We start from the raw sequence: 57,671 nt of genomic DNA, 5'->3' as shown, positions 1-57,671 counted from the left end.
ATAAACGGCAACCTCCGTTGCCAGCAGATTTGCCAAACATGGGAGACTTAAGATGGACGGAAACAGCATGGGAAAATGCCCGGTAGCACATGGTGCGACAAATGTCGGGATGCGGTCCAATAAGGACTGGTGGCCCAACCAGCTGAACCTACGGATGCTCCATCAGAACACTGCCAAGTCTGATCCGATGGGCGGTGACTTTGATTATGCGGAAGCCTTCAAGTCACTTGATCTGGACGCCATCAAAGCAGACCTGACAGCTTTGATGACGGACAGTCAGGAATGGTGGCCAGCTGACTATGGTCATTACGGCGGGTTTTTCATTCGTATGGCATGGCACAGCGCAGGTACCTATCGCACGGCCGATGGGCGTGGCGGGGCAGGCACCGGTCAGCAACGGTTCGCGCCACTAAACTCCTGGCCCGATAACGGGAACCTGGACAAGGCGCGCCGTCTTCTGTGGCCGATCAAGCAGAAATACGGCAACCAAATCTCGTGGGCAGATCTGATGATCCTTGCAGGGAATGTGGCTATCACCTCAATGGGTGGACCAACCTTCGGTTTTGCTGGCGGTCGCGCCGATGTGTGGGAACCGGAAGAAGACACCTATTGGGGGGCTGAAACCGAATGGTTGGCAGGCGATGACAATCCCAACAGCCGTTATTCCGGTGAACGTGATCTGGAGAACCCGCTGGCAGCCGTTCAGATGGGACTTATCTATGTGAACCCGGAAGGCCCTAACGGAGAACCCGATATTTTGGCTTCAGGACGCGACATACGCGAGACCTTTGCCCGCATGGCCATGAATGATGAAGAAACCGTGGCGCTGGTCGCAGGTGGGCACACATTTGGCAAGGCCCATGGGGCAGGGGATCCCGCCCTGGTCGGCCCGGAACCCGAAGCCGCTGCGATCGAAGAAATGGGCTTTGGCTGGATGAACGCACATGGCTCTGGCCATGGTGATGACACCACCACGAGCGGTATCGAAGGCGCGTGGACTGCAAACCCGATCAAGTGGGACAATGGGTATTTCGATCTGTTGTTTGGCTATGATTGGAACCTGACCAAGTCGCCTGCGGGTGCGTACATTTGGGAACCCGTCGGGGTGACCGAAGAGGACATGGCCCCACAAGCCCATGACGCCTCGAAGAAGGTTCCTACCATGATGACCACAGCCGATATGGCGATGCGCATAGACCCGATCTATGGCCCGATCTCGAAGCGCTTCCACGAAAACCCGGATCAGTTTGCTGATGCGTTTGCACGCGCTTGGTTCAAGCTGACCCATCGCGATATGGGTCCGCGGGCACGCTACCTGGGCGCAGATGTGCCAAGCGAGGAACTGATCTGGCAAGATCCCATTCCGGCCTCGGAAACGAAGCTCAGCGATGCAGACGTCACTGCCTTGAAGGCAGCCGTTCTGAAAACCGGACTGAGCATCTCGGACCTTGTGAAAACGGCTTGGGCATCCGCTTCTACCTTCCGGGGATCGGATATGCGGGGCGGTGCCAATGGCGCGCGTATCCGACTTGAGCCGATGAATCGCTGGGACGTGAATGAACCAGAGGCGCTTGAAAACGTTCTGACCAAACTGGAAGAGCTTCGCGGTGATTTCGGCAAGCCCGTTTCGATGGCTGACCTGATTGTAATTGCTGGCTCTGCGGCGGTGGAACAAGCGGCGGCTGATGCGGGTCACTGCATCCTTGTGCCCTGCACATTGGGTCGTGGGGATGCCACGCAAGAGATGACAGATGTCGAAAGCGTCAGCCACCTCGAACCGGCTGCAGACGGTTTCCGCAACTGGCAACGGACCGAGTTCACGATCTCACCTGAGGAGCTGTTGATCGACAAAGCCCAGCTTCTAGGTCTGGGCGCACCTGAAATGACCGTATTGGTTGGCGGTTTGCGTGTACTGGGTGCAAACCATGGCGACAGCAAACATGGTGTTCTTACAGAGAGCACTGGCAAGCTCAGCGCAGATTTCTTTGTGAACCTGCTGGATATGGGCACCAAGTGGACGGATCAGGGCGATGGCACCTATGCTGGGACTGACCGGTCGTCAGGCAAGCAGAAATGGACGGCGACGCGGGTTGATTTGGCCTTTGGTTCAAATTCTCAACTGCGCGCGCTTGCAGAAGTCTACGCGCAGGATGACGCGGGTCAGAAGATGGTCGAGGATTTTGTAGCGGCCTGGACCAAGGTCATGAACGCAGATCGCTTTGATCTGGCCTAAGCCAACCGCGCCTTAGATTACATGATTGATTTGGGGGCAGGGGACTGCCCCCTTTTCTATGCGACTTGCACCTAGTCCGCGATGTGTATTTCCAGATGCGATAGGACCTCTGAAAACGCCTCGGGCGGGGTTTCATTGGTGACCAGAGCATCTCCTGTCTTCAGATCCGGCTGACGCAAGGACGGTTTGCGTGTTTGCGGCTGAAACTTCGACGCATCCACCGCCATGATCGACCGAGACGCGCTGTTCATCATGGCATAAGCCATGTCGACCTCGCATTGTTCATGCACCATAAAACCTTTGTCCGGGTGCACCATGGAGGCGGATAGAACGCAGTGATCAACCTGCGCGCGCTCTACCACCTGAAAGGCCGAGCGATCAAAGGACGCACCATCGTGATCCCGCAACTGCGTTCCTGCCATTGAAACATTGTTTCCGGGGATCATGGCCAATGTGCTGGCCACAAAAGCCGAATTAGTTACCACGGTCAGTTCGCGGCGTTCCCGCAAAACCTGTGCAATGAAAGCCGATGTCGATCCGGTGTCGATGGTGAGGCTGTCACCATCTTTCACAAGCTCCGCCACTTTGTTTGCAATCGCGACCTTCGCGTCGCGGTTCAAGTTCATTCGAGACAGGAAAGGGGGGTCCATGGCGGATTTGTTGGACACAAGCGCGCCATGCACTTTGCTGAGCGCTCCGCGTTCGGCAAGCGGGCGCGTGACCCGGCGAATGGTCTGGTCCGACACGCCCATGATCTGCGACAGCTCCTGCACGCTGACAGTCCCCATCATGTCGACTCGGCGAAGTATCTCTTCACTGTATTTCGAGGTTGGTGTGCTCATGGGCGAACCAGCTCCAGCAATTCAGCATGCAATTCAGGTGTTGCGGCAGTCACGGTGCGCCCGTCAGAGGTCAGAGACAGCGGCCGTCCATGCCAGTCCGTCATGATCCCGCCTGCCGCTTCGACCACCGCAGCAACCGGCAGGTAATCATATGGTTGAAGCCCAAAGTCAATAACGGCGTCCGCGTACCCGCTGGCCACCAACATGTGGGGATAGCAGTCGGCCCCAAATCTGCGAAGGTCCCCAGCTGTGATCATTCGCACAAACTGTTGGGGCGCTTCCTGCGCCAGCTTGTCCGCTTCATTTATGAACAGGCGCGCCCTTTTTAGAGTTTTACAGGCAGACACCGATATCTGCGCACCGTTCAAATAAGCCCCCAGGCCTTGCGCACCTGAATAGACTTCGCCCAAGGCTGGCATGTTAACGACGCCCAGTTGGGGAACATCATCGGATAGGTACCCCAACAGGATCCCAAACAGCGGCAGCCCCGTAATGAAAGAGCGCGTGCCGTCAATAGGATCAACGATCCACATGTCAGAACGGTCTCCACTTTGACCAAATTCTTCGCCCAGAATAGATTCTTCCGGGAATGACGCCGCAATCGCTGTCCGGATTGCCGTCTCGGTGTTCTGATCGGCGATGGTAACGGGGCTTTCATCGGATTTTGAGGTGATATCCAGCTCTTTCCGAAAAAACTCCATCGCGACCGGCGATACATCAACAGAGATTTTGCGAGCAATATCAAAGCGTGTGCGTAGCGTTTCCATACGTGATCCGATGTCCTTTAGTCCCCGTCAAAACTTCCCTGAGGGCAAACAATTTACAAATAATATCTACATTAGTTTTGGCAATATGTCGATTTTTGTTGATTTGAGGGTGAACTGTTGTTGATTATTGGCATCAAGCCGGTGCCAAACAACATCTGCATGGAACCAGAGCGTCGGCATTCAATGGGAGTTATCACATGAAACACTTGTCTGTTCTGACTGCAGCTTTCCTTGCCGCAACGCCCCTAATGGCGAAAGATTCCAGCGACCCGATCAAACTGACGCTGCATGATTGGTCCGGTCAGCTAATCACCACCACGCTTATGGGCGAGGTTCTGAAGAAAGCCGGAAACAACGTCGAATATCTGCAAGCTGACTATATTGCGCAGTTCGCAGGTCTCAAAACCGGAGACCTGCACCTGGCGATGGAGATCTGGGAAACCACCGGACGCGAAGCGCTGGATGAAGCTGTTGGGACCGGGAACGTTATCAACATGGGCGAAACCGGCATGATCGCCATCGAAGAATGGTGGTATCCGGCCTATATGGAAGAACGCTGCCCGGGGCTTCCAGATTGGAAAGCACTAAACGATTGCGCGCAGGAATTCGCGACGGCCGAAACCGCGCCTTTAGGGCGTTATCTTGGCGCCCCCGTAACCTGGGGCGGTTTTGATGATGAACGGGTCGAGGCTTTGGGCATGGATTTCGAAGTTGTCCACGCGGGTACGGATGCTGCGTTGTTCGCAGAGCTTGAAGCCGCATATCAACGAAAAGATCCAATTGTTCTATGGGTTTATGCTCCGCATTGGGCGCTGACGAAATACGAAGGCAGCTTTGTAGAGTTTCCGCCGTATTCGGTTGAATGCTACAATGATCCCTCTGTTGGTATGAACGTTGATGCTGCTTATGACTGTGGCAAACCAACAGGACCGATCTGGAAAGCCGCGTGGTCGGGACTTCCTGATCAATGGCCGAACGCCGCTAAAACGATCGGTAACTTCAACATCTCAAACGATGACATGAGCGCCATGGTGGCGGATGTGGATTTGAACGGGAAATCTGTTGATGATGTTGTGGCAGCGTGGATGGCCGACAATGAAGCGACTTGGCAGAGCTGGATCGCTCAGTAATCCAACTGACCTTTCTGGGCGTGGTTCGCCGCGCCCAGTTCCCGAAATCTGCTAAACAGTACATGCCACATCGGTCAGGTTTTGACCGTGGATGAATTCTGCGCCCGAGGACCATATGAACAAACCTGTCATTCTTGACTGTCGCCATGTCTGGAAGCTCTACGGGGCAGGGGCGGATGCTTTGTTTAATGATGGCAAAACACCGGATGCCGAAACTCTGGCCAAAGCCAGTGTGATTGGCGCGGTGCGGGACGTGAATGTGCAGATACATCAGGGCGAGATATTCGTGATTATGGGCCTCTCAGGCTCTGGAAAATCAACTCTTGTCAGATGTTTATCGCGCCTTGTCGAACCAACCGCAGGCGAAATCGAGTTTGACGGGCGGGACCTGCTTAGCGCCTCAGATGCAGAGTTGATCGAGATTCGCCGCAAAAAGATGGGAATGGTCTTTCAGCAATTCGCACTGATGCCCCATCTAACGGTTCTGGAAAACGTCGCGTTCCCGCTTGAAATTCAAGGCGTAGATCGCGCCACACGCGAGGCCAGTGCCCGTAAGGTTATAGAACTCGTAGGCCTGCACGGGCGCGAGGAGTATTACCCACGCGAATTGTCGGGCGGGCAACAGCAACGCGTAGGAATTGCCCGCAGCCTTATCGTTGAGCCTGATCTTTGGTTCCTCGATGAACCTTTTTCTGCTCTTGATCCATTGATCCGTCGCGAGATGCAGGACGAATTCATTCGTCTGCAAAACATGCTGAAAAAGACAATTGTTTTCATCACCCATGACTTCGACGAGGCCATAAGGCTGGCGGATCGAATTGCGGTGATGAAAGACGGAAAGATCGAACAGGTCGCAACGCCGGAAGAACTGGTTCAGAACCCGGCCACCGAATATGTCGCGGATTTCACGCGCCATGTTGCGCGGTCAAAAGTAGTGCGTGCGCAAAGCCATATGGAGCCTGCCACCAGCGACAGTTTCGCAGGCGACGTCGCCCATGACGCGACAATTGACTCCATCGCGGATGAAGTTGAACGGGCAGATCTGCCCTTCAGGGTTATCAAAGACGGCAAGGTGATTGGTCAAATCACCGCGCGCGCAGTCATCGACGTGTTGGTAGGGCGCAGCTGATGTCCGGTTTCGCGCGACATATCACGCGATCAAGGCTGTTCTGGGCAGTCCTTTTCCTGGCCACTTGGGTGCTATCGCAATTTTCGTTCCAGATCTACAAAGCGCTCGACGCACGTTGGATCATCCGGTTCCCAAAGAAATATCAACTGAATTTTGATGTTGTTGTCGGCGACTTCATGGATTGGCTGGTCAATACCGCGAATTTCTGGCTCTTCACATTCCGAGACATGACCCGCGCGATCGCGTGGGTGATCGAGATCCCCTACCAGTTTTTACGAAACCTTTTGATCGAAGGGTTTCAAACCGGCATAGGCGATACGGCCGTCCAGATCATGCCATCGCTTAGCTGGATTGCGGTGATCGGCATCGTCATTGCCATTGGACAGTTTGCTCGCGACTGGTCGTTGGCGGCACTTTCAGGGACATGTTTCCTGTATCTTGCAGTGTTCGGCCAGTGGGAAAGCGCGATGATCACGCTGGCCTCTGTGCTGGTTGCGGTGCCAATAGGGGCGATTGGTGGGCTGCTGTTGGGCATTTTGGCCTACCGCGTGCACTGGGTTGAGCTGCTTTTACGACCCATCCTTGACTTGATGCAGACCGTGCCCGTCTTTGCCTATCTGGTGCCGATCCTGATCCTGTTTGGCTTTGGACCAGTGGCTGCACTTGTGGCCACCGTAATCTATGCGATGCCCCCGATGATCCGCGTCACCATTGTCGCGCTTAAGGGCGTGCCGAAAGAGTTGTTGGAAGCAGGCCGGATGATGGGGGCCACCCAGCGTCAAATGACGTGGAAAGTGCTTGTCCCGTCAGCAACGCCCACGCTTATGGTCGGCGCAAATCAGGTGATCATGTTGACGCTGAACATGGTGATTATCGCATCTATGATCGGTGCAGGCGGGCTGGGGTTCGACGTTTTGGCGAGCCTACGCAGGCTGGATATTGGCGGCGGGATCGAGGCCGGATTGGCCATTGTCGTGATGGCCATTGCGCTTGATCGCACCAGTCAGGCCTTTTCAGAACGCCGCATGATGCATGCCCGCAGCGGCACCTTTTTGAACCGTCACCCTTGGACCAGTGCAACGCTTGTGATCGTTGTCGGAACTTTCCTGCTCGGGCTTCTGATCCCGGCCGTTCAAACCTATCCCGAGGTTCTAACGATCAGCACCGGAACCTTCTGGTCCAGCACGATGGAGTGGATCAACGTCAACTTCTTCGACACGTTGGACGCGCTTAAAACCATGTTGCTGAAGGGTGTTTTGCTGCCCGTTAAAAAGTTCTTTGTCGGGATTCCGTGGCTCTGGGGGATATTCGTCACGGGTCTGATTGCTTGGCGTATCGCGGGCTGGAAACTTGGCGTTATCGCCGCTTTGATGATGGCCTTCATCGCCGCAAGCGGACTGTGGGGCAAAGCCATGGTCACGCTTTATCTGTGCGGCGTATCGGTCTTCATTGCCGTTCTGATCGGCACCCCTTTGGGCATTTGGGCCGCGCAGAAGCCAAAGGCGGGGCGCGTAATTCTTGCCGTAATGGATACGCTGCAAACCTTGCCGTCTTTTGTCTACCTGATCCCGGTGGTGATGCTGTTTCGCGTGGGCGACTTCAGCGCGATGATTGCTGTCGTTCTCTACGCTCTCGCTCCTGCGGTGCGTTATGCGGCGCATGGGATCCGCGAGGTGCCTCCACAGCTACTGGAAGCCGGAAGGATGGCCGGCTGTACTCCGCGACAACTTCTATGGCGGGTCAAGCTGCCCTTGGCGATGCCGCAGCTTCTACTTGGACTGAACCAGACGATCATGCTTGCGCTTTCCATGTTGGTGATCACAGCGCTGGTGGGAACACGCGACCTTGGGCAAGAGGTCTATATCGCCTTAACAAAAGCCAACGCAGGGCAGGGGATTGTGGCGGGGCTTTCCGTGGCCTTCATTGCAATCATCGCCGATCGCATCGTGCATGCCCTTTCAGACACTCAAAAACAAAGGCTGGGCTTATGACAGAACACGCAATTGCCAAAGCGGCGGCTTTGCCTTGCTTCAAAAACCCTCAGCAAACTGAACCGCTGAGTGGTGGGATCACCAATGTGAACCTGAAGGTGACTGACGAAGGACGTGACTATGTTGTCAGGCTTGGGAGCGACATCCCGGAACACGGGGTTATGCGTTGGAACGAGTTGGCGCTTAGTCGGGCGGCCGAGGCGGCTGGCATTTCACCCGCGGTGCATTACCACGAACCAGGCGCTCTGGTGCTGGATTTCATCGACGCGCAAACATTCACGGAAGAAATGGCGCGAGACCCTGAAAACGTGCCCCGCATCATCAAGCTCTTAAAACACACGCATCACGCACTCAGTCAGCATTTGACGGGGCCGGTTCTAACGTTTTGGCCATTTCAGGTGAACAGGACTTATGCCACACGGCTGCGCGCAGAAGGGTCCCGGAACATCGCCAAACTGCCCGCACTGATGGAGGATTTGGACAGGTTGGAAGAGGCAACTGGCCCGGTCACTCTGGTGATTGGTCACAATGATCTGCTGGCCGCCAATATCCTTGATGATGGAAAAAAACTTTGGCTGATCGATTGGGAATATGGCGGCTTCAATACCCCCTTGTTTGATTTGGCCGGTCTTGCCGGAAACAACGGGTATTCAGAAGCGCAAGAGCGCGACATGCTTGAGCAGTATTTCGAGGTCCCCGCTAAGACCCACTGGCGCCCCTATCAAGCCATGAAATGTGTATCGCTCATGCGTGAAACCCTTTGGTCCATGACGTCAGAAATCCATTCCGAATTGGATTTCGATTTCGTCGCCTATACCGCCGAAAACATGGAGCGGCTTAACGCTTCCCTTAAAGATTTTCAAAACACATAAGGACACGCCATGACGCTTCCTCCATCTGCCAAAACACTCATCATCGGCGGCGGCATCATCGGCTGCTCAACCGCGTATCACCTTGCCCAAATGGGGGAAGAGGTACTGCTACTTGAGAAAGCCGCGTTGACGTCCGGTTCCACCTGGCACGCTGCAGGATTGGTCGGGCAACTCCGTTCAAACGCCAACATCACGCAGTTGCTGGGCTATTCGATTGATCTTTACGACAAGCTCGAGGCGGAAACCGGTCTGGCAACCGGTTGGAAAATGAATGGCGGGTTGCGGCTGGCCTGTAACGAAGAACGCTGGACCGAGGTGAAACGGCAGTCCACCACAGCACATTCCTTTGGGTTGGACATGCAGTTGCTGACACCGCAAGAGGCGCAAGCCCTCTGGCCGCTCATGGATATTTCGGACGTTGTAGGTGCGGCGTTTCTGCCGACAGACGGGCAGGCGAGCCCATCGGACATCACCCAGGCACTTGCGCGCGGGGCACGGGCCAAGGGCGCGGTTCTGATCGAAAACATGCCGGTCACGAAAATCCTATCCGAAAAAGGGAAGCTGATTGGCGTGCGCACGCCGCAAGGAGACATTTCTTGCGAAAAACTGGTGCTGTGCTGTGGGCAATGGACACGCGAACTTGCCAAGGAGATCGGCGTGACCGTACCGCTTGTTTCGGTTGAACATCAGTACATGGTGACCGAGGCGTTTGGTGTGCCCAAAGACCTTCCAACGCTGCGCGATCCCGACAGGCTGACCTACTACAAAGAAGAAGTCGGCGGGCTGGTGATGGGAGGCTATGAGCCGAACGGCATCCCTTGGGCCAAGGATGGCATTCCTGATCCCTTTGACTTCCAGCTCTTGGAATCAAATTTCGACCATTTCGAACAGTTGATGGAACTGTCTTTGCCTCGTGTTCCAAAGCTCGAAACCGTAGGGGTGAAACAGCTGATCAACGGGCCTGAAAGCTTTACGCCTGATGGCAATTTCATCTTGGGCGAAGCGCCCGAAATGGCGAACGTGTTTATCGGCGCGGGCTTTAATGCGTTCGGCATCGCATCGGGCGGCGGGGCAGGGATGGCGCTGGCGGAATGGGTTGCCAAGGGCGCGCCGCCCTATGATTTGTGGCCCGTCGACATTCGACGCTTTGGCCGGCCCCATACGGACACCGATTGGGTGCGGACCCGCACGCTTGAAGCTTACGGAAAGCATTACACGATGGCATGGCCATCAGAGGAACATGAAAGCGGTCGGCCGTGCCGTCGCTCACCCCTCTATGACAGGCTCAAGTCCGAAGGCGCGGTGTTTGGAGAGAAGCTTGGGTGGGAACGGCCAAACTGGTTTGCAGAAAAGGGCGAGGAGCCCCGCGATATCTACACATTTGAACGCCCCAATTGGCACGAAGCCGTGGGCCGCGAACACAAAGCCGCGCGCGATGCGGCCGTGCTGTTTGACCAAAGTTCCTTTGCCAAGTTCATCCTACAAGGGCCGGATGCAGAAGCCGCGTTGCAATGGATTGCAGCCAATCGCGTCGACAAGCCCGTGGGATCAATCATCTATACCCAGATGCTGAACGACAAAGGTGGGATCGAATGCGATTTAACCTGTGTCCGCACGGGCCATGACAGCTACTACATTATCACTGGGACCGGATTTGCCACCCATGATTTCGACTGGATCCGTCGAAACATTCCTGAGGGTCTGAATGCGCAGCTTGTCGATGTGACATCTTCGAATGCGGTTCTGTCTTTGTTTGGACCAAAGGCAAGAGATATCCTGTCCAAGGTCACCAGAGATGACATAAGTAATGAGGCGCAACCCTTTGCGACATCGCAACAAATAGGAATTGCGGGTTGTCCAATACTAGCCCTTAGGATCACTTATGTAGGTGAGCTGGGATGGGAACTTCATCTGCCCACGGAATACGCACAAACTGTCTATGACGCGCTGCATAGGGCAGGAGCGTCTCATGGGCTTAGAAATGCTGGCTATAGAGCGATTGAGACCCTTCGACTTGAAAAAGGCTACCGCGCATGGTCGGCGGATATCGGGCCGGATCACACACCCGATGAAGCGGGTCTTGGCTGGGCAGTGAAGATAAAATCCAGCATTCCGTTCAAAGGTCGTGAAGCCGTTGTTAATCAACGTAAAAACGGGCTTCATAAGATCCTGGCAACCTTCACGACAGATGGTGACACCATTCTGTCTGGCCGTGAAACGATCTACCGGAATGGAGAACGCTGCGGTTGGCTTTCGTCGGGGGGTTATGGACATACATTAGAGCGCTCAATCGGGATGGGATATGTGCGTGCCACTGAACCGATCGACAAAGACTATGTGCTTAAAGGTACATATGAGCTCGAGGTGGCAACCAAACGTGTGCCCGCTGAGGTTACCTTAAGTCCACTTTATGACCCGAAAATGGAGAAAGTTCGGAGTTAGCACAAAATTCAGTCCAAACTCGAACCGGGGGGGAATTATTATACGTTTGATCAAAGGTCGTCTATAATGCGCATAATCTATATTATGTTAATTGTTATCTTAACACAGTGATCATTGTAGAACTGGTTAATTAATGAGACTCAATTAGGTAGACTCGTTCTTTAATGTTTTCAATGACCGGATGTTTTCGGGACTTGCGTGATCTTGGCTGTGCTGACGGGATTCAACCTGGCCATCGTATACGTCGCATACTGCCATCAGACATCTAGATTTGTAGGTAAAGCCATTTGCGCGATGTCGTAGATGTTGCGCTGAAACTGCTCAAACAGATCGCGCGTCATTGCATCGCCGAATTGCTCCAATGTCACCACCGGTCGATTAAAGCCATATGCGCGATATCGATTGGTCATCAGCGATGAGAGCAATGCGATCGATTTTCGACGCTCCACAAGCGTTGCTGCGGGAAACGGCTCCGATAAGCCTCTCACCGCGGCCCCCAATTTCACCGGAACACGAATGAACGTGTTATCATAGCAATCGATAGCTCGGAGCGCGTTTCCGAATTCTGCACGCAGCATCAGATTGCAGCACTTGAGCAAGCGGTTTGCGAGTGCGTGTCGTTTGCTTCTGGGTGTCCGCACACACAACCCGTCCAGCAGAAACGCCTCCATGTTTGCCAGCTGGCGATAAAGCGTCACTGCCTCGGGATCGTTGAGGAGCTGCCGGGCATTTGATTGTGTGACGAAGTCAACTCCGATTGGACTGTCGAGCGGCAGATGGCATTTCGGACAGATCAGCACCAGGGATTTGCCATAATCGACGAAGATGGGCAGCGTAACTTGCTTGCGACAAGAGTTGCTCGCGCAATAGCCGTTGAGCGGCCTGTTATGAACTGGACAAATCGTGGTGTAGGTGGATATCCAATGCTGACGGATAAAGTGATCCTTGCCCCCTGCCCGGTCCTCGAGAAGACATTGTTGGCACCATCCGTATCGAAACCTGTCAGAAAACGACGTGCCAATGCCATCCAAGGATTTTGCCCCGCCATCGGCGGTTAGGTCCCGACGTTTTACATAAGGCCATATAGAGCGCGGAAACAGGCTCGAGATCGCTTTCGCATCAGTAGAGAACATCCGGGCCAAGTGCTCAGTAACCTCATGCGCAGGTGCGAGCGTCAAGCGCAGCGCGAGATCCGGCCCGGGTTCCATCGCGCCGTTTATCGCGTCAACTGTCGACAGTAGTAGTTGCTCCGGACTGCTTAAGAGGATTGCCGCGTTCCTGGCAAGAAATGACGGGAAAGCCTCGCCCGGCATCGGCAACCGATACCGGACAAAAGGTTTAAGCGTCGCCATAGCTGACACCATCGAAATAGTCTCGTAGAAGCCTGTATGTGATCCGTTCTTCACCAGACAGGATTGCGTACTCTGCCAGACGCCCGAGTATGTCCAAAGTGTTCCTGGTATTTCCATTGCTTCGCTGCACCAGAGCTTTTCTGAGGGATTGATCGTCGAGCAGATCTGACTGACGTTCCAATGGACACCAACGACAATAAGCCTCCAGGAACGCGAGGAACTCCGTCGAATTCGACTTGAACGGTAGGATCTCGATGAAGTTCGCGCGCGCCAAAAGCTGTTCATCTTGGGCAACGATCCGCGCGGTTTTTGGAGTTGCGTTCAGGACGACATGCAAACCGTAACGTGAAATCGCCGTTCGAACAAAGTCAAAGAGCTGTGATCGTCTGTCGTTTGGCTTTCCACGAAGTGCCGATAGATCGTCAATCGCAATCATTCTTACACCAACCGAATGCAATGCTTCTGATGTACGTGGACCTGTCGATGGCACAGTGCCAAAGGGATGGTTCGCAAAATGAACTGATTTGCATAGTTCGGCACAGAGGTCTGGTATCGAAATGTTTTCAGATAACGTCCCCAGTGCAAACCGCTGCACATGAGTTTGGGAAGTTGCATCCAATACACTTGGAAGGCTGTCCTTCAAACGCGCCAACATAGAACTCGTACCCATGCCTGAAGGAGCGAAAAGGACGGTAAGCGGTTTTAGGGATTGTGTCGTACCGGATGCAAGCTGCCTCAGCCCCTCTTGAAGTTCGTCGAGCGGCTTTAGTGGAAAGTTAACTGCGTTCTGAAGATACACGAGGCGTTCAGGTATTGTCCGTTGGACTATCGGACGGCTGGCTGGTTCGAGGTGGCTGAGATCACGCATCACTCCCCTCCCCGTCTTGACCAAATCTGCGGGTGAGTGCGGAAGGCTTCAACGCTGCAAAGGGTGCTGGAATTGGTTTGCTACCCCGTTTAGACAACCGCTTGGATTTCCGTCGCTTAGTTCTAAGTTTTGCCCCCTGCCCCAAAATCTCATCATGCAGTTGATATTGTCGAGCCAGATCGGCATCCGTGTAACGCGATCCATTTTGCGCGATTTCTTCGTGCATCTCTCCCCATTCTGACAGAGAAATTTTCTGATGGAAGGATTTGACACAGGGGATCTCAAATATACCTCCCTTGTCGTCACATCCATAGATCTTGCGAATGTCCTCAGGGTCATAGTGATATCGAACAGATCGAACCCCACAATTACGCATTCTTTGCAGCGTGCGGGATCGGAACTTTAAATGATTAAATGTGACGCCGTCCTTGCCAATCGCCCCTGTTTTGTGCGGAAGAAAGCTCAGGCGGAAACGCTCTGCGTCTCGCGGCAGTATTGGCTGCGCATCTCGCGCGCGCCACCATCGGTCCCAAACATTTTCAGGGGTATCGTGAAGGCCAGAATGCTTCTCCTTATGATAAACGTTGCATACGTAGCTTACGAGCAATCGCTCGAACTGATTGAGCGTAAGGCACGCGGCGTGTTCAGGTTTGCGACCATCCAATTTTTTGGTGTCGGACAAGGTCGAACCTGGCAAAGAATGTATGTAGTTGTTTAACGTTCGAAACATTCGTTCGATATGCCCACCATAGCGCGGCGTTCGAACCGGCCGCTTCCAATGTTTGATTACGTTGTCTTCCAAGCCTGCTTCGAAAGCGTTTGAAACTAGGTCGGAGCCGTTGTCAGAATGCACAATCTCGGGCAAACCAAAGCATGGCCATCGAACTGATAGTTTCAGCTCCTCCAATCGCTTCTGTTTTGGCATCACGGCGTCATAGAAAACACGTGCCAACGCATGTGCGCTGAGTGTGGTCATAGAAAGTGTCAGCCCAACAAGCATCCTGGTGTGGACATCCAGACAGATCGTAAGAAGTGGCCGTCCGATTGGTTCGCCAGTGACGGGATCAACCAGTATAATGTCTGCTCTTGTGTGATCGATTTGAACGCATTGCAGAGGATGGTCTGCAACAAAGTGATCTTTAACTAGATCAAACTCTGTACGCGCTTGAGCCATCCCTTTTTGTTTTGCAACAACCTTGCGAGGTTCGATCTCATGTATTCGGCTTAACAGAGTTGATTTGTCGACAGGTTCCAGGCCACGAGATTGGAGCTCGCCGATGATCCACTTATATAGCGCGTGCGGTGATATATGATCTTGTGACAAGAACGATTTCAGGATCTTCTTCTCGATTATTTTTTCATGCAGCGGCGACAAGAACCTACTCAATGGTCGTCGCCCGGGCTTGAGTGGGATCAAGCTCGACACTGTACCGTGCCGCCGGAGTGTTCTCAGTTTTTTGAATATCGTCGCCCTGGACAAACCAAGTTGTTTTCTCAGGTCGACGATCGCCGCTTTCGTCAGCTTTTCGCCATCAGCATAGGGCATGAGAGCGAAAGCAATTTCCTGAGCTCGCCTCTCTTTCTCTACTTCTAGATCATGGGTCATTTCACATTTCCTTAGGCAATAACTCACTGTTCTGCCGCAGCAGTTACGAGTTGACTTTCATTGGTTTTGTGAGATGATCATCGTAACGGTGAACTACCGAAACGCCTCAACTGAGGTGCAAAAGGCCCGCGTCTTGCCGGACGTGAGCTTTGCCTTTTTCATCCCTGCTCTACATATTTTGTGCTCCTTTGTTTGGTTAAATTTTGAGCCAATGCTCACATATATTTTCCGATTTAAGGCTTTGTTTTTGCAATAATTATTTTGTTGATGCAGGACGGCTGTTCGACAACGATATATCGTCCACAAAATAGGTTTTCTGGAAAACACGTGCTGGGCGAAAGAGCTAATGCCGATGTATGCTTTTCTAAGGCGTTGATAAAATGGAGAAAGCATCTCAGCTTCCTTCTACACCAACACCTTGTGGGTGCCTGGACCACGGCATCTAGAAGAGAAAATCACCTGTGCATTGCGCAAACATTGGCGAAAAACACTTCCCGTCAGGAGGTCGGAAATGCTCACACTACCTCGAAAATTTAAACGAGATGTTGAACGCAATACGGCTGCTTTAAGGGAATCTATCCGTCACGAGCGATCACGTCGTTTGATCGACTATCGAAACAAGGCAATACTATCCATTCTGTATCATTCTGCTTGCCCGTTGCGATATCTGTTGAGTGCTCGATTGAAAAATTTGGTGGGGGTTATCGCCCTGAAAGTCGGTCAGCAGGAATATGAACTCAGCCGTCAGAACGCGCTCAGATTGGACAACAGGACCTTTTTACTTCTCAATCCCGCGCGCAAACAACTTGAGGCATGGCTTGATCGGTTAGAAGGCATTCGCGGTCAACTCAACAGAGACAGTCTAATATTTCCTGGTTTTCAATCGGCTGGCACCGTACCAGGCAACCGATCTCTCGCTGCCAAATCAGCTTCAGCGATCATAAGAAAATACGGAACCAAGCAAAAGATGGCGGAAGCTGGATTGTTAAATGCAACCGTCATTCGATCCGCTGGCTTGCCCTATCTCATTAACGAGGGATACCACCCATACGCCGCCGCGGAACTAGCCGGCTACAAATCTGTTCTGCCAGCACTCAAGCGGCTTACGGATCGTTTTGACGCAAAGCTAGATTTGACAGAAATGGGGCCTGTCGGAGAACCCACTTGGGCGCCAGCTTCGGGGCTGTCGCGACTGATAAGCAAGCGCTATATTGGTCGAGTTTGATCGCAACCTAGCGCTCGAGAAAGAGAAACAGTCATTCGAAATCTCCGCCGCAAATGGCGGCAAAAGAAGGATCCAATGGATTTCAAAGCACTATCGAGGATTGCCTGACAACAACTTTGGATCGTTCGTTGGTGTTAGCAGATTTTGACAATTTCTATTGGTAAGGTCATATTCACGCTCGCAAAGAGCTTTAGCCCTGGTGTTTGGCGCACACGATAGCTGGGGTGGCGGCGGCGGATTTAGCGTCAAATCCGCATTTCTCGATAGGTCGCAAGGCCGCTCCGACCCCTTGGGCTAAGGAAGCGCACCCGGTCGAGACACCCAAACCCCAGCAGAAAGCTGGGGTTTTTTACACTGATGGGTTCTCTGCGGCACCACAAGAAGCATCCAGCAGGAACGCAAGTATTGGATCCTAGAGTCTAAGATGGCCGTCTTCCGCCCATTAATCCCGTCTGCCCAGATCGCGGCTCCTGAAATCCCTGCCCAATGCTGTAATTACTTTAGGCACATCGGGCGGAGAGCAGACATTCGCTACAGACGCGAACTGTTCCAGCAGCACAGTTTAAAGCAGACACTCTGATAATTGAGGAACCGAGTTTTCCCTTAACGCAGCAAAGCTGCCCAAACTAGCGAATGCTTGGAAAAGCAACTGTATTCACTGCTTGCAGCCGAAGTGGCGAACGGAAATTATCGGCTACTGAATCTCTGGAAAATATCCAGAAGGAGATAGCGGTATATCCATCTTGCTTTTCTCGTCGTGAGTAAAGAGCCTGATTGTAGGCCCTTCGAGTCCACCTTTGCGACCAGTTTGCAGGGACCTCAGAACCTGATTGAGGGCAAGCTCTCCCTGTTGCACGGGGTCGTCGAATGGAACCGCCAATACTCTTCCGTTCAAGATGCTGCGCATGATCGTATGACTGATATAGGTCGAAACCAAATCCACATCGGCGTTCATGTCCGTAACCCTGCTTAAGCCAACGGTCGACTCCACTGCAGGCGCGCTGCCTATCAACAGGTCGATATCGGGAATGGTTGCGAAGGCGTCTTCGACTGCCTTGAGCTGCTGACGCAAGCCGGTATCTGCGCTGAACACACCGACGATCTCGATGCTGCTGTCCGATAGCCCTGAACGCAGGCCCAGCTCAAGCGGTGGGGCCCATCCGGATTCCACTGGACCGGAAATCAGAACCGCGCGCTTTGGCGGCGAACCAAAGGGATGCCTCAGAGCCAAATAATCCCCAAGCACCTGCCCCATTTGCTGCCAATCAACACCGATCCGCCCCGAGAGATCTTCACTGTGCAATTCATTTACTAGCCCGAAGACAGGTAGCTTTTGCGAGACGTCACGGATTGTTGCCAGCATATCTGGATGGTCAGAGGAAACGGCACCGATGAGAATCGCATCGACCTGCCGTGCGGCACATTCGTTCAGCTGAGAGATTTGACTGTCCCGAGATTGATAGCCACCTGCCTCGAAGAACATCAGGTCCAGCGAGTGTCCTTGCGCCTCATGCTCAAGCCCATAGCCCACACTCAGCCAGTATTCGTCCTTGAAATGCGGGACCAGAACACAAATTGAAAGTTCAGCTTCGTTGGTCTGAGCTTTCACGTCCTCGGCAGATAGACCGACCGCAAACGAAAGCCCGATGATTGCAGTTGCAATCGGCCGCGCGTAGGGTCGCGCTATGCGACGCCAGTCTTTTGACAAGAAATTAATGCTCGTTTTTTCGCTCATGGGCTTTCTGGCCGTCATGGTGGGCATCGCAGCTGTAGGCGTCAACCGCTATCTCATTCAATCCAACACCCGCCTCATAGAAGAAAATGGCCCGGTGATGGAGCTTTCCGGCAGGGTCGCGGCCGAGGCTGGCCTAGTACGCTCGCTGGCGACGTCATTTGTACAGGCCGATACACAAGCAACACAGGAAGAGCTTGCCGAGGCACTAAGACGGACGGTTGTGCGCATTCAAGACGGAATGCGCTCGTTGGAATCCATCGTCACAGACCCGTCGCCTGCCGGGGAACGGCCCGACATCGTCGCAATCGTTGTCAGCTTGGCGCAAAATGCACGCGACGCACTTGAGTTGACCACCTTGGTCCACGAGATCACGGCAACGTCTGGTCAAACCGGACGGGAGCTTGCCGCTTTGCTAGAGACAGAGCTTGATCTTGCCCGATTGAAAATCACCTCCACGATCGCCGATCTGTATTCCGAACATCAATCGGATGGGCGCACCGAGCTTGACCGATTGGCTGATCGGGATTTCTTCGCGTTCGACAGGATGACCGAACTTTTACGCGCCTCAGAGGCGACACGCCTTACATTACAAGAGGTTCATCTTCTAAACACGCCAATGGACGTTGAAGAAGCGGGTAACCTGGTCAGACAAAATCAGGCGCTGTTCTTGCGCCGCATTCCTTTCCTGCCGACGAAGGCGGGTCGCGCAGAAGCGCGCAGGCTATTGCAGATGCAAAGTGACGTGCTTGAAGCCGGCGGGTTGCTCGATCTGTCAATACGTAGGCTGACCCTACGCGCGACGGTCGAAGCCGACAGCGCACGGCTGCTCGATGCGGTCGACGGACTATCGCGGCACGCGCAGATCGTGCGACGCGACGTTCAAGCCGCAAGCCTTCAAAGAATCCAACACAGCAATAAGCTGACCGGACGTCTGGCCAATGGACTGTTGGTTCTGGTGCTGCTGTCCGGGGTAGTGGCGGCGTTAAGCTGGGGTTATGCTCGGCGCGAGCTGATCACGCGACTTCGGCTGGTCGTTGACCGAGTCGTCGACCTGGCACGCGAGCGTTTCGGCACTCCGATCGAGATTACCCGTCATGACGAAATCGGGCGCATGGAAAAAGCCATCAATGTTTTGCGCCGCCGAGCTATACAGGCTGCCGAATTGCGCAGTTCACTCGAGGATGCGGTGCTGGCACGGACCGGGGAAGTGGTGCAAGAGATGAAGGTCTCGGATGCTGCCCGGACCGAGGCTGAAGCCGCCAACCGCAGCAAGTCCGAATTCCTGGCGCGGATGAGCCACGAAATTCGCACGCCACTGAACGGCGTGATTGGGATGCTCGACTTGCTATTGGCCGAAGTAGATGACGATGCTCAGAAAGCGCGCATCAACACGGCACTCGTATCAGCGCGCGAGCTTTTGGAACTTAGCAACGACATTCTGGTCTATTCCGGAAGCGAACCATTGGCTGCGCGCACCAGCCCGGTTCACTTCAACCTACGTGAATTCGCTGGGCAACTTAACCACCATTTGACGGGGGATGCGCAAGCCAAGGGATTGGCGGCCACGGTTGATCTTTCCTCGGACGGTCCTCCGGTTCTGTTAGGTGACGTTGTGAAGATCAGGCAGGTTCTGACCAATCTAATTTCTAACGCGGTTAAGTACACAAACGAGGGGGCGATCTCGCTGTCGATCGAGTGTGTGCCGACGGGAGATGATGGTCAGATGCTCTTGTCTTTTGTGTTGCAGGATACTGGCGTCGGTATGTCCAAGGACTTTCTGATACGCGCCTTTGATCCCTATTCCCGCACCGACGAAGCCAAAAGCAGCTGGATCGAAGGGGCGGGGCTTGGACTGCCCATTTCGCGCAATTTGACCGAAGCAATGGGCGGGGCGCTTAAGGTGGAAAGCGAACCCGGTGTCGGAAGCCGCTTTACTCTTAGCTTGCCCGTCATCGCCGGAGATCCCGAAAAGATCGAGCAGCATACGTTTGCCCCCGTCGGGGATGTCGGAAAAACGGTGCTGGTCATCGAAGACCATCCGGTCAACCGTATTGTTGCACGCGGCTATCTTGAGCGTTTGGGATGTCATGTGACCGAAGCCGAGACCGGACGGGCCGCTCTTGCTGCGGTGAAGAAAAACCCGTTTGATCTGATCCTCGTGGATTTGGGTTTGCCCGACATCAGCGGCGAAGAGGTTATCAAACGCCTTGATCCCCTTCCTGAAACAACGGTGGTGGCTGCGTTGACGGCCCATGTCATCGAAGACAGCTCGGTTGAACGTGAACGTTTGGGCGTCCGACGCATTCTGGCAAAGCCAATATCTCCACGTCGGTTGGTGGATCTGATCGAGCTGTTGCCGCAGAATTCAAAACCTGAAGACGCAGGGGACGCCATGTTCGACTCTGTGTTGAAAAGCATTCAAGACGATATTTCCGATCTTGGGATCGACACGACAACGCAGGTGTTGTTGGAACTTCAGGCCGACATTCCGCGTGCAATCAACCTGATTGCGGCTGCTGATACCGATGAAAAGAAGCGGTTGGCACACCGTCTGAAGGGCGCTGTGTCCAACTATCGGCTAGAAGCAATTCGTGAAGCACTTGCTGAACTCGAAAGCACCGAGGGCGAAATCTCGTCCGAACAGTGGGAACGCCTGCACCAAACCGCGAAGGATGCGGAAGAGATGCTGAGTGCCGCTATGGAGCGGGCTGGTATTCAATCCACGTCGGGCGCGACAAAGCGATAGCCTTGCCCGTGGACGGTTAAAACCCAATCAGGGTTGGTGTGATCTTCTTCGATCTTCTTGCGCAATCGACCAACGACCACATCAATGGTTCGGTCGCTGGCACGCGTATGTTGACGCCCCAGCAGTTCATCAATGCGAACACGGCTGAGGGTGACTCCGGGGTTGTCGGTCAGGGCCTTCAATACTCCGAACTCGATTCCGGTTAACGTCTCGGTTCGGGACTGACTGATCAACCGACGGCGAATACGGTCAAACCGCCAATGTCCAAACGTGTCGATCGGAGGCGCCCCCTCGGGTGCTTGCCCTATATCGCTGATCCGAACCAGTAGGTTTTTGACACGCGCAGCAAGCTCGCGCTTATCGAAGGGCTTGGTGACATAGTCATCTGCGCCCATCTCTAGACCAACGATTTTGTCGACCTGATCGTTGCGTGCAGTCAGAAGGATGATGCCGATCTTGGACAAGGCGCGCTGCTCGCGTGTGATCGTCAGCCCGTCTTTGCCGTTCAGATTGATATCCACCAGCAGCAATTCGGCGGGATCGTATTCCAGCAGGTGTTCCATCTGCTCGGCGTCTTCGGTTTCAGACACACGATAGCCCAGCTGGCGCAGATACCCTGCCAACCGCATGCGCGATACCCGGTCGTCTTCGACGATGACGATGTGCTGTGTCATACGCTCAAGTTACATTCATTTACAAATTTACACAAAGCAAATTGCTTGGAGTCAACGTGGCGGAACCCTCGTAGGCACACACTCGTCCCGAGATTGTCCAAGGAGGAAACCCAATGACACTCCAGAACCCAACCCGCCGTGCGTTCCTTCAAGGGGGCGCTGCTGCATTCGGCGCGACATCCCTATTCGGAACTACCGCGCTTGCTTCGATCGACCCGAACTCGTTCTCGGGTCGTACATTCCACGCCAGCCACTATGGCCCGTTCGAGGCCGTCGTGCGTGACGGGAAACTTATCGGCATCAACACCATGATGGAGCTGGATGCCCGCCCGACCGAGATGCTGACCTATGGCGTCATGGACCGGACCTATGACAAAACCCGCGTCAATTACCCGATGGTGCGCAAATCCTACTTGGAAGGCTGGGAAACCGGCGACACCAAACCCGAGCTTCGCGGCAAAGAAGAATGGGTTCGCGTCGACTGGGATACTGCATGGTCCCTTGCGGCCAAGGCACTTCTGGACACCGCCACAAACCATGGCAACGAAGCGATCTTCAGCTCGTCCTATGGCGGCTGGTCGAATGCAGGCGTGTTCCGCCCCAACGTGCTTCAGGGCCGTCTTTTGAACCTCATGGGTGGCTGCACCAACACCGCGGGCGACTGGTCTGCCGGTGCGGGTCAGGTTGTCATGCCGCATATCATCGGTGACATGGAAGTCTATTCCGCTCAGTCTGCTTGGGAAACCATCCGTGACGAAACCGAAGTATTCGTATTGGTTGGTTGTGACCCGATCAAAAACAACCGGATCGAATACCGCGTTGCGGACCACGGCATGTATGCCCACTGGGAAGAGATCCGTGACAACGGCGTGAAGTTCATCTCGATCAACCCGCAGCATACGGCAACCGACGAATACCTCGGTGCTGAGCGTACTGCGATCGTCCCCAACACCGACACCGCGCTGTTCCTGGCCATGGCCTATCACGCGCTGGAAAACGGCTGGGACGACAAAGAGTATATGGCGAAATACACGGTCGGTGCCGACAAATGGATTGCCTATGTGAAAGGTGAAACCGACGGTACACCGAAAACCCCGGCATGGGCGTCGAAGATTACCGGCATAGAAGCGCAGCAGATCAAAGATCTCTGTGAAACCATTGCCACCTCGAAAACTGCCATTGCAGGTTCGTGGGCCATCCAACGTGCGCAGCACGGTGAAATGGCATACTGGTCAATCGTCAATTTCCAGGCGCTGTTGGGTAAAATCGGTAAGCCGGGTCAAGGCGTTGGCTTCAGCTGGCATTATGGCAATGGCGGGATGCCCCAAGGTGGCAACGCCACGCCGGTTGGCATGAGCCAGGGCCGAAACTTCATCAAGAAAGTGGTGCCTGCTTCGCGTATCACCGAGGCGCTGGAAAACCCAAATGTAGACTTCTTTTACAATGGGCAGACCAATACCTATCCCGACATCAAGATGATCTTCAACGCGGGCAACAACTTCATGTCGCACCAGCAGGATACCAACCGGCTGATCCGCGCGCTGCAGAAAGTCGAAACCATTGTCTGCGTAGACGTCTGGTGGACGGCAGCAACCCGTTGGGCCGACATCGTGTTCCCGGCTTCTTCGACGCTGGAACAGGACGATATCACTTCGGGCGGCACATACTCGAACGATCGTGTTTACGCGATGAAGAAGGTGATTGAACCAGTTGGGGACAGCAAACCGGACTATGAAATCTTCGAGGGTCTGGCCGACAAACTGGGGCTTTGGGCACAGTTCACCGATGGCGAAGACAAGATGTACCACATCAAGCTCGCCTATGAAGCATCCGGCGCCGCGAAAGAGATCCCGTTCGAGGAATTCTGGGAAAAAGGCTATGCCCGTATGCCGGTGCCCGCCGAGGCCCGCAAATGGACCCGCCACGGAGCCTTTTACGAAGACCCCGAGGCGACCCCGCTGCACACAACCTCGGGTAAGATCGAGATGTTCTGCGACACCATCGCTGACATGGAGCTTGACGACTGCCCCGGTATGCCGATGTGGATGGAGAAACACGAATACCTCGGCAACGCCAAAGAAGGCCAGCTGCACGTCGTATCACCCCACCCGTGGTTCCGTCTGCACAGCCAGATGGCAAACTCGGAACGGCTGCGTGACCTCTACATGGTCCAGGGGCGTGAACCGGTGCGGATCAACGCGGAAGATGCCGCCAAACGTGGCATCGAAGACGGCGATCTGGTCGAGCTTTACAACGAGCGCGGCACGGTCATCGCAGGCGCGGTTGTGTCGGAAGACATCATGCCGGGTGTGGTCTCGATCTATGAAGGTGGCTGGCCGCAGCTGGACAGCAAAGGCCGCGACAACTCGGGGCTGGCAAACTTCCTGACTTCGACCCAGCGTGCCTCGGGTTTGTCGGAAGCGACCACGGCGAACACCACGCTGATCGAGATGCGCAAATGTGAAGACCCGGAAGGTCCGAACATGGCGTATCACCCGCCAGCAATCATTGATGACATGGAGGTCGCTGCGATTGATGACGACAAGCTTGGTCTTGAACGTCTCGATGACCTGACAGCGGCGCTTTATGCCGACATGACACCGGGTGAGAAGATGTTCTTCGAACGCTGCACAGTCTGCCACGCTCCGCGTGAAGTGACCCACTACACCCAGCAACAGTGGAAAGGCATCGTGCCCTCCATGTTCGAACGTGCAGGTCTTGAAGACAGCGAACGCGAGCTTGTCATGGAATATCTGATGATGAACGCGGCGGACGCCAAGTAACAAAACCAGAGAGGGCGGCGTTGCTGCCCTCTCATTCCTACACCTGCCAAGAGCAGAATGAGATTATAAGCGCCGGAGGAAGTGATGCTGGACAAGATGGAAGATACGGGGTGCGGATGCGACAGCGTCAAGCAACGCCTTATGCCGCTTGATGCCGCCATTTCACTGGCTCTGGACGGGATCACACCCGTTGCCGAAACCGAAGAGGTGACCATCTTCCAATGTGCCGGGCGCGTTGCCGCTGAAACCGTGGTGGCAACTGAGGCGATGCCCTTCTTTGACAACTCTGCGATGGACGGCTTTGCCGTCAATGCCGCGGATCTTCTGAATTCAAACCGCTTGCCAATCTCGTCCGAGATCGCCGCAGGCGATGCACCATCCGACCTGACGCCCGGCACCGCTGCACGCATCTACACCGGGGCGCCGATCCCCTCTGGGGCGAAAGCGGTTGTCATGTTCGAAATGTCTGAAGTAACTGGTGAAACCGTAGAGTTTACCGTGACGCCACGTGATGGCGACAACATTCGCCGCGCCGGAAGCGACCAGCCCAAAGGGGCCGTTCTGTTGCACCCGGGTCAGCGCATCGCCGCGCGTCATGTTGGACTGCTTGCCGCCAATGGCATCGACACCTGTGCGGTGCGCAGGCGCATCCGGGTTGGCGTCTTCTCAACAGGTGACGAACTGGCGACGCGCAAGCGCCGTCCGGGTCAGATCCACGATGCGAACCGACCGATGCTGATGTCGCTTTGCGCACAACTGGGCACCGAGGTGACGGATCTTGGTACCCTGCCCGACGATCTGGGCAAAACCACCGAAGCCTTCGCAAACATCCGGGATCAGTTTGAACTTGTGCTGACGTCCGGCGCGGTCTCGATCGGGGGGCGCGACCACATTCGTGACGCGCTTGTCGCTGCGGGTGGCACGCTGGACGGTTGGCGCGTGGCGATCAAACCGGGCAAACCCATTGCTTTCGGGCGACTGGGCCAAACCATTGTCACCGGCCTTCCCGGCAACCCCTTCGCGAGCTTCGTGGGCTTCCATCTGTTCGCCGCGCCTCAGATCGCCCGGCTTTCAGGTGCCAGATCCGCGAAGTTTGCCCCCAACCGCGCCAGCTCGGGTTTCGAGTGGGCGCGCAAAGCAGGGCGTGCAGAGGTCTTTCCTGTGAAACTCACGGAACACAGTCCCGAAGGACTGCCGATCCTAGAGCGCCTTGGCGCCAGCGTTTCGGCCACGCTCTTTCCCCTGGCCGAGGCTGACGGTTTGGCCATCGTCCCGGCTGAAACCGACAGTGTCGCGCCAGGGGATTGCCTGCACTGGCAACCATTCTGTTCCGCAGGAGATTTACAATGACCTATCCCATGCTTGCCGCCATCCGCTTTGACACCGGCGAAATTGACGGCCTTCTGGCTGATGTCGCAGCGACTCTATTGAACAATGGCTATCGTGTGCGGGGCGTGCTGCAATCCCGCGGAGAGATGCGAGGAGAGTGTCACTGCGCAGATATGGATCTGCATGCCATCGGCAAGGCACGGACCTTCCGGATATCGCAACCTCTTGGAAACGGCTCGCACGGATGCCGGTTGCATCCCGGCGCGCTTGCCGAATGTGCGGCCTATCTGCAAACGGAAATGGATCAAGGCACGGACCTTTTGATCCTGAACCGATTTGGGCGCGGTGAAAGTGAAGGGCGCGGCTTTCGTGATCTGATCGGCCAAGCCATGATGCGGGGCGTTCCCGTGTTGAGCGCGGTGCGCCCGACTTATGAAGACGAATGGCGTGCGTTCGGAGCGGGTCTGTCCTGTGACCTTCCGATGGATCAAAGCACCATTTTGACGTGGTTCGATGATGTGATCGAGGCCCGTCATGCCGCTTGATACCCGCACCCCTCAAACCCTGTCCGACAGCTTCGGGCGCAAGGTAGACTATCTGCGTCTTTCGGTGACGGATCGCTGCGATCTACGGTGCACCTATTGCATGGCTGAACGCATGACATTCCTGCCAAAACGCGAGCTTCTTTCGATCGAAGAGCTTGAGAAACTGGTGAGCGCCTTCATCGACCTTGGCGTGCGCAAGGTGCGGCTAACTGGTGGCGAACCCCTTGTCCGCCACGGGATCATGTCGCTGATCGAAACACTTGGCCAAGAGGTGGCAACTGGTCGGTTGGGTGAATTGACGTTGACGACCAATGGCACACAGCTCTCACGGTTTGCGCCTGCGCTTGCCGCCAACGGCGTGCGCCGGATCAACGTCTCGCTTGATACGCTCGACCCCGAAAAGTTTGCTCATGTCACACGCCGGGGCCGTCTATTTCAGGTTCAACAAGGCATCGAGGCCGCGCGCGCAGCAGGGTTGCACGTCAAGATCAACACGATGGCGCTACGCGGGTTCAACGACGCCGAAATCCCGGAACTTGTGGACTGGGCGTTGGAGCGCGGCTGCGATGTGTCCTTCATCGAAGTGATGCCAATGGGCGACGTTGGTACCGAAGACCGGCTTGGGCAATACTGGCCCCTTGGCGAGTTGCGCACGATGCTTGAGGAACGTTTCACCCTGCGCGACACCCCCTTCAGCACCGGCGGACCGTCGCGATATTGCGATGTGCTTGGCACCCAGCAACGCATCGGTTTCATCACACCGATGAGCCACAATTTCTGTGCAAGCTGTAACCGCGTCCGCGTGAACTGCCGCGGGGAATTGTTTACCTGCCTCGGCCGCGAGGGCTCGTGCGATCTGCGGCCAGCACTGCGCGAGTCTGATGATGTTTCGGACGTCCACAGGGCGATCCGCAATGCCCTATGGTGCAAACCAGAGGGCCACGACTTTTCTTATGGCGCGGATGACGTCTCGGGCGGTGTCGCGCGCGGAATGAACCACACAGGAGGATAACCATGGCTACCTATGATGTTGTATATTTTGCCTGGGTTCGGGAACGGATCGGCCTGCCGAGAGAGGAAGTTGAGAGCACCGCGCAGAACGTCTCTGACCTGATCTCAGAGCTTTCTGAACGCGAACCCCGCTATGCTGCGGCCTTCTCAGATCTTTCGGCCATTCGTGTCGCGCTGGACCAGGATCTTGCGCAATTTGATGCCCCGCTCGAAGGCGTGCACGAGGTGGCGCTTTTCCCCCCGATGACAGGAGGCTAAGATGCTGGACGCCTCCCTTTCCGAAGACCGCTACGCGCGCCACCACATCCTTCCCGAGATCGGACATAAAGGGCAGGACCGCCTTGGAGCAGCCCGCGTGCTGGTCGTCGGCGCTGGCGGTCTGGGCGCACCTGTTCTGCTGTACCTCGCGGCTGCAGGGATCGGCCATATTAGCATCGCCGATGACGATGTCGTTTCGCTGTCCAACCTGCAGCGACAGGTGCTGCATTCGACAAGCTGGCTAGATCAACCCAAGACACAATCAGCGCTGGCGCGATTGCACGATCTCAATCCTGAAATCGAGATCACGACCTATCCCGTTCGTATCTATGATGCAGAAGCCATTTCGCTTGTCGGTCAGCATGACCTTGTCATCGACTGCACCGACAATCTGGAAGGCCGCTATGTTCTGAACCACGCCTGCTTTAAGGCCCGCGTCCCTCTGCTGTCCGGTGCCATATCCGGTTGGGAGGGTCATGTTGGGCTGTATCATCCGGCACAAGGCGGGCCATGCTTTGCATGCGTGTTCCCTGAAGCAGTTGAAGAACGACCGGCTCAGAACAAGGGCGTGGTCGGCGCGCTACCCGGCGTAGTTGGCGCAACAATGGCGTTGAACGCGATTAAACACATTACCGGCGCCGGTGCCTCTCTGCTGGGGAAACTGCTGTTGATTGATACGTTGTGGAACGAACAACGCTTGCTAAACGTTGCCCAGGATCCCGCCTGCCCCGTGTGTGGTGGATCACATCAGGAGGGCTGCTGAATGCTGACCCATTTCGACGCCTCAGGACATGCGCATATGGTGGATGTATCGGGCAAGCCTGACAGCCATCGTGTGGCCTCGGCCGAAGCCTATGTGAATATGTGCCCTGAAACACTGGATCTCGTGCTAGCCGGAAGCGCCGCGAAAGGCGATGTTCTGGGGGTGGCACGGATCGCGGGGATCATGGCGGCAAAGCGCACCTCTGATCTTTTACCGCTCTGTCACCCGCTGGCACTGACCCGTGTGGCTGTGGATCTGACACCTGACCCGAAGAACGCCCGCATTCATATCTGTGCAACCGTCGGCACCTCGGGACAGACTGGGGTCGAGATGGAAGCCCTGACTGCAGCTTCGGTCACGGCGCTTACAATTTACGACATGCTTAAGGCGGCTGAAAAAGGTATGTCTGTGACGGGGCTTCGCCTTCTGCACAAAGAAGGTGGGAAATCGGGCCGATATGACGCCGAGAGTGAAAAGAGCCCCAAATGCACACCGGAGACACATTATGTCGATTGAAAACCCTCTGATTGCAATCCTCGTCGCCTCTGACCGCGCGTCGCGCGGCGAATATGAAGATCTGGGAGGACCCGCCGCCGAAGACTGGTTGCGTAAGGCTGTGACCACAAAGTTCACCTATAAGCGCCAAATCGTATCCGATGGGCGCGACACCGTAGCAACCGCCCTTCGCGCGCTTTCAGATGTGGACCAGGCAGACCTGATCCTTGTGACAGGCGGCACCGGACCGGCACCGCGCGATCAAACGCCAGAAGCCTTGGACGACGTGATCGACAAGCGTTTACCCGGCTTTGGCGAGGCGATGCGGCTGGCCAGCCTGAAGGAAGTACCCACGGCAATCCTGTCACGACAGGATGCAGGGGTTCGCAGCCAGACATTGATAATCACACTGCCGGGCAAGCCCTCGGCGATCGCGACGTGCCTAAGCTCTGTCTTCGCGGCGGTTCCCTACTGCCTCGACCTAATTGGCGCGGCTCGGATCGAAACCAACCCCGCACTATACGATGCGTACCGGCCGAAAACGACTAAACGCGACTGAGGTGGAAAACTATGAGTTGAAGCTTTCGAACCGACTCGTTTGCGTTTGCCGTGTGGGTCCGAGAGCCGCCCATTGTGTATTTAGCTAGGGGCGCGAAGTACGCGAAGCCAACATTGGGAGTTTGAATTCTCTGGCGGCTAAGTCCCGCACAACAGAAGTTCGTCATCGCCATGGCTTTGTGCTTGCAGCGAAGGTCTGGTCTGACGGGCCGCACCGCAGCATCGAGAAGTTGTGGCCAACGGCAGCTAAGGGCCGAAGGCGTAGCTGGATCGAAGAATGTATTCTTACTGCCCAACTTTGAACGCCTGTAGCGTTACCGACTGTCTGATAACGAGCTAAAGACTTAGTGCCCGTCGGATTGTTCTGGCACTCACGTCAAATAATCGCGCGATTTCAGCAACCGTTCTACCCTCTTCATCGTGCATCCTTCTAACTTCAGCCTTCTTCTCTAAGTTCAAAGCCGCGGGCCGACCGCCGACCCTACCGCGCTTTCGTGCCGCCAGGAGCCCTTCTTTTGTTCGCTCCGAAATCCTGTCACGCTCAAATTGTGCGATCGAGGCAAATACATGAAACACCAGTCGGCCTGCAGGTGTCGTTGTGTCGATATCTTCTGCGAGGGATCGAAATCCGGCCCCCCTTTCATTAATCGTTTCGACGATGCCAAGAAGGTCTTTCAGGGAACGGGCCAAACGATCATATTTGCTGACCACAACAACATCCCCCTCTCGAAGCTGATCGAGCATCACATCGAGGTTCGGACGCATCCTTTTGGTACCACTGATCTTATCTGAAAAAATACGCTCGGCCCCTGCCCCGCTCAAAGCGTCTTCTTGGGCATCAAGGCTCTGGTCCTCTTTCGAAACGCGTGCATAGCCAATAATCATGCTGCATCGTGACAAAAACCTGCCAAAACCGCAAATGTTTTGCCGGGGGTTTTTGTCACAGCTAAGTGGTTGATCATTGGTATCAGTAGATATTTGGACAAAAACGACCGTTTTAGGCTCCGCCACAAGAATGAGGTTCAACATCGACATCCCGACACCAAACACCCAAGAAGCTATTTTCTTGAATAGAACTTCCAAGAATTTGAGCGACGTTACATCACGATCAGTAAAATGACTTCTCGAAATAAGATGGCTTCGATACATTTGGCGCGGCAACTGGACAGGGATGGCATCCATCCGATTATCTGTGGAAAGGAGTTCGTGCGCCTCTACTAGAAGAGCATGATTGGTTGGTGGGAGAAGAGAAATGAGTGATGACGACAGCAAGGAACTTGAGAAACTAATCGCTCAGGTTTCTGAGAACCTTGATGATGGTCAAAAAGACCAAGTGCGGAATGCCGTGAAATCCGGCGATGGCGCAGATGGCACGACTACGGACCCTTTGCTGGAGCGCTTGCGCCCAATACTGGAGAGGGCCGATAAGCTTGGTGAGCGGGATCCCGACTTTGACATGAAAGCATATCTGGATGAAATGTGGGGAGATATCTGACAGAGCGGTGTGGGCATTCCGGGCAGCTGCTCAACCCTAAGGCGGTTCACATAACACCCCTTCATCGAGGTTCATGGTTCGTTGCCACAACGCCGTTCATCTATTTGTTGCGAAAACCTGCCTTTCGTATCCCCTGCCGTCGACGACTGCAATGCGGGACAAAGCACACTTTGGCCGCAACTACACCAATGGCGGCTCTTTCGACACGCGCAGTGTCAAACGGCACGGTTTTCGCCGTGCCGTTTGATTGTATTAGAACCCTTCGAGGACCAGCTTTCCTTTGGCTTTGTTGGTCTCGATAATCTCATGCGCGCGTTTCAGCGTGGCAGCATTGATCTTTCCGATAGTCTCAGTTGCCGTAGATTTTATTTTTCCCTCATCCAATAGCTCTGCCACCTCATTGAGGATGTCATGCTGGCGCTGAATATCAGGTGTCCCAAACAGAGATCGCGTGAACATCAATTCCCAATGGCTCGATACCGCCTTGGTTTTGAATGGCATGATGTTCAGAGTCTCAGGGTCGTCGATCAAACCGAAGTGACCCTGGGGTGCGATAAGCTCCGCAATCTGATCAATATATTGATGAGTATGTGTGGTTGAAAACACCCATCCCGGTTGCCCAAGGCCAAGGGCTTCTATCTGTGGCGCCAGCGGCTTGGAATGGTCGATCGCATGATGCGCGCCCAATTCTTTGACCCAGGCTTGCGTTTCCGGTCGGGATGCCGTTGCGATCACCGTAAGGTTCGTCTTGGCGCGCAATAGTTGAATGGCAATGGACCCAACGCCGCCCGAACCGCCGATAATTACAACTGCAGGTGCGGCTCCGGGTACCGGTTTGGTGACTTGGAGGCGGTCAAACAACATTTCATAGGCAGTCAATGCTGTCAGTGGGAGTGCAGCTGCTTCGGCGGGGCTCACAGAAGGCGGTTTTTTTCCAACGATGCGCTCATCGACCAGATGGTATTCTGAATTGGTGCCGGGGCGGTCGATCGCACCCGCATACCAAACGGCATCGCCAACCTTGAACAATGACGCATCGCCACCCGTTTCAATGACTTCGCCAACGGCATCCCAGCCAAGAATGGCTGGCTCCTTTCCTTCAGGAGGACGGTTTTGCCGTATTTTTACATCAACCGGGTTAACCGACACAGCTTGCACGCGAACCAGCAAATCACGGCCCGCGGGCGTCGGCCTGTCGAGTTCGAAGTCGATCAGCGCATCATCACGGTCGAGCGATCCGGCCTCTCTATATCCAACAGCTTTCATATCAGATCTCCTCTTGTTCATTCAGGCAACTTTTGACATTTCGTTCAGAACAAACTGTGTGACCGCCCCGTCGGTTGCATCCATATAAGCCTTAAGATGCGGTGCGTTCATGTGCGTCTGCCAAAGTTCGCGGCTTTCCCAATTTTCGTAGAAGACGAAAAAGCCGGGATTTTCGTTGTCCACATGCAGGTCATACTGAAGGCAACCAGCTTCGGCACGCGTGATTGGAACCAGTTTTTCAAGTTCATTACGCACAAGGTCTACTTTGCCTTCGGCTGCCGTGATTTGTGCGAGGATAGTAAGGGTCATGTCGGTAATCCTTTTGACATTTCTGTTTGTTCATGAGAGATGCAACTGTGGTTGAAAACATGCAAGTACGCACAAATAATGCGTATAGGTACTAAATGGATACTGTAATTGTGGATACGCGCCATCGGTTCAAAGACTATGATTGTAGCGAAGGATGCCCGGTCGAGGCTGCGCTGGAACAGATTGCCGGCAAGTGGAAAGGGTTGATCCTTTATCACCTGCTTGGTGAAACCCTACGCTTTAATGAGTTGTCACGTCGGGTTGGGAACGTCACGCAGCGCAGTTTGACCAAGCAGCTGCGCGAGATGGAAGCCGATGGGATTGTACATCGCAAGGTTCACGCGGTTGTCCCACCTCGTGTAGATTACAGCCTGACAGACAAGGGCCAGCAGCTAAGGGGCGTTGTCGAGGCTCTGCACGCCTGGGGGCAAAACCACCGGCGTGGCTAGGCTTCAGGTGAGTGTTCGCACCGCTTTATCTTGATTGCGGTAGCAAAAGAAATGGTCGTTCTCGTACGCCACAGCGGGGAGAACAAACCGAACTCACACAACATCCGGGACGATAAGGGTTTTCGCTACACCTCACAAAATGACTGCTGCACGCTGCAATAAATGCAATCTATTTTGTTGCCAGCCTCTTGAATCAGAGCAGGTACAAGAGCCCGCTGATTGTAAAGAACGACATTGCAGTCATTAGCAGCATTGCTGTCGCTGCTTGCTCCTCCTGCCCGTATCGTTGTGCCAAGACAGGGTAGATCGACATTGCAGGTGTCGCGGCCATGATGATTGCAGCCTTTTGTAAATCCCGGTCATCCACACCTGCTCCGACCAATGCCATGATGCTGAAACCCACCCAAACAGCGATTGGAAGAAAGACCAGTTTACCGAAGACCACACCGACGACTCGCTTCCCAACGGATTTAAAGGAAATTCCGGTAACGGTACCGCCAATTACAAACAATGAAACGGCCACGCTTGATTGTGCGATCAGATCGATTCCGTTGGATGCGAAGGGTGGTATCGGGATATTGAATACCGCAACGGCGATGCCTGCAACCATAGCCAATACTATGGGATTAGTACTGACTCGATGAAAGATGAGCTTTGCCAATGATCGACGGCTCAAGGTTGGCGCGCTTGCTCGTTCCGCCAGAACGAGCACGAGTGGAATGATGACCAAGTTCTCGACCACCATATTCAGCGCCAACGCAATTGGCGCAATCGAAGGAAGCACCATGACAAGCAACGGGTAACCAACAAATCCACTATTTGCACAAGCCATTCCGGTGGCATCAAACGTGCTTGAGATTGGGCTCGTCTTCCAAAAGGTTCTGGATACGAGATAGCCGACCATCAAAACGGTCAAGGAACCTAAAAGGTACCCCCCGAGATAGCCGGCGTTCGAAATCTCGCTCACCCCACGCCCTGACAGAGCCCGAAAGATGAGAGCAGGCAATGCCAGATTTACCACGTATTTTCCCAGAACCTGCAGGGCGTCGCGGGAGAACACTTTCCGATCAACCGCAAGATACCCGATAGCAATGATGAAAAAGATGGTGCCTGTGGTCGAAAGGACTGTCGTCATATGTGGCGTCCACCAAATTGCCCGTTCCAACAAACGTCCGGTTGAAGATGCTAAGGTATTAGAGCTAACTATTTACTTTGTAATGATAAGGGCAGAAGCGTCCAGTCATTTGTATAATCCAGGATCTGTGTTTGTGAATAACCAAACGTTCATATGCAGTGCGGCATCGGTCAAATTGGGCTCTCCTGACACCTTCGCCGCGATCTGAACCGAGGGCCGGTCTCGGATGAATCGACTTTCGCTGCACATCGCATCAACTGGTAAGTCGCGGGACAAAGCCGTCTTACAACGTGGTTGTATCAAGGTCGGTTATCGAAGTTCAACTGGCCGGGACAAACAATGCAACTTGTTGGGTAATGCAGCTGTTAGGACCTCCCTCGCCATCCGTGCGTGAGCTATCAGGATAGAAGGGAGGCACACTTTCAGCAGTGCATCCCCCTCTGAAAGACGAAATCTGATCGGCTGCAAGTTCCGGGATCAAGGGCCCGTGATCATGAACAACGATATGGTATTCACTTGTCTCAGGAGCAGTGAAGGTTGTGTCATAGAAGTTACCGGCGACCTCTCCCACAGGCAAAAAGCCTTGAACCCTTATTGACCCGTCGGCCGCAACGACCGTTCCACCAGCGTTTGTTGCAACGGAGTTCATTTTGTCCACCATACCCATAGCCTCCATCGGTGTGCATGGATTGGATGCACAGTTTTCAGGCGATTGGATCGCAACGAACCATACCGTGATAGCATGGCCGGGTTTAAGTTCCGAGGTCTCGAGGATCATGGCCGCACCAGCGGCACTTCGCTCTAGCATGACCTTGCTTCCATCAATTGGCCCGGGCGGCATGCCGCTCGGCATTGCCCAGCTCAAAGGTAGCACATCGGCAGTGGCTGAACTGGCAAAACAGGTCAGTCCAAGCGCAATAAGTTTGGCAGTGTTCCGCATAGTATCCTCCGTGGTTGATACTCCAATCAGGCGTCAGAGCTGACGTGTTTTCAAATCAGATTTACTAAAAGCTTGGACAAGTTATACTTGTTCAACATGACGAGACGATTGCCTTCAATGAACGCTCTTAGGAGCTTTGAAGCCGCTGCGCGGCACCAGAGCTTTGCTTTGGCAGCTGTAGAATTGAATGTGAGTCCTGCCGCAGTGGGCTTTCAAGTAAAGCGTATCGAAGAGGACCTCGGGTTTCCCCTGTTTATCAGAAAACACAAGGCCATTGAATTGACGCGGGAAGGGACAAACCTGATGCGTCAGCTAACGAAAGGCTTCGATATCATTGGGTCGGCTTGGCAGCAGGCCGAAATGCTAAATCAATCCAACACGCTTAAAGTCACTGCACCAGTGGCACTAGTAAAACGGTGGTTGTTTGACGAAATCTCGCAAAAAGCTAGGTCGCGATACAAGATGCAGATCTCATGGGATATGTCTCAAATGAACCGTCGGCTTGGTGGTTCAGGGCCAGATGCCGCAATCCGATATGCGATTGCACCGGATCGCGACCTGTTTTCAGAACCTATTCTCAGACCGTGGTTCACACCACTCATGCGACCGGATATCGCGAGAAAGGTTAAATCAGCTGCCGACTTGGAGAAACATGGTCTCATCAACGTGGATTTTTCGCAAGATGGCGTCAGTGGTCTGACCGCCTGGGCTCCATGGAACGCAGTACAAGGTCTCAAGCCGCCGACGCAGTACGAAATGGTGTGCGCTGATACCATTACCGCAATCGATATGGCGGTCGAGACCGGCTACATCGCGATTGGGGGCTATTTCGCGGCACTTGAACATGTTGCTTCGGGTCGACTGGTCGCGCCTTTCAACACGGCGGTTTGCCCGAAATCGCAATTCTGGTTCGTATGTGAAAAAGGGAGAGAACTTGAACCGGAAATACTGTCTTTCCGTAACGCCGTGAAGGATTGCGCCACACGTCTGAAAGCGTCGTTTGACGACTTGGTAATGTTCAATTTTCGTGGTGCGCAACTATCCAACTGAAACAAGGAATACCTCCAAAACCGACATTCGCACGTAGCGCAGCAAACGTAGCTTTGGGCTCAAACGGTGAATTCGCCGCAACCTGTCCCTATGACCGTTTTGTGCTTCACACCAAGTTTGGTTGATTGGTTTATCGAAATAAAATGCGCCGCGATGTTCTTAAGTCTCTTTGATCAGAGTAAAATTTTAAATGCGCTAAATACGTGTTAAGCTTGAATCTCAGTATTCACAGCCTGAACTATTTGTTTTCATTGGATCTGTAGTCTTCGGGATTAACCAATCCCACAATCATTCAATAATTAGTTCGAATACAACCATCTCGACAATGAATTGAAAAACATTGATAACACATTGTCCGTGGAAGGAAGACAATATGAGTTCACTGCTGATTTTAAATGGTCCCAATTTGAATATGCTGGGTATCAGGCAGCCAGAAATCTACGGCGCAACGCGTCTTGAGGATGTTGAAGCCGCCTGCTTGAAGCATTCAGCTTCACTTGGACACACCTGTCAGTTTGAACAGACGAATGACGAAGGTGCACTGGTCACAATGATTCAAGATGCGCGCGGAGTACATGATGCCATCATTCTAAATGCTGGCGCGTATACGCACACCTCGGTTGCCCTAATGGACGCCATTATCGCAGCAGAAGTTCCGACGATTGAGCTTCACATTTCAAACATCCACGCTCGTGAGGAATTCCGGCATAAATCATACATCGCGCGCGCTGCGGTTGGTCAGATTTGTGGATTTGGAACGCATGGGTATATTCTCGCCATAGATGCAGCATCTGGACTGTTCGAGAATTCGTAATGCTTGAGTACATCCAAAGCATCTACCGATGCGAAAACATGCAGGATGTTTGGAAGATCCATTGCAAGAAGATGGAGAGCTATGGCTTTGATCGCCTGATCTATGGCATCTCGCATTTTATGACACCGAACTCGATGGGCCCACGCGAAGATGTCATGACCTTGTCTTCGCATGACCCTGAATACATGGAACATTATTATGGGCTCGAACTTTATAGATCGAGCCCAATGTTGCTTTGGGCCAGCGAGAATACCGGGTCGTGTAGCTGGTCTTGGGTGCATAAAAATATGGACGCTATGGACGAAGGAAACCGCAAGGTTCTTGAACTGAACCGGCAAATGGGTGTCACTGCCGGCTATACGATTTCCTTCCAAGAAGCTTCGCGCAGAAAAAAAAGCATCATCGCCCTTACCGCCAAACGTGGGTTAAGCCAAGAAGCTGTGGATGCCATTTGGCGTGAACATGGGGACGAGATCGAAGCGTTGAACAACATCGCGCATCTGAAAATCATCTCCCTGCCCCTTAGCACCGAGCGCTCACAACTTTCGAAGCGTCAACGTGAAGTTTTGGAATGGGTTGGAGATGGAAAAACCAACCAAGACATTGCCACGATCCTTGGTGTTACGTCAGCAACGGTGGAAAAACACCTACGTATAGCCCGGGACAAATTAGGCGTTGACACATCAGCGCAAGCCGTCTTGAAGATGTCATTTTTAAATCAGATCTTCACACCCGACGAGTAATTTCCCACAAGCCGATCTCAGTATTTTTTCCGAAAAGGCAACGTATTAAGGGCTTTCAGAGTCGTTTGCTACCATTCCAAATGCAATGGTAGGGAATCCCATACTTCCAATTCCAACACGAATCAGCCATCATAAACTTGTTCCGTGAGTGGTGGCTTTAGCCTTTGGGACATTTGGGGTGAACGGACTGTGATTACAGATCACGTTTCATTCTTCCGGTAAAACGGAGCTGGTGTCGATGGAGTATTGATCCCTAAGGCACCAGCACACCGGAAAATTTGACGAGTAACAAAGGCGCTGACTTCGGTCGGCGTTTTTTCGTTTGGGGCTGTGGAGTTATGTTGTTGGTGCTCTTTTAAAGCGACAAATAGAAAAGGCCGGTCTATCCAACCGGCCTTTCAAGTCTTCATAGTGCGGTGGGCGTGTGCCCTGCTCTGCGGGTTTAGCCTTGAACAGCAGCAGCTACTTCAGCAGCGAAATCGACTTCTTCTTTTTCGATGCCTTCGCCAACTTCCATACGCACGTAACCGATGATTTCAGCGCCGGCTTCTTTGGCAGCCGCTTCGACGGTCAGATCCGGGTTGATGACGAAGTCTTGGCCCAGCAGCGTAACTTCTGCCAGATACTTCTTCATGCGGCCCTTGATCATGTTCTCGATGATGTTTTCAGGCTTTCCGCTTTCACGAGCTTGATCGGTCAGAACCTGACGTTCTTTTTCTACCAAGGCCTGATCCAACGATGCTTCGTTCAAGGCTTGTGGGTTGGCAGCAGCGATGTGCATCGCAACCTGACGACCAAAGGCTTCGTCGCCACCATTCATAGCAACCAATACGCCGATTTTGCCCATGCCATCGGTGACAGCGTTGTGCACATAGGTCACAACGTTTTCACCTTCGACGGTGGCCATGCGGCGCAGCGACATGTTTTCGCCAATCGTAGCGATCTTGTCGGTGATAGTGCCAGCAACGGTCTTGCCGCCCATGTCAGCATCGTTCAGTGCATCAACGTCCGAAACAGTCAGAGCCGCGGTTGCGATGCCAGAAACCATGTCCTGGAATTCAGCGTTCTTTGCAACAAAGTCGGTTTCCGAGTTCACTTCAACAGCAACGCCTTTGCCACCAGCAACGGTGACAGCGACCAGACCTTCAGCAGCGGTACGGCCAGCTTTCTTGGCAGCTTTCGCTAGGCCTTTGGTACGCAGCCAGTCTTGGGCGGCTTCCATGTCGCCGTCGTTTTCGACCAGTGCTTTTTTGGCATCCATCATGCCAACGCCAGTGGATTCACGCAGTTCTTTTACGAGTGCAGCAGTGATTGCCATGTCTCTACTCCTTGGGATCTCCGACCAGACCATGCGTCTGCCGGGTGTCAATTCAGTGACAGTTGCGCGGGCCAGTCCCCTGCCCCGCGCACGCGGTCTGTCTTATTCTGCCGGAGCAGCTTCTTCAGCAACGGCTTCTTCTGCGGGAGCTTCTTCCATCTCACCCAGGTCGATACCTGCAGCACCCATCTGAGCCGACATGCCGTCCAGAGCAGCGCGGGCTGCCAGGTCGGTGTACAGTGCGATGGCGCGTGCAGCGTCGTCGTTGCCTGGGATCATGTAGTCCACACCTTCTGGCGGGCAGTTGGTGTCAACAACAGCCACAACTGGGATGCCCAGTTTGTTGGCTTCTGCGATGGCCAGGCTTTCTTTCTTCACGTCGATGACGAACAGAAGATCAGGAACGCCGCCCATTTCGCGGATCCCGCCCAGCGAAGCTTGCAGCTTGCCTTGGTCGCGCTCCATGCCCAGACGCTCTTTCTTGGTCAGACCTTCAGCGCCTGCAGCAAGCTTCTCGTCCACCTCTTTCAGGCGGTTGATCGACTTCGAAACGGTTTGCCAGTTGGTCAGCGTGCCACCCAGCCAGCGGTGGTTCATGTAGTACTGAGCTGACTTTTCAGCAGCTTCAGCAATCGGGCCAGCGGCCTGACGCTTGGTGCCTACGAACAGAACGCGGCCACCTTTTGCAACGGTGTCGCGAACAGCGTTCAGCGCAGCGTCCAGCATCGGCAGGGTCTGTGTCAGGTCAAAAATGTGGATGCCGTTGCGCTCACCGTAGATAAACGGGGCCATACGGGGGTTCCAACGTTGGGTCTGGTGACCAAAGTGAACACCAGCTTCGAGCAGCTGGCGCAGCGAGAAATCAGGCAATGCCATGTTCTTTATCCTTTTCCGGTTTCATCCTCGGCGCTGCGTTTCGAAGGTTGCCCTTCAACCGGTGGACGCGATGAGGATGTCTCCCCCAACGGCCCGCACAGCACCTGTGGTTTGTGAGCGCGCGTATACATGCCGATTTTACCCTGTGCAAGTCCTAATCACTCCTGCATCGTCATGGCTTGTCCTTCTCGGGAAATCACGGCAAGTAGATGATCATGACACAAGATATTCTTTGCATCGGCTCGGTCCTTTGGGATGTGATCGGGCGCACACCTCACCCCATGCATGTTGGATCGGACGAACCGGGAAGGATCACGCGATTGCCAGGTGGCGTTGCGATGAATATCGCCATGACGCTTCACAGGTTTGGCCTGCGCTCGGCGCTTCTGACGGCCGTCGGTCGGGACGCAGAGGGTGAAGAGCTTCTGGTCGAGTGTTCGGCGCGCGGCATGGTCACAAGTTTTGTGCATCGCCCGGATGGTTTACCAACGGATCGTTACATGGCCATCGAAGGCCCAGAAGGCTTGATTGCAGCGGTCGCGGATGCGCACACGCTTGAAGCCGCCGGAGATGCAATCCTTGCCCCGCTTGAGGATGGCCGTTTGGGCAGCAAGGACAGCCCCTATCGTCACGTGATCGCGCTTGATGGAAATCTGACGCAGGAATTGCTGCAAGACATCTGCTCCCGTGACAGCTTTACACAGGCCGATTTGCGTGTGGCCCCTGCAAGCCCCGGCAAAGCACGCCGTTTGGCCCCGCTAATGCGGCATGCCGGAGCAACTCTTTATGTGAACCGCGAGGAAGCGGGCTATTTGACGGACACTCTATATGACACGGCGTTTGAAGCGGCGCGGGGCATGATCGCAGCTGGGGCGCATCGTGTATTGGTGACGGATGGAGGCAGGCACGCGGCGGATGGGCATCACCAGCGCGGTGTGATCCAAGCCCCCTGCCCTAAGGTGCATGTGCGAAGGATAACCGGGGCTGGGGATACGTTCATGGCGGCGCATATCGCAGCCGAACTTGATGGACAATCCCCTCAGGATGCACTTGAAACGGCACAGAAAAGCGCCGCGTGCTACGTATCAGGAGAAGACCTATGACCCTGCCGCTTCATTACTCGGACGAAGTTGCCGCCGCGCGTGAAAATGGCGCACCTATTGTGGCCCTCGAAAGCACCATCATCACCCATGGCATGCCCTTTCCGCAAAACGTGGAAACAGCCCGTGCTGTTGAAACTGTCATTCGCGATAACGGAGCAGTGCCTGCGACCATTGCGGTTCTCGAGGGGCGTTTGCATATCGGACTGAATGATACGCAATTGGATGCACTGGGCCAGGCCCAAGGCGTTGCGAAACTGTCGCGGGCCGATATGGCCGCCTGCATCGCAACGGGCGGAACGGGTGCGACGACCGTCGCTGCGACCATGATTGCCGCACATCTGGCTGGAATTTCGGTCTTTGCCACGGGCGGGATCGGCGGCGTGCATCGCGGGGCGGAAAACAGCTTTGACATTTCCGCTGACCTGCAAGAACTGTCGAAAACGCCTGTGACCGTCGTCGCGGCTGGCGCAAAAGCCATTCTTGATCTGCCTAAGACTTTGGAGGTCTTGGAAACTCTTGGCGTGCCTGTGATCGCCTATGGGCAAGATAGCTTCCCCGCCTTTTGGTCACGCATCTCTGATCTGGCAGCCCCTCTACGCATGGACAGTGCCGAGCAAATCGCCTCCGCTGCCATAACCCGCGCCCAAATGGGGCTTGAGGGGGGGCAATTGGTGGCCAATCCCATCCCGGTAGAAGCCGAAATCCCGCGCGAGGTCATCACGCCCGTCATTGAAGAAGCACTTACCGCCGCTGAGACCGAGGGCATCTCTGCCAAGCAAGTCACGCCCTACCTGCTGGATCGTATCTTTCACGCCACCGATGGTGCCTCACTGGCAGCCAACATTTCTTTGGTGAAAAACAATGCAGAGCTGGCCTCAAAGATCGCACGCGCTCTGGCAAAAGCCTGACAGTCACACATACAAAAGGGCGGCCACACCGCCCTTTTTTCAGTCAAATTTGATCTAGAATCTCGTTTTGGCTTAAGCCCCGATCGCAATCTGCGCGTCCATCTCAACCGGTTCTGGATCGCGCAATACGTAGCCGCGGCCCCAAACAGTTTCGATGTGGTTCTCACCGCCTGTGGCATTTGACAGCTTTTTGCGAAGCTTACAGATGAAAACGTCGATGATTTTCAGTTCAGGCTCATCCATCCCGCCATAGAGATGGTTCAAGAACATCTCTTTGGTTAGGGTTGTGCCCTTGCGCAGCGATAGCAGCTCCAACATCTGGTATTCTTTGCCTGTCAGATGCACCGGACGGCCATCCACATCCACTGTTTTTGCATCCAAGTTGACCGAGACATTGCCAGTCTTAATGACAGACTGTGAGTGTCCCTTTGATCGCCGAATGATTGCATGTATGCGTGCGATCAGTTCTTCGCGATGGAAGGGTTTTGTCATGTAATCATCGGCGCCAAAGCCGAAACCTTTGATCTTGTTTTCCGTGTCATCCGCACCGGACAGGATTAGGATCGGAGTGTCGATCCGGGCAAGGCGCAACTGACGCAAAACTTCGTGACCATTCATGTCTGGCAGATTGAGGTCAAGAAGAATTAGATCATAATCATAAAGCTTTGCCAGGTCGATCCCTTCTTCGCCAAGGTCCGTAGCATAGACATTCAGGTTCGCATGAGTCAGCATCAGCTCGATGCTGCGCGATGTTGTCGGATCATCTTCAACAAGAAGGATTCGCATATTGGGGTTCTCCGCATCTGGTTGTTCTGGATTGAACATTGCGTGAAATGGTTAATCACAGGTTACCCTAGAAGAACTTTTAGCGAATACCACCTATGGTTATCTATATCTTTGTAGTGCTGTTGCTTTCAAAGCAGCCTCACCATGCTGATCGACTGCATTCAGCCATTCATCCAGTTCTTCATCAGACAAATCATATAGAGAACAGGCTTCTTCCTGAGTCAGAAGACCGCATCGAATTGCTTTGACGACAGATGCTTTTCGGCTAGCCACCCAACGGCGCGTGTCTTTGGGTGGCAAATCTGCCCGCGTCAGAATCGATCCATCAGGCAACGTGACAGCGCGCGGCCCTTCGATTTTTTTCAGATACATTGTGAACCCTCGCAGATGATTTGGCCCAACACTCGCCACTCAGCCTTAAGGATCCGTGAAAGCACCTCTTGTTGTTCGTTCGAATTTTCCTATATTCCGTAACGCTTCTAAAAGGATCCCAACATGTCGGTTAACATCGCGGATGCACCCGCAGTGAACTCGCTTGGTTTTGCCAAATCGCCCGCTGACACGCGGGTTGTCGTCGCCATGTCCGGTGGTGTGGACAGCTCTGTCGTGGCTGCCATGCTGGCTGAGGAAGGCTATGACGTGATTGGCGTCACCCTTCAGCTTTACGACCACGGGGCGGCCTTGGCGAAAAAAGGCGCGTGTTGCGCCGGGATCGACATCCATGACGCACGCCGTGTGGCCGAGGATATGGGCTTCCCTCACTATGTGCTGGATTATGAAAACATCTTTCAGGACGCGGTGATTGAGGAGTTTGCCGACAGCTATCTAGGCGGCGCCACACCTGTGCCGTGCATTCGCTGCAACGAACGGGTGAAATTCAAAGATCTGCTCGAAACTGCGCGCGATCTAGGGGCAGACTGCATGGCAACCGGCCACTACATTCAACGCGCGATGGGGGAGCATGGTGCGGAGCTTCACCGTGCGGCAGATCCTGTGCGCGATCAAAGCTACTTCCTGTTCTCCACCACGCCCGAGCAATTGGACTATCTGCGCTTCCCGCTCGGCCACTTGAAGACCAAGGCAGAAACACGTGAATTAGCTCGTAAATATGGGCTTGAGGTTGCGGACAAACCCGACAGTCAGGACATCTGCTTTGTGCCTGACGGCAACTATGCTGGTGTCATTGAAAAGCTGCGCCCCGGTGCTGCTGAACCCGGCGAGATTGTGCACGCTGACGGCCGGGTATTGGCCAGGCATGAGGGCGTGATCCACTATACAATCGGACAACGTCGGGGTCTTGGTATCGGCGGGCTGTCCGAGCCTCTTTATGTGGTGAAGCTGGATGTAGACAACAAACAGGTCGTTGTCGGGCCGAAAGAGATGCTTGCCACACGCACCGTACCTGTACGCGAGATCAACTGGTTAGGGGATGAGCCGTTCACATCGCGTAAGGAATGGCACATGGGCGTTAAAATCCGCTCAACCCGCCCCCCGCGTGAGGCGATCATTCGCCCGATCTCGGACACCGAAGCGGAAGTGGAACTGCTGACCCCCGAAGAAGGCGTAAGCCCGGGACAGGCCTGCGTTTTCTATGACATGGACGGCCCTCGCATCTTTGGTGGCGGCTGGATCTGGCGCGGAAACTAAATAAGTATTCCAGAGCGATCCTAATCGGTTGCTCTGGAATTAAATTCCTGTTTGTTTGTGCAAATTATATGCACAAAACAGGTATTCAGATGTCCTTCAAATCACTAACGGCTGCGGTAGCGCTGATCGTTGCAACAAGCACCCCCTTCATGGCCATTTCCGAAACGCGCGAAGAGCGTGTCGAGGCCGCAAAAGGCTATGTCGAAATGTCTCTTCAAGACCTCGACATGAAAGCGCTGATCCAGACCATGTGGAAGCCCGTCGTCCAGATGATCGAAAGTCAGGGCAAAGAGGTGAGCGCTGAAAAGCAAGATCAGATCGACGCGCTGTATCAGGAAGCTTTCACCGAACCCATGTACGAAACGATGCGCGGTCAGACCGAAATCATGGCCGATCTGTTCACACTGGATGAAATCCAAGCCCTTGCGGATTTTTATGCCACCGAACATGGGCGTGCCACGATGACCAAATTGCCTCAGTTGCTTGAAGCGCAGCAACCAGAGATCATGCAAATGGTTCAAACCGAGATGGGCACGTTAATGCCAAAGATCATTGCGATCATAGACGCTGAGTAAGTTACATACTGTATCGGCTTGGGTGCCGGTCTACTGCGACATGGCACCCAACACGGCCTTAGCCGACCTTAGGCCAGGCGCCTCACCACCCTTCCCTAACCGTTCCATCGTGAACTTCATCGCTTCGTTCTGTGCGTCTGGGGCGTCGAGCACGGACAACAGCGCAGGCGTGATGCGATCCGGGGTACATTCGGCCCCCAAGAATTCAGGTACCGCGCGGGTTTCCGACACCAGATTGACCAGAGTGACCGTATCGATCTTTAGCATCCGTCCGATCAAGAACCGGCTGAGCCAGTTCATGTCATAGGCGATAACCATCGGCGTGTTTGACGCCGCAAGCTCAAGCGACACAGTGCCGGAAGCCGCAAGCGCCACATCTGCAGCCTTGAAGGCAGCCATCTTCGCATCCTGATCGGTTGCCGGGATCAAAATGGGATCAACGGACCATTTTGAGACTTCCTTGCGCACAAGATCCTCGACCCCTTGGGCCATCGGCAGGACCACTTGTAGGTCAGGCTTTTCACGTTTGGCATGCGCGATCACTTCGCCAAACCGTTCTGCCAGTCGCGAAACCTCGCCTTTGCGCGAGCCAGGAAGCACAAGAAGAAGCGGGGCTTCACCGATGCCATGCTCTGCTCGAAAGGCTTGCGCGGCGGCGTCATCAGCCTGCGGCTCGGCCACGACAGGGTGGCCTACGAAATCACAGCCCATCCCTGCGGCTTGCATGTAGGGCGGCTCGAACGGCAGAAGCGCCAGTACATGGTCCACCCATCGCGCCATTTTGGCGGCGCGCTTCGGCCGCCAGGCCCACACGGAGGGCGCGACGTAGTGCACAACAGGTATGTCATGACCAAATGTTTGACCCTCGACTTCTTCTTCTTTCACGATCCGCGCCACGCGCAGACAGAAATCCGGGCTATCGATGGTGATTAAAACATCCGGGTTGGCTTCGACCACGGCTTCGGCCGTTTCGCGGATACGACGTTTCAGGTGGAAGTATTTCGGGGCAACCTCGGCGATGCCCATAACGGACAGTTCCGACATTGGGAAGCGAGAGGTCAGGCCCTGTTCGGCCATCGCGGTTCCGCCAACGCCCAGAAATTCGACTTCTGGAACAAGAGACTTCAGCCCCTCCATCAGGGCCGCGCCCAACCGATCGCCGGAGGGCTCGCCAGCGATCATGAACACTTTCACGCTTGCCCCTTTCGCACATCCAGAAACAGGTCATGCTCGGAGACGAGGCTTTCTACTTCGTCGCGGTCCATCACGATCACACCTACTTCCAGAACAATCCCGCCCAAACCCGCAGCTACAACAGCACGCACTGTGTCTGGACCAATTGTCGGAATATCCATGCGGTCATCCTGACCAGGCTTCGGACGCTTCACAAACACCCCACGCGCGCCTTGTTTCAGATGCTCGGGTGTCTTTGCCACGAACTCAAGAAGGGCGTTGGTGCCTTGGATGGTTTCAATGCCAAGACACTGGCCTCCGGCAAACACAACGCCCTGCGCGATGTCTTCCCCGGCCAAAACACTTAACAAGTGCCAGCCATGATCAGCATCCTCTTTGTCTTCGGCGCTGATCTTGCGCCCCATATGGCTGGCTTCAATTGTCAAAGACGAAGTTACATCTGTCGCCGCGACAACCGAAAACCCCTGTTCTTCGAACACATCTGCAACCAGTCTGAGCAATGCGTCATCGCCTTTTCCCAGCACGGCTTTGACTCGCGGAAACAGGCCCAAAGTCACGCGATCCATACGTATGGGGTTCAGCTTGGGACGATCGACCTTGCCTGCAAAGACAACGCGTTCAACCCCAGCCCCACGCATAGATTTGAACAAAGCGCCCAGCTTTTCATAGCTTGCGGCCACATGCTCAAACCCTTCCGGAGCTAAGACCTCAACGCCCTTGATCGTCACAAACAACGCATCCGGATTGGCCGCTGCGATCTTTTGCGGCAGCTCACCAATTCCGGCGACAATTGCAAGACGACCCGTCATCCCCTGCCCCTATTTCGGCGTCAGGAAACCGCGATCGCTATCGCCGGTGATAAAGGCCACCATTTCGCGCACATATTCGCTGTCTGCCTCTTCAGACAGACGCGCAGCGCGATCCTGAAACGATCCCTCGCCCTGTTTGAGCATCAGGAAGGCCGCGCGCAAAGCAGTGATGTCTGCACGGTTCACACCACGACGTTTCAAACCGACAAGGTTCAAACCATCCAGCTCGCCACGTGGTCCTTGAACAAGGGCATGTGGCAGAACGTCGGCAGTCACCATAGACAGCGCGCCGATAATGGCGCCACGCCCGATGCGTACCCATTGGTGCAGACCGGACAGACCGCCCACAATCACGTCATCTTCGATCACCACATGACCCGCAACGGCCACGTTGTTGACCAAGATCACATTGTTGCCGATCTGTGCGTCATGGGCCACGTGACAGCCCGCCATGAAAAGCCCGTCATCGCCAACACGCGTGACATATCCGCCGCCTGCCGTTCCGGCATTCATAGTCACGTGTTCACGGATACGGTTGCGCTTGCCTATGACAAGCTTGGTGTCTTCGCCGGCAAATTTTAGGTCCTGCGGTATCTCACCAATGACCGAGAATGGGAAGATGATGGTTTCATCGCCAATCTCGGTGTCGCCGGTGACAACCACATGAGATTTCAGAACCACATTCGTGCCCAGCTTTACCTGAGCGCCAATGGTACAGAAAGGGCCAACCTCGCAGCCCGGACCAATTACAGCTCCGTCGTCAACAATGGCGCTGGCGTGGACTTGTGCAGAAGGGTCGATGCCCATCGCTTAGCCCTTCCCGCCCGTGACGTCGATCATCGCCATGAAGGTCGCCTGACATGCCACCTCGTCGCCGACCTTTGCCACGCCGTCGAACTTCCAAACCTTTGCGCCGCCGCGAATGGTGGTTACATCCAATGTCAGCACATCGCCCGGCACAACCTTGCGCCTGAATTTGGCGCTATCGATGCCCATAAAATAAACCACAGCGCCGGACCCAACGAGGTCTAGCGACAGGGACACCATCACGGCCGAAGTTTGCGCCATCGCCTCGATAATCGTCACACCAGGCATGATAGGAAGGCCAGGAAAGTGCCCCTGAAAATGCGGTTCGTTCATCGTGACCATCTTGATGCCACGGGCGAACTCCCCTTTGCGGATGTCCTCAACCCGGTCGACCAGAAGAAACGGATAGCGGTGCGGGATACATTCCTGAATAAGCTGAATATCAGCTGTGCTGGGCACATCGACCATGTCTGAATTGTCCTTCTATCCGTGCGCTTTGCGCCATATTGTCATTGTCCGTGATTAACAGCCGAGCCGACCCGAAACAATCGGATTTAGTTTTCTTCGCTGTCTTCTGCTGGCGCTTCAACCGGGGGTGTATCTTCAGTTTGTTCTGGCTGCGTTTGAGGGGCCGTTAAACCATCACCCAGTTCACGATCAATACGCTCCACAGCCAAGTCGGTGATGTCGATATTCTGTGTCGACAGTAATATGGCACGACGATCAATGATAACGACCGCACCAAGCTCACGCACAAGATCCCCTAGGATTGGGCCGATCCTGTCGAAGAACTCGGACTGTTCCCGTTCAAGGACTTGAGCAAACGCTTGACCGCGCGCCTCAACTTCGGCACGTAAATCGCTGACTTTATTATCAAATACATCGGCCAATGCGCGGAAAGCAGCAGGATCCATAGTGGCTCTCTGCTCAGTCAGTTGCTTCTCTTCCTCAGCCAACTCTGCCTCAGCGGCACGGGCTTCTTTTGCCAGCCGCGACTGCTCTACCTTCACCGTTTCGACAACTCGCCGTCCATAGGCAGTTCTCGAAAACAAGCTTTGGCGGTCAATGGTGACAATCTGCGAAACCGACGTGGTTTCAGCTTGCTGAGCATGTCCGGCAAGTGGCACAGCCGCTAAACCAGCCGCAATTGCCACCGCGCTTGCTTTGAGAAGCTTTCCAAAAAAAGTGCCCCGGTTTGGCCGAGGCACTTTCTGATCAGAACTGAGCCGAGATTGTAAGCTCGAAGTTGTTTTCTTCGTCATAGTTTTCCTTGGCCAGAACCTTGGAATAGTTGAAACGCAGCGGACCAATTGGTGTTTCCCAGAAGACCGAGGCACCGATCGAGGATCGGAGATGCGCACTGTCATCAATTTGGCCACCCAGCGTATCATCGAGACCCCACAAGGTACCGGCATCAACAAAGACACCGCCTGAGATTCCGTATTCTTCCGGTAGTCCAAGCGGGAACTGAGCCTCAAGACGTGCCACAGCAAACATGTTGCCGCCTACGGTGTCCCCGGATGAGTCATCCGCAGTGACCGATGAAAAATCACGCGGACCAATGCCATTGGTTGCAAAGCCACGCAGCTTCGACGGTCCAAGGCGGAAGCGATCGGTGACACGAGAGTTGGCCCCATTCAAGCTTTTCAGCATTCCACCTTCGACGGTTGCAAGAAGTGTGACCTGATCATTCCAGACTTTGGTCTGAGCCTGAGCCAATGCAGTCGCTCGCGCATATTGATAATCGGCTCCAACGCCACCGATATCACCGTTCAGTTGGAACAGCAGCCCACGGTTCGGATCAAGCCCGGTGCGGCGCGTATCATAGCTATACGAGAAACCAACACCACCGCCGATCTGACGCCCGCGCGCGGCTTCCTTCAGGATAAGATCAGACTTCAGGTTTTCCGTCGTAAGAAGCTCTGTGCCTTCGGCGAAAACACGCAAGCCCAGCCTTGAATACTCATTGATAGGGAAGGCCAACGACGGACGGAAGGCCAATGAACGTGTATTATAGTCTGCCGATGCCTGGTCCGTGGATTGATAGAAGGTTTCAAACCCAAATTCCAGATCACGACCCAAGAACGCTGGCTCTGCAAACTTGAATGAGAAGTTAAGGCTATCAGACGAGTTCTGGAAGCTTGCCGACAAGAATTGTCCGCGCCCCAGGAAGTTGCGTTCTGTAAAGGCTAGGTTCAACCCAAAGCCGTTTTCAAGACTGTAGACGCCACCCAAGCTCAATGAACCCGTCGGTGCCTCTTCAACATCCACGTCAATCACGACCTGATCTGGACCCGATCCGGGACGCGCTTCAACCTGCGCATCGGCAAAGAAACCCAGCGCACGGACGCGTTCAGACGCTTCTCGAATTTCGCGCGGATTGAAAGGATCGCCTTCAACGATACGGAACTGGTCACGCACTACACGGTCCAGCGTTGTTGCATTGCCTTCGATGTCGATGCGTTCGACGATGATGCGCGGTCCACGCGTAAGGACAAGCTCGATGTCCAGAAGCTGGTTGCGTTCGTCACGTGTAACGCGAGGCTCGACACGGATGAAATCCAATCCCTTACGGATCGCAAGACGCTCCAATCGGGCAATTGCGTTGTCCAGCTGTGCCGGACTAAAGACATTGCCTGATTTAATGTTCTGAGCAGCATGGAACTCGTCGGCATTCACACCGTCAACTTCGGAAACGGTTGTGATCTTGCCAAACTTAAACTGCTGTCCTTCCTGGACCTGGAAAGTAATGAAGAAAGCATCACGCTCACGCGAAAACTCGCTGGTGACACCCGTGGTTTTGAAATCGACATAACCACGCGACAAGTAGAAGTCTTTCAGAACCTGTTTATCGAACTCGATGCGATCAGGAACGTAGGAATCGCGCTGGATAATCGCGCGTAGAATGCCAGCTTGCTTGGTCTCAAGCACGCGACGCAGGCGCGCATCGGAATACTTGCGGTTTCCTACGAATGACAGACGCTCAACTTCGGTGTTCTTACCTTCGATCACTTCGAAAACAAGATCCACGCGGTTGTTTGAGCGGCGAATGATTTTCGGCGTCACACGTGCCGCCAAACGACCTTGAGCCTGATAAACTTCAACGATTGTCTGCACATCCTGCTCGGCCGTTGCCGGGCTGAAAACCTGACGTGGCTGAGATTTCAGCAAGGGTTCAAACACGTCGTCTTTGACTTTGCGGTTTCCTTCAACAGACACAACGTTGATCGTAGGGTATTCGCGGACTTTGACGACCAGAACATTCCCACGGGGAATGATTTGCACATCTTCGAAAAGACCTGATCCAACAAGGCGCTGATACCCGTCATTTAGCTGTGCTGCACTGACGACCTCGCCCTGAGCGATTCCCAGATAAGACAGGATGGTTGCAGCTTCGATCCGCTGCGTTCCTTCGATCTCAACCTTGTTAAATGAATAAGCCTGTGCCTGAACAGGTAGCGGGGTTGTGACAGCAACCCCTGAAATTGCTAGGAAAATAGCCAGTCCACTGCAGCTTGCCAGCCCTTTGAGCGTCTTTACCGCGGATGTACCGGCCGCGCTGCTCGCCCCCTCAAAAAATGCCATATTTCTATCTTTCTTTAGACATCCCATTAGTGACGTGGATAAGGGGTCAAACCCGTCTTGTCAAAGCGCGAAACCGGGTGTTTGCGAGGTGTTGCACATCCGTGCAGGCATTACCTAAGACGCTACGGAAACCAAGACCCACGATGATGCGGAACACACCCCTCGCATTCTCCGTGTAAGCGACGTTCCGTGAGTTAGGATTTCTTGCTCTGCTGGGCCTTCGCCTCTTTGACTTTCATAGCAAGATCCTGTGCGATTGCGAAAGCGCCTTTGATCTTATCTGAGGTCTTGCGCCAGTCACGTCGCACCACAATCTTGTTGTCGCGCACCTTCGCCAACCCGTTTTGTGCCTGAATGAACTCGACCAATCCTACGGGGGATACAAATTTATCGTTGTGGAACTGGATGGTTGCGCCCTTTGGCCCCCCATCCAGTTTGGCAATGCCTGCGCGTTTGCACATCCCTTTGATGCGAACCACAAGCATAAGCGTGTTCACTTCTTTGGGCAGAGGACCAAATCGATCAATCAGCTCGGCTGCAAAGCCCTCCAGCTCGACCTTCTTGGACAAAGATGACAGACGACGATACAGGCCCAGACGCACATCCAAGTCGGGCACGTAAGTGTCTGGAATTAGGACAGGAACCCCCAGATTGATCTGAGGCGCCCAGCTGTGATCGGCCTCGGACAAGCCTTCCAGCTGGCCTGATTTGATCTTGGCGATCGCCTCTTCCAGCATCTGTTGATAGAGCTCGTATCCCACTTCGCGCATCTGGCCGGATTGCTCTTCCCCCACCAAATTGCCCGCCCCGCGGATATCCAAATCCTGACTGGCCAGCGTGAATCCAGCGCCCAATGTATCAAGTGATCCCAGGACCCGCAGACGTTTCTGGGCGGTCGGGGTCAGCGGCGCGCGTGGCTTGGTGGTCAAATAGGCATAGGCGCGCGTCTTAGAACGCCCGACCCTGCCCCGGATCTGGTAAAGCTGCGCAAGGCCGAACATATCGGCGCGATGCACAACCATGGTGTTGGCGGTCGGGATGTCGATCCCACTTTCCACAATCGTTGTCGCCAGCAAAACGTCGAATTTGCCATCGTAAAAAGCATTCATTCGATCATCCAACTCGCCCGCCGCCATTTGCCCATGCGCAACGACATAACTGACCTCGGGCACATGATCCTTCAGGAAAGCTTCAATGTCGGGCAAGTCCTTGATACGCGGCACGACATAGAAGCTCTGGCCTCCGCGATAATGTTCACGCAGCAGGGCTTCGCGGATCGTCACCCCGTCGAATTCGGACACATAAGTGCGGATCGACAGGCGATCGACCGGGGGCGTGCCGATGATCGACAAATCACGCACGCCTGACAGCGACATCTGAAGCGTTCTGGGAATGGGCGTGGCGGACAGCGTCAAGACATGCACGTCCGAGCGCATTTCTTTCAGCCGCTCTTTGTGGCTTACTCCAAAGCGCTGTTCTTCATCCACGATCAACAGACCAAGGTTTTCGAACCGCACATCCTTGGCCAACAGCGCATGCGTGCCGACCACGATGTCCATCGTCCCGCGGGACATGCCTTCGCGGGTGCGCTTGGCTTCGGCCTGCCCGACGAAACGCGACAACTGCCCGACATTGATGGGAAATCCGCGAAACCTCTCTGAGAAGCTTTTAAAATGCTGGCGCGCCAAAAGCGTGGTGGGTGCAATGACCGCAACCTGTTGTCCCGACATGGCCGCCACAAACGCTGCGCGCATGGCGACTTCGGTTTTCCCAAAGCCCACGTCGCCACAGACCAATCGATCCATAGGCCGTCCAGAAGCGAGATCCTCGATCACATCCTCGATGGCGGACATCTGGTCATCCGTCTCTTGATACGGAAAACGAGCAGCGAACTCTTCCCATGCGTGATGCGGGGCTTCAAGCAGCGGGGCTTTGCGCAATTCACGTTCTGCGGCCAAACGAATAAGCTTATCAGCAATCTCGCGGATACGTTCTTTAAGCTTGGCTTTCTTCGCCTGCCACGCACCGCCACCTAACTTGTCCAGCAGGCCCGTATCCTGACCAAACTTCGACAGAAGCTCAATGTTTTCAACGGGAACAAACAAACGGTCGCCGCCCGCATATTCCAGTGCAAGGCATTCATGAGGGGCGCCCATCGCGGTGACGGTTTCAAGGCCGTTATACTTGCCGACGCCGTGATCAACGTGAACAATCAGATCGCCCGGAGACAGGCTTTGCGCCTCGGTCAGGAAGTTTTCGGCACGGCGTTTGCGCTTGGGCGCACGGATAAGGCGATCCCCCAGCACGTCTTGTTCGGAAATCACCGCCAGACCGGGCCCTTCAAACCCATGTTCCAACGCCCAAACAGCAAGATAGATCCCGCCCGTATTGTCAGGCACGTCCCGGAAAGTCTTGATCAAACTGTTTGTGATCACACCTTCATCTGACAGCAATCCCTGCAGCCGTTCGCGCGCGCCTTCGGAATAGGACGCGACGACGACAGGTTTTTTACTTTTAGCTTCAATATGATCAGCGAGTGATTTGAAAAGGTTTATGTTTTCCTGCTGTCGCTCAGGCGAGAAGTTGCGGCCAATGCGCCCGCCGCCATCCACAACGCCGGCCCCTGTGGGCTGAGGAAGTGCGGACAATTGAACCACGCGACGTGCCTCAAGCGCCGTGGCCCACGCAGGGTCGTCGAGATACAAAAGCTCTGGTGGACAGGGCTTGTAGACACTGTCCATCCGGTTCTTGGCGTTCATTGCAATCTTGCGGGTCTCGTATTGATCCGCGATGGCGTCCCAGCGGGCCAAACGTGCGGCATCCAAACCGTCATCCAAAATCACAGAAGCGCTGGGCAAGTAATCAAACAAGGTTTCAAGCTCTTCGTGGAAGAAAGGCAGCCAATGCTCGATGCCTTGGTGCTTTCGTCCGGCTGAGACTGCCTCATAAAGCGGGTCATCTGACCCGGCCGCTCCGAACTCAATGCGATAATTCTGACGAAAGCGCGTAACGGCCTTTTCGTCCAGTATCACCTCGGACACCGGGGCCAGTTCGATCCCTTTCAGGCTGTCTGTTGTACGCTGGGTTGCGGGATCAAAGCGACGTACGCCATCCAAAACGTCCCCAAACAAATCCAAGCGCACTGGTCCGCTTTCGCCCGGCGGGAAGATATCAATGATACCGCCACGCACCGCGAAATCTCCGGGCTCCATTACCGTAGGAGATTGCGAGAACCCCATACGCACCAAAAACGCCCGCAACGCATCCACATCAAGCAGTTTATCGACGCTTGCAGAAAAGCTTGATTCAGCCAAAACAGAACGGGCCGGAAGACGCTGCGTTACGGCATTCAACGTGGTCAGCAACGCAAAGCGCCCGGAAATCTGGCCCGAAGCTATCCCTGCCAAGGTCGCCATTCTTGCGGCAGAAACGTCTGCATTGGGGGACACGCGATCAAAGGGAAGGCAATCCCAGCCCGGAAATGAAATGCAGGTCACGTCCGGCGCGAAAAAGGCCAATGCCGCTTGCATCGCCGCCAAGCGCTTATCGTCACGCGCAACATGCACAACGGGCCCGCTCGTGCGGTTCAACTCTTTCACCAAAAGCGTTGCGTCGAAGCCCTCGGGGGCGCCTGATAGTGTTAGCTTGTCCATGCGGCGGATGTATCTTTGCAGTTGGCGTCGTGCAAGGGGGGCTTAGGCGAGCGCAATTACCACAACGCACCATGGCTGAGATTGTAAAACATTCCCCAAGATGCGGTGATAAATATCGAAATCATTCCGATTATCTGAATGATCAAACGAAGGCGGGCCAGCCGATCGCGAAGCGCATTGCCTGATAGTGACTGTTGAGTGATGTAAGCAGCTGTCCGTAAAGACAAAAACGCGACAATAACCATCGGAAGCATCAACAAAAGAACGGCTTGGGCAAACTCAATTCCATACCAGAAACCCAGAGTAACCAGGGACGACACTATGGCGGATACGATCAGCATCAACCACAAGCCGGACCGCTCAGAAACTGACATCATTCGATTGCAGTTCACGCGAACAATCGCCTCCAGATCGTCCTGAGCTTGCCCGCCGTGACGCCCTGCCCTGTGCACCAGGTCATACGGTACCCCCAAGACCCAGTGGCTGGCGGTAGACCACAGCACTGCAAGCGAAATCCAATACCACAGATTGGAAAAGGACCGCATATCGATAAACTCGAAAACGGTAGAGTAAACATCCAAATTTCTTTCCCTGTCTGTGGTCAAGTTTGGACCACCCTAGCGACGGGCCGGGGCAGGTGCCAGCGCCAAAAGAGTAAATTTCCGGGAATTGCAGACTTGTGATGTCACCGGCCGCATGGCAGGAAGTTCAGAGCAAAACAAACTGCCGGGCTCCGGGCGCGGCGAAGCCAAGGAACGCCACGTGAGCCGCACCCCTCAGCCCAACACCGTTGCCCCCTTCCCCGCCTCTCGTTTGCGCCGCACGCGGTCGTCGGGGGCGCTGCGTGATCTGGTACGGGAAACGACGCTGAGCGCTTCGGATCTGATCTGGCCGGTTTTTGTTGTTGAAGGCGAAAATGCTGAACAAGACATTCCATCAATGCCCGGTGTGACGCGTAAATCGGTAGATCTCGTCGTAAAGGCGGCCACGGAAGCTGCTGCGCTGGGAATTCCAGCCATCTGCCTGTTTCCCTATACAGATCCGGCCCTGAAGACTGCGGCCTGTGAGGAAGCATGGAACCCGGACAACCTGTCAAACCGCGCGATCCGTGCCATCAAGTCTGCGGTTCCAGACATCGCCGTCATGACAGACATCGCCTTGGATCCCTACAATGCCAACGGCCATGACGGCATCGTTCGCGATGGTGAAATCGTCAATGACGAGACCGTCGAGGCATTGGTGAAAATGGCGCTGGCTCAGGCGGAAGCAGGCGCGGATATACTTGGCCCATCAGATATGATGGATGGCCGGATCGGCGCGATCCGTACTGCGATTGAAGCTGCAGGTCATCAAAACCTGACGATCATGAGCTACACCGCCAAATACGCCAGTGCATTCTATGGTCCGTTCCGCGATGCCGTCGGTGCATCTGGCGCGCTGAAAGGCGACAAGAAAACCTATCAGATGGATCCGGCAAACAGCGACGAAGCCATGCGACTTGTTGAGCGCGACCTGCAAGAAGGTGCCGACATGATCATGGTCAAACCTGGCATGCCGTATCTGGACATTTGTCGGCGCGTGAAAGATAGCTTTGGCGTTCCAACCTTTGCGTACCAAGTGTCAGGGGAATACGCGATGCTGATGGCCGCTGCGCAGAACGGATGGCTGGATGGCGACAAGGTCATGGAGGAAAGCTTAATGGCTTTCAAGCGTGCTGGTTGTGATGGGATCTTAACCTATTTCGCACCACGCATGGCCCGCTTGTTGGCGGACCGATAAGCAAGCGCTCCGCGACAGGCAGAAATTCGCAAGTTTTCTTACTTCTGGGTGACAGGCTAAGCCTGATCCGCTATATTTTCTGCCAAAGCGGACAAAGATCCGCATTCGAGCAACCAGGTCGAACTGTGCCAAGGCGGTATGGCGACCCAGCATGAGGCACAAAGGCAATCACATGCAGACATCAGATATCTCTCGACGTGGCTTTTTGATCGGGGTTGGCGGCGCCAGTGTCGCGCTTGCAGCCTGTGACAACAGCATTGGATCCAGCGGCGGTGCGCGGATTGATGCGCGCGCAGACAGCACCCTGTCCTATCTGTACAACCGCTATCCCGGCGCACGGCAATTGGCCGAGAAATCAACCGGTCAACTGGTTATGCCCTTGGTGACCGAGGCCGGATTTGGCCTTGGCGGAGCTTACGGTCGCGGTGCACTGCGTATCAACGACGTGACGGTTGATTACTACTCGCTGACCCAAGCCAGCGCAGGCCTGCAGATCGGCGCACAGCAATTTGCACATGTGCTGTTCTTCATGACCGACGAAGCCCTTCAGGATTTCCGCTCGGACGCAGGTTGGGTCGCTTCGGCGGACATCAAGTACGCGTTCCAGAACGAAGGCGACCGTTTGACCGCAGATACGATCACCTCGTCTTCGCCAGTCGTCGCTGTTGTGTTCGGTCAAGCCGGCCTGATCGCAGGCGCCTCAATTGAAGGCGCAAAATACACTCGGATCATCCCCTGATCGGATGAAACTCTCAAATTAAAAGGGCGGCCCTCGAGCCGCCCTTTTTCGTTTAATCCAAAGCGCGCAGGCGTTTGATCAGACTGGATGTGTCCCAGCGCCCACCGCCCAGTTTCTGAACGTCTTTATAGAACTGATCAATCAACGCAGTAACAGGCAGGCTCGCACCGTTTTCATCCGCTGTGTCCAAACAGATCCCAAGATCTTTGCGCATCCAATCGACGGCAAACCCGTGGTCAAAATGATCATCGGCCATGGTTTCATGTCGGTTGACCATTTGCCAGCTGCCGGCCGCCCCACCTTGGATCACATCGACAACCTCGCGAATGTCCAGTCC

The 57,671-nt window shown here is 54.5% G+C and carries 52 protein-coding genes (1 of these 52 running past the window's edge); 27 read left to right on the top strand and 25 right to left on the bottom strand.

The window, feature by feature from the left end; translation table 11 throughout:
* Positions 1-52: 52 nt before the first annotated feature.
* Positions 53-2,233 carry a catalase/peroxidase HPI gene (gene katG / locus MWU55_RS14520; RefSeq protein ID WP_246937243.1) on the top strand — a complete coding sequence of 727 codons (2,181 nt, stop codon included), beginning with the start codon at positions 53-55 and terminating at the stop codon, positions 2,231-2,233.
* A 71-nt stretch (positions 2,234-2,304) separates the two neighbouring features.
* On the opposite strand, the gene MWU55_RS14515 is transcribed toward katG, so the two are convergent.
* On the bottom strand, positions 2,305-3,075 hold the full coding sequence (locus MWU55_RS14515) for a DeoR/GlpR family DNA-binding transcription regulator (RefSeq protein ID WP_246937241.1): 771 nt from the start codon (positions 3,073-3,075) through the stop codon (positions 2,305-2,307).
* Positions 3,072-3,842, bottom strand: a complete 771-nt coding sequence (locus MWU55_RS14510; RefSeq protein ID WP_246937239.1) for an inositol monophosphatase family protein — start codon at positions 3,840-3,842, stop codon at positions 3,072-3,074. The genes MWU55_RS14515 and MWU55_RS14510 overlap by 4 nt, the downstream gene beginning before the upstream one ends.
* Before the next feature lie 197 nt (positions 3,843-4,039).
* Here MWU55_RS14510 and MWU55_RS14505 point away from each other — a divergent pair, with 197 nt between their 5' ends.
* From MWU55_RS14505 to MWU55_RS14485, 5 genes are all read left to right on the top strand, one after another.
* A complete protein-coding gene (locus tag MWU55_RS14505; protein WP_246937237.1) occupies positions 4,040-4,972 on the top strand; it encodes an ABC transporter substrate-binding protein in 933 nt (310 codons plus the stop codon).
* 115 nt (positions 4,973-5,087) lie between these two features.
* Positions 5,088-6,101: a betaine/proline/choline family ABC transporter ATP-binding protein gene (locus tag MWU55_RS14500; RefSeq protein WP_246937235.1), complete on the top strand. Its 1,014-nt coding sequence runs from the start codon at positions 5,088-5,090 to the stop codon at positions 6,099-6,101.
* Positions 6,101-8,092, top strand: coding sequence for an ABC transporter permease subunit (locus MWU55_RS14495; protein WP_246937233.1), 1,992 nt, complete (start codon positions 6,101-6,103; stop codon positions 8,090-8,092). The genes MWU55_RS14500 and MWU55_RS14495 overlap by 1 nt, the downstream gene beginning before the upstream one ends.
* The gene (locus MWU55_RS14490; protein ID WP_246937231.1) at positions 8,089-8,964 is read left to right on the top strand and encodes a phosphotransferase; all 876 of its coding nucleotides are present in this window, start codon (positions 8,089-8,091) and stop codon (positions 8,962-8,964) included. Before MWU55_RS14495 ends, MWU55_RS14490 begins: the two co-directional genes overlap by 4 nt.
* 9 nt (positions 8,965-8,973) lie before the next feature.
* Entirely contained in the window at positions 8,974-11,406 is a 2,433-nt protein-coding gene (locus MWU55_RS14485) for an FAD-dependent oxidoreductase (RefSeq protein ID WP_246937229.1), read from the top strand.
* 257 nt (positions 11,407-11,663) lie between these two features.
* On the opposite strand, the gene MWU55_RS14480 is transcribed toward MWU55_RS14485, so the two are convergent.
* The 3 genes from MWU55_RS14480 to MWU55_RS14470 are packed head-to-tail and all read right to left on the bottom strand — an operon-like array spanning position 11,664 to position 15,232.
* On the bottom strand, positions 11,664-12,758 hold the full coding sequence (locus tag MWU55_RS14480) for a TniQ family protein (protein ID WP_246937227.1): 1,095 nt from the start codon (positions 12,756-12,758) through the stop codon (positions 11,664-11,666).
* On the bottom strand, positions 12,745-13,626 hold the full coding sequence (locus MWU55_RS14475; protein WP_246937225.1) for a TniB family NTP-binding protein: 882 nt from the start codon (positions 13,624-13,626) through the stop codon (positions 12,745-12,747). Before MWU55_RS14475 ends, MWU55_RS14480 begins: the two co-directional genes overlap by 14 nt.
* A complete protein-coding gene (locus tag MWU55_RS14470) occupies positions 13,619-15,232 on the bottom strand; it encodes a Mu transposase C-terminal domain-containing protein (RefSeq protein WP_246937223.1) in 1,614 nt (537 codons plus the stop codon). The genes MWU55_RS14475 and MWU55_RS14470 overlap by 8 nt, the downstream gene beginning before the upstream one ends.
* A 511-nt stretch (positions 15,233-15,743) precedes the next feature.
* On the opposite strand from MWU55_RS14470, the gene MWU55_RS14465 reads away from it, so the two are divergent.
* On the top strand, positions 15,744-16,457 hold the full coding sequence (locus MWU55_RS14465; protein ID WP_246937221.1) for a hypothetical protein: 714 nt from the start codon (positions 15,744-15,746) through the stop codon (positions 16,455-16,457).
* A 694-nt stretch (positions 16,458-17,151) separates the two neighbouring features.
* Here the strand turns inward: MWU55_RS14465 and torT are convergent.
* Entirely contained in the window at positions 17,152-18,219 is a 1,068-nt protein-coding gene (gene torT, locus MWU55_RS14460) for a TMAO reductase system periplasmic protein TorT (RefSeq protein ID WP_246937219.1), read from the bottom strand.
* Between torT and MWU55_RS14455 the strand changes: the two genes are divergently transcribed.
* Entirely contained in the window at positions 18,173-20,938 is a 2,766-nt protein-coding gene (locus MWU55_RS14455) for an ATP-binding protein (RefSeq protein WP_246937216.1), read from the top strand. The genes torT and MWU55_RS14455 overlap by 47 nt on opposite strands.
* Here the strand turns inward: MWU55_RS14455 and MWU55_RS14450 are convergent.
* Entirely contained in the window at positions 20,908-21,612 is a 705-nt protein-coding gene (locus MWU55_RS14450) for a response regulator (protein ID WP_246937214.1), read from the bottom strand. The two genes, MWU55_RS14455 and MWU55_RS14450, sit on opposite strands and share 31 nt — an antisense overlap.
* 113 nt (positions 21,613-21,725) lie before the next feature.
* On the opposite strand from MWU55_RS14450, the gene MWU55_RS14445 reads away from it, so the two are divergent.
* From MWU55_RS14445 to mog, 8 genes are all read left to right on the top strand, one after another.
* Positions 21,726-24,395: a molybdopterin-dependent oxidoreductase gene (locus MWU55_RS14445; protein WP_246937212.1), complete on the top strand. Its 2,670-nt coding sequence runs from the start codon at positions 21,726-21,728 to the stop codon at positions 24,393-24,395.
* 84 nt (positions 24,396-24,479) lie between these two features.
* Positions 24,480-25,745, top strand: coding sequence for a gephyrin-like molybdotransferase Glp (gene glp / locus MWU55_RS14440; protein WP_246937210.1), 1,266 nt, complete (start codon positions 24,480-24,482; stop codon positions 25,743-25,745).
* Positions 25,742-26,269, top strand: a complete 528-nt coding sequence (locus MWU55_RS14435) for a DUF2478 domain-containing protein (protein ID WP_246937208.1) — start codon at positions 25,742-25,744, stop codon at positions 26,267-26,269. Before glp ends, MWU55_RS14435 begins: the two co-directional genes overlap by 4 nt.
* On the top strand, positions 26,259-27,281 hold the full coding sequence (gene moaA / locus MWU55_RS14430) for a GTP 3',8-cyclase MoaA (protein WP_246937206.1): 1,023 nt from the start codon (positions 26,259-26,261) through the stop codon (positions 27,279-27,281). Before MWU55_RS14435 ends, moaA begins: the two co-directional genes overlap by 11 nt.
* Before the next feature lie 2 nt (positions 27,282-27,283).
* A complete protein-coding gene (moaD, locus tag MWU55_RS14425) occupies positions 27,284-27,538 on the top strand; it encodes a molybdopterin converting factor subunit 1 (RefSeq protein WP_246937204.1) in 255 nt (84 codons plus the stop codon).
* Position 27,539: 1 nt separating this feature from the next.
* Positions 27,540-28,301, top strand: a complete 762-nt coding sequence (locus MWU55_RS14420; RefSeq protein ID WP_246937202.1) for a HesA/MoeB/ThiF family protein — start codon at positions 27,540-27,542, stop codon at positions 28,299-28,301.
* The gene (gene moaC / locus MWU55_RS14415) at positions 28,302-28,817 is read left to right on the top strand and encodes a cyclic pyranopterin monophosphate synthase MoaC (RefSeq protein ID WP_246937199.1); all 516 of its coding nucleotides are present in this window, start codon (positions 28,302-28,304) and stop codon (positions 28,815-28,817) included. It begins immediately after the preceding gene.
* Complete coding sequence (gene mog / locus MWU55_RS14410; protein WP_281501869.1) at positions 28,807-29,355, top strand: molybdopterin adenylyltransferase; 549 nt, start codon at positions 28,807-28,809, stop codon at positions 29,353-29,355. Before moaC ends, mog begins: the two co-directional genes overlap by 11 nt.
* 335 nt (positions 29,356-29,690) lie before the next feature.
* On the opposite strand, the gene MWU55_RS14405 is transcribed toward mog, so the two are convergent.
* Positions 29,691-30,536, bottom strand: a complete 846-nt coding sequence (locus MWU55_RS14405) for a recombinase family protein (protein WP_246937198.1) — start codon at positions 30,534-30,536, stop codon at positions 29,691-29,693.
* Positions 30,537-30,606: 70 nt separating this feature from the next.
* Between MWU55_RS14405 and MWU55_RS14400 the strand changes: the two genes are divergently transcribed.
* A complete protein-coding gene (locus MWU55_RS14400; RefSeq protein WP_246937196.1) occupies positions 30,607-30,849 on the top strand; it encodes a histidinol dehydrogenase in 243 nt (80 codons plus the stop codon).
* Positions 30,850-31,101: 252 nt separating this feature from the next.
* Here the strand turns inward: MWU55_RS14400 and MWU55_RS14395 are convergent, their stop codons facing one another.
* Together MWU55_RS14395 and MWU55_RS14390 are read right to left on the bottom strand one after the other, a co-directional pair.
* Entirely contained in the window at positions 31,102-32,115 is a 1,014-nt protein-coding gene (locus tag MWU55_RS14395; protein ID WP_246937194.1) for a zinc-binding alcohol dehydrogenase family protein, read from the bottom strand.
* A gap of 21 nt (positions 32,116-32,136) precedes the next feature.
* Complete coding sequence (locus MWU55_RS14390; protein ID WP_246937192.1) at positions 32,137-32,424, bottom strand: putative quinol monooxygenase; 288 nt, start codon at positions 32,422-32,424, stop codon at positions 32,137-32,139.
* 95 nt (positions 32,425-32,519) lie between these two features.
* Between MWU55_RS14390 and MWU55_RS14385 the strand changes: the two genes are divergently transcribed.
* Positions 32,520-32,873 (top strand): helix-turn-helix domain-containing protein, encoded by a 354-nt coding sequence (locus MWU55_RS14385; RefSeq protein WP_246937190.1) that lies wholly within the window; start codon positions 32,520-32,522, stop codon positions 32,871-32,873.
* A 193-nt stretch (positions 32,874-33,066) separates the two neighbouring features.
* On the opposite strand, the gene MWU55_RS14380 is transcribed toward MWU55_RS14385, so the two are convergent.
* Entirely contained in the window at positions 33,067-34,008 is a 942-nt protein-coding gene (locus MWU55_RS14380; RefSeq protein ID WP_246937188.1) for an AEC family transporter, read from the bottom strand.
* 319 nt (positions 34,009-34,327) lie between these two features.
* Positions 34,328-34,948: a hypothetical protein gene (locus MWU55_RS14375; protein ID WP_246937186.1), complete on the bottom strand. Its 621-nt coding sequence runs from the start codon at positions 34,946-34,948 to the stop codon at positions 34,328-34,330.
* Between the two features lie 96 nt (positions 34,949-35,044).
* Here MWU55_RS14375 and MWU55_RS14370 point away from each other — a divergent pair, with 96 nt between their 5' ends.
* The 3 genes from MWU55_RS14370 to MWU55_RS14360 all read left to right on the top strand — a co-directional run bounded on the left by MWU55_RS14370 (position 35,045) and on the right by MWU55_RS14360 (position 37,555).
* Positions 35,045-35,998 carry a LysR family transcriptional regulator gene (locus tag MWU55_RS14370; RefSeq protein ID WP_246937183.1) on the top strand — a complete coding sequence of 318 codons (954 nt, stop codon included), beginning with the start codon at positions 35,045-35,047 and terminating at the stop codon, positions 35,996-35,998.
* Between the two features lie 373 nt (positions 35,999-36,371).
* Complete coding sequence (gene aroQ, locus MWU55_RS14365) at positions 36,372-36,812, top strand: type II 3-dehydroquinate dehydratase (RefSeq protein WP_246937181.1); 441 nt, start codon at positions 36,372-36,374, stop codon at positions 36,810-36,812.
* A 38-nt stretch (positions 36,813-36,850) separates the two neighbouring features.
* Positions 36,851-37,555, top strand: a complete 705-nt coding sequence (locus MWU55_RS14360; protein WP_246937178.1) for a LuxR family transcriptional regulator — start codon at positions 36,851-36,853, stop codon at positions 37,553-37,555.
* Positions 37,556-37,997: 442 nt separating this feature from the next.
* Here MWU55_RS14360 and tsf read toward each other — a convergent pair whose 3' ends face one another.
* On the bottom strand, positions 37,998-38,873 hold the full coding sequence (gene tsf, locus MWU55_RS14355; protein WP_246937176.1) for a translation elongation factor Ts: 876 nt from the start codon (positions 38,871-38,873) through the stop codon (positions 37,998-38,000).
* Positions 38,874-38,975: 102 nt separating this feature from the next.
* Positions 38,976-39,749: a 30S ribosomal protein S2 gene (gene rpsB, locus MWU55_RS14350; RefSeq protein ID WP_246937174.1), complete on the bottom strand. Its 774-nt coding sequence runs from the start codon at positions 39,747-39,749 to the stop codon at positions 38,976-38,978.
* 209 nt (positions 39,750-39,958) lie between these two features.
* Here rpsB and MWU55_RS14345 point away from each other — a divergent pair, with 209 nt between their 5' ends.
* Both MWU55_RS14345 and MWU55_RS14340 read left to right on the top strand, forming a co-directional pair.
* Positions 39,959-40,852, top strand: coding sequence for a PfkB family carbohydrate kinase (locus MWU55_RS14345; RefSeq protein ID WP_246937172.1), 894 nt, complete (start codon positions 39,959-39,961; stop codon positions 40,850-40,852).
* A complete protein-coding gene (locus MWU55_RS14340; protein WP_246937170.1) occupies positions 40,849-41,760 on the top strand; it encodes a pseudouridine-5'-phosphate glycosidase in 912 nt (303 codons plus the stop codon). The genes MWU55_RS14345 and MWU55_RS14340 overlap by 4 nt, the downstream gene beginning before the upstream one ends.
* A gap of 72 nt (positions 41,761-41,832) precedes the next feature.
* Here MWU55_RS14340 and MWU55_RS14335 read toward each other — a convergent pair whose 3' ends face one another.
* Both MWU55_RS14335 and MWU55_RS14330 read right to left on the bottom strand, forming a co-directional pair.
* Positions 41,833-42,546 carry a response regulator transcription factor CtrA gene (locus MWU55_RS14335; protein ID WP_246937168.1) on the bottom strand — a complete coding sequence of 238 codons (714 nt, stop codon included), beginning with the start codon at positions 42,544-42,546 and terminating at the stop codon, positions 41,833-41,835.
* Between the two features lie 99 nt (positions 42,547-42,645).
* Positions 42,646-42,918 (bottom strand): DUF1153 domain-containing protein, encoded by a 273-nt coding sequence (locus MWU55_RS14330; protein ID WP_246937166.1) that lies wholly within the window; start codon positions 42,916-42,918, stop codon positions 42,646-42,648.
* Positions 42,919-43,041: 123 nt separating this feature from the next.
* Here MWU55_RS14330 and mnmA point away from each other — a divergent pair, with 123 nt between their 5' ends.
* Together mnmA and MWU55_RS14320 are read left to right on the top strand one after the other, a co-directional pair.
* On the top strand, positions 43,042-44,193 hold the full coding sequence (gene mnmA / locus MWU55_RS14325; RefSeq protein ID WP_246937164.1) for a tRNA 2-thiouridine(34) synthase MnmA: 1,152 nt from the start codon (positions 43,042-43,044) through the stop codon (positions 44,191-44,193).
* An 89-nt stretch (positions 44,194-44,282) separates the two neighbouring features.
* Positions 44,283-44,768: a DUF2059 domain-containing protein gene (locus MWU55_RS14320; RefSeq protein ID WP_246937162.1), complete on the top strand. Its 486-nt coding sequence runs from the start codon at positions 44,283-44,285 to the stop codon at positions 44,766-44,768.
* 30 nt (positions 44,769-44,798) lie between these two features.
* On the opposite strand, the gene lpxB is transcribed toward MWU55_RS14320, so the two are convergent.
* The 8 genes from lpxB to MWU55_RS14280 form a co-directional block, all read right to left on the bottom strand.
* Positions 44,799-45,962: a lipid-A-disaccharide synthase gene (gene lpxB, locus MWU55_RS14315; protein WP_246937160.1), complete on the bottom strand. Its 1,164-nt coding sequence runs from the start codon at positions 45,960-45,962 to the stop codon at positions 44,799-44,801.
* Positions 45,959-46,771 carry a UDP-2,3-diacylglucosamine diphosphatase LpxI gene (gene lpxI / locus MWU55_RS14310; RefSeq protein ID WP_246937158.1) on the bottom strand — a complete coding sequence of 271 codons (813 nt, stop codon included), beginning with the start codon at positions 46,769-46,771 and terminating at the stop codon, positions 45,959-45,961. The genes lpxB and lpxI overlap by 4 nt, the downstream gene beginning before the upstream one ends.
* Before the next feature lie 9 nt (positions 46,772-46,780).
* On the bottom strand, positions 46,781-47,578 hold the full coding sequence (gene lpxA / locus MWU55_RS14305; RefSeq protein WP_246937156.1) for an acyl-ACP--UDP-N-acetylglucosamine O-acyltransferase: 798 nt from the start codon (positions 47,576-47,578) through the stop codon (positions 46,781-46,783).
* 3 nt (positions 47,579-47,581) lie between these two features.
* Positions 47,582-48,046 (bottom strand): 3-hydroxyacyl-ACP dehydratase FabZ, encoded by a 465-nt coding sequence (gene fabZ / locus MWU55_RS14300; RefSeq protein WP_246937154.1) that lies wholly within the window; start codon positions 48,044-48,046, stop codon positions 47,582-47,584.
* 86 nt (positions 48,047-48,132) lie between these two features.
* Complete coding sequence (locus tag MWU55_RS14295; protein WP_246937152.1) at positions 48,133-48,732, bottom strand: OmpH family outer membrane protein; 600 nt, start codon at positions 48,730-48,732, stop codon at positions 48,133-48,135.
* A 61-nt stretch (positions 48,733-48,793) separates the two neighbouring features.
* Entirely contained in the window at positions 48,794-51,163 is a 2,370-nt protein-coding gene (gene bamA, locus MWU55_RS14290; protein WP_246937149.1) for an outer membrane protein assembly factor BamA, read from the bottom strand.
* A 194-nt stretch (positions 51,164-51,357) separates the two neighbouring features.
* Positions 51,358-54,816: a transcription-repair coupling factor gene (gene mfd / locus MWU55_RS14285; protein ID WP_246937146.1), complete on the bottom strand. Its 3,459-nt coding sequence runs from the start codon at positions 54,814-54,816 to the stop codon at positions 51,358-51,360.
* Between the two features lie 56 nt (positions 54,817-54,872).
* Entirely contained in the window at positions 54,873-55,397 is a 525-nt protein-coding gene (locus MWU55_RS14280; protein WP_246937144.1) for a component of SufBCD complex, read from the bottom strand.
* Between the two features lie 181 nt (positions 55,398-55,578).
* Here MWU55_RS14280 and hemB point away from each other — a divergent pair, with 181 nt between their 5' ends.
* The gene (gene hemB / locus MWU55_RS14275) at positions 55,579-56,595 is read left to right on the top strand and encodes a porphobilinogen synthase (protein ID WP_246937142.1); all 1,017 of its coding nucleotides are present in this window, start codon (positions 55,579-55,581) and stop codon (positions 56,593-56,595) included.
* Between the two features lie 172 nt (positions 56,596-56,767).
* On the top strand, positions 56,768-57,334 hold the full coding sequence (locus tag MWU55_RS14270; protein ID WP_246937140.1) for a YSC84-related protein: 567 nt from the start codon (positions 56,768-56,770) through the stop codon (positions 57,332-57,334).
* Positions 57,335-57,386: 52 nt separating this feature from the next.
* On the opposite strand, the gene MWU55_RS14265 is transcribed toward MWU55_RS14270, so the two are convergent.
* Positions 57,387-57,671: the end of an NAD(P)-dependent oxidoreductase gene (locus tag MWU55_RS14265; protein ID WP_246937935.1), read on the bottom strand. It continues 588 nt past the right edge of the window; only the last 285 of its 873 coding nucleotides appear in the window; the start codon falls outside the window, past its right edge; it ends in the stop codon at positions 57,387-57,389.

The sequence above is a fragment of the Aliiroseovarius sp. F20344 genome (genome assembly GCF_023016155.1).
Classification (GTDB): Bacteria; Pseudomonadota; Alphaproteobacteria; order Rhodobacterales; family Rhodobacteraceae; genus Aliiroseovarius.
This window is presented reverse-complemented; position numbering and strand designations above follow the sequence as displayed.

Excerpts from the sequence above, each read along its gene's own strand:
- katG (WP_246937243.1), top strand. The coding sequence starts at position 53 with ATGGACGGAAACAGCATGGGAAAATGCCCGGTAGCACATGGTGCGACA.
- MWU55_RS14515 (WP_246937241.1), bottom strand. The coding sequence starts at position 3,075 with ATGAGCACACCAACCTCGAAATACAGTGAAGAGATACTTCGCCGAGTC.
- MWU55_RS14510 (WP_246937239.1), bottom strand. The coding sequence starts at position 3,842 with ATGGAAACGCTACGCACACGCTTTGATATTGCTCGCAAAATCTCTGTT.
- MWU55_RS14505 (WP_246937237.1), top strand. The coding sequence starts at position 4,040 with ATGAAACACTTGTCTGTTCTGACTGCAGCTTTCCTTGCCGCAACGCCC.
- MWU55_RS14500 (WP_246937235.1), top strand. The coding sequence starts at position 5,088 with ATGAACAAACCTGTCATTCTTGACTGTCGCCATGTCTGGAAGCTCTAC.
- MWU55_RS14495 (WP_246937233.1), top strand. The coding sequence starts at position 6,101 with ATGTCCGGTTTCGCGCGACATATCACGCGATCAAGGCTGTTCTGGGCA.
- MWU55_RS14490 (WP_246937231.1), top strand. The coding sequence starts at position 8,089 with ATGACAGAACACGCAATTGCCAAAGCGGCGGCTTTGCCTTGCTTCAAA.
- MWU55_RS14485 (WP_246937229.1), top strand. The coding sequence starts at position 8,974 with ATGACGCTTCCTCCATCTGCCAAAACACTCATCATCGGCGGCGGCATC.
- MWU55_RS14480 (WP_246937227.1), bottom strand. The coding sequence starts at position 12,758 with ATGGCGACGCTTAAACCTTTTGTCCGGTATCGGTTGCCGATGCCGGGC.
- MWU55_RS14475 (WP_246937225.1), bottom strand. The coding sequence starts at position 13,626 with ATGCGTGATCTCAGCCACCTCGAACCAGCCAGCCGTCCGATAGTCCAA.
- MWU55_RS14470 (WP_246937223.1), bottom strand. The coding sequence starts at position 15,232 with ATGACCCATGATCTAGAAGTAGAGAAAGAGAGGCGAGCTCAGGAAATT.
- MWU55_RS14465 (WP_246937221.1), top strand. The coding sequence starts at position 15,744 with ATGCTCACACTACCTCGAAAATTTAAACGAGATGTTGAACGCAATACG.
- MWU55_RS14455 (WP_246937216.1), top strand. The coding sequence starts at position 18,173 with ATGCTCGTTTTTTCGCTCATGGGCTTTCTGGCCGTCATGGTGGGCATC.
- torT (WP_246937219.1), bottom strand. The coding sequence starts at position 18,219 with ATGCCCACCATGACGGCCAGAAAGCCCATGAGCGAAAAAACGAGCATT.
- MWU55_RS14450 (WP_246937214.1), bottom strand. The coding sequence starts at position 21,612 with ATGACACAGCACATCGTCATCGTCGAAGACGACCGGGTATCGCGCATG.
- MWU55_RS14445 (WP_246937212.1), top strand. The coding sequence starts at position 21,726 with ATGACACTCCAGAACCCAACCCGCCGTGCGTTCCTTCAAGGGGGCGCT.
- glp (WP_246937210.1), top strand. The coding sequence starts at position 24,480 with ATGCTGGACAAGATGGAAGATACGGGGTGCGGATGCGACAGCGTCAAG.
- MWU55_RS14435 (WP_246937208.1), top strand. The coding sequence starts at position 25,742 with ATGACCTATCCCATGCTTGCCGCCATCCGCTTTGACACCGGCGAAATT.
- moaA (WP_246937206.1), top strand. The coding sequence starts at position 26,259 with ATGCCGCTTGATACCCGCACCCCTCAAACCCTGTCCGACAGCTTCGGG.
- moaD (WP_246937204.1), top strand. The coding sequence starts at position 27,284 with ATGGCTACCTATGATGTTGTATATTTTGCCTGGGTTCGGGAACGGATC.
- MWU55_RS14420 (WP_246937202.1), top strand. The coding sequence starts at position 27,540 with ATGCTGGACGCCTCCCTTTCCGAAGACCGCTACGCGCGCCACCACATC.
- moaC (WP_246937199.1), top strand. The coding sequence starts at position 28,302 with ATGCTGACCCATTTCGACGCCTCAGGACATGCGCATATGGTGGATGTA.
- mog (WP_281501869.1), top strand. The coding sequence starts at position 28,807 with ATGTCGATTGAAAACCCTCTGATTGCAATCCTCGTCGCCTCTGACCGC.
- MWU55_RS14405 (WP_246937198.1), bottom strand. The coding sequence starts at position 30,536 with ATGGATGCCATCCCTGTCCAGTTGCCGCGCCAAATGTATCGAAGCCAT.
- MWU55_RS14400 (WP_246937196.1), top strand. The coding sequence starts at position 30,607 with ATGAGTGATGACGACAGCAAGGAACTTGAGAAACTAATCGCTCAGGTT.
- MWU55_RS14395 (WP_246937194.1), bottom strand. The coding sequence starts at position 32,115 with ATGAAAGCTGTTGGATATAGAGAGGCCGGATCGCTCGACCGTGATGAT.
- MWU55_RS14390 (WP_246937192.1), bottom strand. The coding sequence starts at position 32,424 with ATGACCCTTACTATCCTCGCACAAATCACGGCAGCCGAAGGCAAAGTA.
- MWU55_RS14385 (WP_246937190.1), top strand. The coding sequence starts at position 32,520 with ATGGATACTGTAATTGTGGATACGCGCCATCGGTTCAAAGACTATGAT.
- MWU55_RS14380 (WP_246937188.1), bottom strand. The coding sequence starts at position 34,008 with ATGACGACAGTCCTTTCGACCACAGGCACCATCTTTTTCATCATTGCT.
- MWU55_RS14375 (WP_246937186.1), bottom strand. The coding sequence starts at position 34,948 with ATGCGGAACACTGCCAAACTTATTGCGCTTGGACTGACCTGTTTTGCC.
- MWU55_RS14370 (WP_246937183.1), top strand. The coding sequence starts at position 35,045 with ATGACGAGACGATTGCCTTCAATGAACGCTCTTAGGAGCTTTGAAGCC.
- aroQ (WP_246937181.1), top strand. The coding sequence starts at position 36,372 with ATGAGTTCACTGCTGATTTTAAATGGTCCCAATTTGAATATGCTGGGT.
- MWU55_RS14360 (WP_246937178.1), top strand. The coding sequence starts at position 36,851 with ATGCAGGATGTTTGGAAGATCCATTGCAAGAAGATGGAGAGCTATGGC.
- tsf (WP_246937176.1), bottom strand. The coding sequence starts at position 38,873 with ATGGCAATCACTGCTGCACTCGTAAAAGAACTGCGTGAATCCACTGGC.
- rpsB (WP_246937174.1), bottom strand. The coding sequence starts at position 39,749 with ATGGCATTGCCTGATTTCTCGCTGCGCCAGCTGCTCGAAGCTGGTGTT.
- MWU55_RS14345 (WP_246937172.1), top strand. The coding sequence starts at position 39,959 with ATGATCATGACACAAGATATTCTTTGCATCGGCTCGGTCCTTTGGGAT.
- MWU55_RS14340 (WP_246937170.1), top strand. The coding sequence starts at position 40,849 with ATGACCCTGCCGCTTCATTACTCGGACGAAGTTGCCGCCGCGCGTGAA.
- MWU55_RS14335 (WP_246937168.1), bottom strand. The coding sequence starts at position 42,546 with ATGCGAATCCTTCTTGTTGAAGATGATCCGACAACATCGCGCAGCATC.
- MWU55_RS14330 (WP_246937166.1), bottom strand. The coding sequence starts at position 42,918 with ATGTATCTGAAAAAAATCGAAGGGCCGCGCGCTGTCACGTTGCCTGAT.
- mnmA (WP_246937164.1), top strand. The coding sequence starts at position 43,042 with ATGTCGGTTAACATCGCGGATGCACCCGCAGTGAACTCGCTTGGTTTT.
- MWU55_RS14320 (WP_246937162.1), top strand. The coding sequence starts at position 44,283 with ATGTCCTTCAAATCACTAACGGCTGCGGTAGCGCTGATCGTTGCAACA.
- lpxI (WP_246937158.1), bottom strand. The coding sequence starts at position 46,771 with ATGACGGGTCGTCTTGCAATTGTCGCCGGAATTGGTGAGCTGCCGCAA.
- lpxA (WP_246937156.1), bottom strand. The coding sequence starts at position 47,578 with ATGGGCATCGACCCTTCTGCACAAGTCCACGCCAGCGCCATTGTTGAC.
- fabZ (WP_246937154.1), bottom strand. The coding sequence starts at position 48,046 with ATGGTCGATGTGCCCAGCACAGCTGATATTCAGCTTATTCAGGAATGT.
- bamA (WP_246937149.1), bottom strand. The coding sequence starts at position 51,163 with ATGGCATTTTTTGAGGGGGCGAGCAGCGCGGCCGGTACATCCGCGGTA.
- mfd (WP_246937146.1), bottom strand. The coding sequence starts at position 54,816 with ATGGACAAGCTAACACTATCAGGCGCCCCCGAGGGCTTCGACGCAACG.
- MWU55_RS14270 (WP_246937140.1), top strand. The coding sequence starts at position 56,768 with ATGCAGACATCAGATATCTCTCGACGTGGCTTTTTGATCGGGGTTGGC.